This is a genomic window from Winogradskyella costae (assembly GCF_013403865.1).
In the GTDB taxonomy this organism is placed as follows: Bacteria; Bacteroidota; Bacteroidia; order Flavobacteriales; family Flavobacteriaceae; genus Winogradskyella; species Winogradskyella costae.
In genome coordinates this window covers 1,557,127-1,614,797 of the sequence record NZ_JABFDK010000001.1, presented here as the reverse complement: position 1 = coordinate 1,614,797, position 57,671 = coordinate 1,557,127, and the positions used below count along the sequence as shown (strand labels likewise).

General features: G+C 33.6%; 50 protein-coding genes and 1 tRNA gene (1 of these 51 running past the window's edge). 30 read left to right on the top strand and 21 right to left on the bottom strand.

Features of this window, described 5'->3' with window-relative positions; genetic code table 11:
• Positions 1–155: 155 nt before the first annotated feature.
• Positions 156–1,787, bottom strand: coding sequence for an ABC-F family ATP-binding cassette domain-containing protein (locus tag HM986_RS06890; RefSeq protein ID WP_179334297.1), 1,632 nt, complete (start codon positions 1,785–1,787; stop codon positions 156–158).
• 174 nt (positions 1,788–1,961) lie between these two features.
• Between HM986_RS06890 and HM986_RS06885 the strand changes: the two genes are divergently transcribed.
• The 12 genes from HM986_RS06885 (at position 1,962) to rpoN (ending at position 14,691) form a co-directional block, all read left to right on the top strand.
• The gene (locus HM986_RS06885; protein WP_179334296.1) at positions 1,962–2,111 is read left to right on the top strand and encodes a hypothetical protein; all 150 of its coding nucleotides are present in this window, start codon (positions 1,962–1,964) and stop codon (positions 2,109–2,111) included.
• Positions 2,112–2,156: 45 nt separating this feature from the next.
• Complete coding sequence (locus HM986_RS06880) at positions 2,157–3,116, top strand: L-threonylcarbamoyladenylate synthase (RefSeq protein WP_179334295.1); 960 nt, start codon at positions 2,157–2,159, stop codon at positions 3,114–3,116.
• 159 nt (positions 3,117–3,275) lie between these two features.
• A complete protein-coding gene (rplM, locus tag HM986_RS06875) occupies positions 3,276–3,731 on the top strand; it encodes a 50S ribosomal protein L13 (RefSeq protein ID WP_179334294.1) in 456 nt (151 codons plus the stop codon).
• Positions 3,732–4,118, top strand: a complete 387-nt coding sequence (gene rpsI, locus HM986_RS06870) for a 30S ribosomal protein S9 (RefSeq protein WP_020894710.1) — start codon at positions 3,732–3,734, stop codon at positions 4,116–4,118.
• A gap of 187 nt (positions 4,119–4,305) precedes the next feature.
• Positions 4,306–5,094: a 30S ribosomal protein S2 gene (gene rpsB / locus HM986_RS06865; RefSeq protein WP_179334293.1), complete on the top strand. Its 789-nt coding sequence runs from the start codon at positions 4,306–4,308 to the stop codon at positions 5,092–5,094.
• A gap of 81 nt (positions 5,095–5,175) precedes the next feature.
• Complete coding sequence (gene tsf, locus HM986_RS06860) at positions 5,176–6,150, top strand: translation elongation factor Ts (RefSeq protein WP_179334292.1); 975 nt, start codon at positions 5,176–5,178, stop codon at positions 6,148–6,150.
• A gap of 288 nt (positions 6,151–6,438) precedes the next feature.
• Positions 6,439–7,146: a UMP kinase gene (gene pyrH, locus HM986_RS06855; protein ID WP_179334291.1), complete on the top strand. Its 708-nt coding sequence runs from the start codon at positions 6,439–6,441 to the stop codon at positions 7,144–7,146.
• A gap of 45 nt (positions 7,147–7,191) precedes the next feature.
• Positions 7,192–7,746 (top strand): ribosome recycling factor, encoded by a 555-nt coding sequence (gene frr, locus HM986_RS06850; RefSeq protein WP_179334290.1) that lies wholly within the window; start codon positions 7,192–7,194, stop codon positions 7,744–7,746.
• Between the two features lie 75 nt (positions 7,747–7,821).
• Positions 7,822–9,102, top strand: coding sequence for a DUF5686 family protein (locus HM986_RS06845; RefSeq protein ID WP_179334289.1), 1,281 nt, complete (start codon positions 7,822–7,824; stop codon positions 9,100–9,102).
• A gap of 170 nt (positions 9,103–9,272) precedes the next feature.
• Positions 9,273–11,675: an efflux RND transporter permease subunit gene (locus HM986_RS06840; protein WP_179334288.1), complete on the top strand. Its 2,403-nt coding sequence runs from the start codon at positions 9,273–9,275 to the stop codon at positions 11,673–11,675.
• A 40-nt stretch (positions 11,676–11,715) separates the two neighbouring features.
• Positions 11,716–13,149 carry an asparagine--tRNA ligase gene (gene asnS / locus HM986_RS06835; protein ID WP_179334287.1) on the top strand — a complete coding sequence of 478 codons (1,434 nt, stop codon included), beginning with the start codon at positions 11,716–11,718 and terminating at the stop codon, positions 13,147–13,149.
• A gap of 75 nt (positions 13,150–13,224) precedes the next feature.
• Positions 13,225–14,691, top strand: coding sequence for an RNA polymerase factor sigma-54 (gene rpoN / locus HM986_RS06830; protein ID WP_179334286.1), 1,467 nt, complete (start codon positions 13,225–13,227; stop codon positions 14,689–14,691).
• Between the two features lie 4 nt (positions 14,692–14,695).
• Here rpoN and HM986_RS06825 read toward each other — a convergent pair whose 3' ends face one another.
• On the bottom strand, positions 14,696–16,588 hold the full coding sequence (locus tag HM986_RS06825) for a hypothetical protein (protein ID WP_179334285.1): 1,893 nt from the start codon (positions 16,586–16,588) through the stop codon (positions 14,696–14,698).
• Between the two features lie 94 nt (positions 16,589–16,682).
• Between HM986_RS06825 and HM986_RS06820 the strand changes: the two genes are divergently transcribed.
• A complete protein-coding gene (locus HM986_RS06820) occupies positions 16,683–17,291 on the top strand; it encodes a hypothetical protein (RefSeq protein WP_179334284.1) in 609 nt (202 codons plus the stop codon).
• Here HM986_RS06820 and HM986_RS06815 read toward each other — a convergent pair.
• From HM986_RS06815 to HM986_RS06770, 10 genes are all read right to left on the bottom strand, one after another.
• The gene (locus tag HM986_RS06815) at positions 17,286–17,984 is read right to left on the bottom strand and encodes a porin family protein (protein ID WP_179334283.1); all 699 of its coding nucleotides are present in this window, start codon (positions 17,982–17,984) and stop codon (positions 17,286–17,288) included. The genes HM986_RS06820 and HM986_RS06815 overlap by 6 nt on opposite strands.
• A 183-nt stretch (positions 17,985–18,167) precedes the next feature.
• Positions 18,168–18,635 carry an ExbD/TolR family protein gene (locus HM986_RS06810; protein ID WP_179334282.1) on the bottom strand — a complete coding sequence of 156 codons (468 nt, stop codon included), beginning with the start codon at positions 18,633–18,635 and terminating at the stop codon, positions 18,168–18,170.
• 13 nt (positions 18,636–18,648) lie between these two features.
• Complete coding sequence (locus tag HM986_RS06805) at positions 18,649–19,284, bottom strand: ExbD/TolR family protein (RefSeq protein WP_179334281.1); 636 nt, start codon at positions 19,282–19,284, stop codon at positions 18,649–18,651.
• A 6-nt stretch (positions 19,285–19,290) separates the two neighbouring features.
• Positions 19,291–19,728, bottom strand: a complete 438-nt coding sequence (locus tag HM986_RS06800; RefSeq protein ID WP_179334280.1) for a hypothetical protein — start codon at positions 19,726–19,728, stop codon at positions 19,291–19,293.
• A 9-nt stretch (positions 19,729–19,737) separates the two neighbouring features.
• A complete protein-coding gene (locus tag HM986_RS06795; protein WP_179334279.1) occupies positions 19,738–20,508 on the bottom strand; it encodes a MotA/TolQ/ExbB proton channel family protein in 771 nt (256 codons plus the stop codon).
• Between the two features lie 75 nt (positions 20,509–20,583).
• Positions 20,584–20,671, bottom strand: a tRNA-Ser gene (locus HM986_RS06790).
• An 83-nt stretch (positions 20,672–20,754) separates the two neighbouring features.
• On the bottom strand, positions 20,755–21,783 hold the full coding sequence (locus HM986_RS06785) for an asparaginase (protein WP_179334278.1): 1,029 nt from the start codon (positions 21,781–21,783) through the stop codon (positions 20,755–20,757).
• Entirely contained in the window at positions 21,784–22,551 is a 768-nt protein-coding gene (locus HM986_RS06780; protein WP_179334277.1) for a TatD family hydrolase, read from the bottom strand. It abuts the gene before it with no gap.
• Between the two features lie 92 nt (positions 22,552–22,643).
• The gene (locus HM986_RS06775; RefSeq protein WP_179334276.1) at positions 22,644–23,390 is read right to left on the bottom strand and encodes a tetratricopeptide repeat protein; all 747 of its coding nucleotides are present in this window, start codon (positions 23,388–23,390) and stop codon (positions 22,644–22,646) included.
• Positions 23,391–23,394: 4 nt separating this feature from the next.
• A complete protein-coding gene (locus HM986_RS06770) occupies positions 23,395–23,976 on the bottom strand; it encodes an RNA polymerase sigma factor (RefSeq protein ID WP_179334275.1) in 582 nt (193 codons plus the stop codon).
• Between the two features lie 123 nt (positions 23,977–24,099).
• On the opposite strand from HM986_RS06770, the gene HM986_RS06765 reads away from it, so the two are divergent.
• From HM986_RS06765 to HM986_RS06740, 6 genes are all read left to right on the top strand, one after another.
• Entirely contained in the window at positions 24,100–25,983 is a 1,884-nt protein-coding gene (locus HM986_RS06765; protein ID WP_179334274.1) for a T9SS type A sorting domain-containing protein, read from the top strand.
• Positions 25,984–26,117: 134 nt separating this feature from the next.
• Positions 26,118–27,152 (top strand): hypothetical protein, encoded by a 1,035-nt coding sequence (locus tag HM986_RS06760; RefSeq protein ID WP_179334273.1) that lies wholly within the window; start codon positions 26,118–26,120, stop codon positions 27,150–27,152.
• Between the two features lie 150 nt (positions 27,153–27,302).
• Positions 27,303–29,255, top strand: coding sequence for a PKD domain-containing protein (locus HM986_RS06755; RefSeq protein WP_179334272.1), 1,953 nt, complete (start codon positions 27,303–27,305; stop codon positions 29,253–29,255).
• 22 nt (positions 29,256–29,277) lie between these two features.
• Positions 29,278–31,869 (top strand): CHAT domain-containing protein, encoded by a 2,592-nt coding sequence (locus tag HM986_RS06750; RefSeq protein ID WP_179334271.1) that lies wholly within the window; start codon positions 29,278–29,280, stop codon positions 31,867–31,869.
• Positions 31,857–32,297 carry a retropepsin-like aspartic protease family protein gene (locus HM986_RS06745; RefSeq protein WP_179334270.1) on the top strand — a complete coding sequence of 147 codons (441 nt, stop codon included), beginning with the start codon at positions 31,857–31,859 and terminating at the stop codon, positions 32,295–32,297. Before HM986_RS06750 ends, HM986_RS06745 begins: the two co-directional genes overlap by 13 nt.
• A gap of 82 nt (positions 32,298–32,379) precedes the next feature.
• A complete protein-coding gene (locus HM986_RS06740) occupies positions 32,380–33,009 on the top strand; it encodes a response regulator (RefSeq protein WP_179334269.1) in 630 nt (209 codons plus the stop codon).
• A gap of 553 nt (positions 33,010–33,562) precedes the next feature.
• Here the strand turns inward: HM986_RS06740 and odhB are convergent.
• Positions 33,563–34,828: a 2-oxoglutarate dehydrogenase complex dihydrolipoyllysine-residue succinyltransferase gene (odhB, locus tag HM986_RS06735; protein WP_179334268.1), complete on the bottom strand. Its 1,266-nt coding sequence runs from the start codon at positions 34,826–34,828 to the stop codon at positions 33,563–33,565.
• A gap of 73 nt (positions 34,829–34,901) precedes the next feature.
• A complete protein-coding gene (locus HM986_RS06730; protein ID WP_179334267.1) occupies positions 34,902–37,658 on the bottom strand; it encodes a 2-oxoglutarate dehydrogenase E1 component in 2,757 nt (918 codons plus the stop codon).
• 168 nt (positions 37,659–37,826) lie between these two features.
• Between HM986_RS06730 and HM986_RS06725 the strand changes: the two genes are divergently transcribed.
• The 5 genes from HM986_RS06725 to HM986_RS06705 all read left to right on the top strand — a co-directional run bounded on the left by HM986_RS06725 (position 37,827) and on the right by HM986_RS06705 (position 42,830).
• Complete coding sequence (locus HM986_RS06725; protein ID WP_179334266.1) at positions 37,827–38,318, top strand: alpha-ketoglutarate decarboxylase; 492 nt, start codon at positions 37,827–37,829, stop codon at positions 38,316–38,318.
• A 251-nt stretch (positions 38,319–38,569) separates the two neighbouring features.
• Complete coding sequence (nirK, locus tag HM986_RS06720) at positions 38,570–40,009, top strand: copper-containing nitrite reductase (protein WP_179334265.1); 1,440 nt, start codon at positions 38,570–38,572, stop codon at positions 40,007–40,009.
• 4 nt (positions 40,010–40,013) lie between these two features.
• Positions 40,014–40,796 (top strand): formylglycine-generating enzyme family protein, encoded by a 783-nt coding sequence (locus HM986_RS06715; protein ID WP_179334264.1) that lies wholly within the window; start codon positions 40,014–40,016, stop codon positions 40,794–40,796.
• Positions 40,797–40,942: 146 nt separating this feature from the next.
• On the top strand, positions 40,943–41,563 hold the full coding sequence (locus tag HM986_RS06710) for an SCO family protein (RefSeq protein WP_262890556.1): 621 nt from the start codon (positions 40,943–40,945) through the stop codon (positions 41,561–41,563).
• Positions 41,564–41,570: 7 nt separating this feature from the next.
• The gene (locus HM986_RS06705) at positions 41,571–42,830 is read left to right on the top strand and encodes an alginate export family protein (protein WP_179334263.1); all 1,260 of its coding nucleotides are present in this window, start codon (positions 41,571–41,573) and stop codon (positions 42,828–42,830) included.
• Positions 42,831–42,868: 38 nt separating this feature from the next.
• Here HM986_RS06705 and HM986_RS06700 read toward each other — a convergent pair whose 3' ends face one another.
• The 7 genes from HM986_RS06700 to HM986_RS06670 form a co-directional block, all read right to left on the bottom strand.
• Positions 42,869–43,318 (bottom strand): pyridoxamine 5'-phosphate oxidase family protein, encoded by a 450-nt coding sequence (locus tag HM986_RS06700; RefSeq protein WP_179334262.1) that lies wholly within the window; start codon positions 43,316–43,318, stop codon positions 42,869–42,871.
• Between the two features lie 184 nt (positions 43,319–43,502).
• Positions 43,503–43,967 (bottom strand): hemerythrin domain-containing protein, encoded by a 465-nt coding sequence (locus tag HM986_RS06695; protein ID WP_179334261.1) that lies wholly within the window; start codon positions 43,965–43,967, stop codon positions 43,503–43,505.
• The gene (locus HM986_RS06690) at positions 43,939–45,150 is read right to left on the bottom strand and encodes a hypothetical protein (RefSeq protein WP_179334260.1); all 1,212 of its coding nucleotides are present in this window, start codon (positions 45,148–45,150) and stop codon (positions 43,939–43,941) included. The genes HM986_RS06695 and HM986_RS06690 overlap by 29 nt, the downstream gene beginning before the upstream one ends.
• Before the next feature lie 110 nt (positions 45,151–45,260).
• Entirely contained in the window at positions 45,261–45,992 is a 732-nt protein-coding gene (gene ric, locus HM986_RS06685) for an iron-sulfur cluster repair di-iron protein (protein ID WP_179334259.1), read from the bottom strand.
• Between the two features lie 49 nt (positions 45,993–46,041).
• Positions 46,042–46,476 carry an RrF2 family transcriptional regulator gene (locus HM986_RS06680; RefSeq protein WP_179334258.1) on the bottom strand — a complete coding sequence of 145 codons (435 nt, stop codon included), beginning with the start codon at positions 46,474–46,476 and terminating at the stop codon, positions 46,042–46,044.
• A gap of 275 nt (positions 46,477–46,751) precedes the next feature.
• A complete protein-coding gene (locus HM986_RS06675) occupies positions 46,752–47,102 on the bottom strand; it encodes a hypothetical protein (RefSeq protein WP_179334257.1) in 351 nt (116 codons plus the stop codon).
• Positions 47,103–47,108: 6 nt separating this feature from the next.
• Positions 47,109–48,083 carry a polyprenyl synthetase family protein gene (locus HM986_RS06670; RefSeq protein ID WP_179334416.1) on the bottom strand — a complete coding sequence of 325 codons (975 nt, stop codon included), beginning with the start codon at positions 48,081–48,083 and terminating at the stop codon, positions 47,109–47,111.
• Between the two features lie 153 nt (positions 48,084–48,236).
• Here HM986_RS06670 and HM986_RS06665 point away from each other — a divergent pair, with 153 nt between their 5' ends.
• The 6 genes from HM986_RS06665 to HM986_RS06640 form a co-directional block, all read left to right on the top strand.
• Positions 48,237–48,836 carry a TetR/AcrR family transcriptional regulator gene (locus HM986_RS06665; protein ID WP_179334415.1) on the top strand — a complete coding sequence of 200 codons (600 nt, stop codon included), beginning with the start codon at positions 48,237–48,239 and terminating at the stop codon, positions 48,834–48,836.
• Positions 48,837–48,842: 6 nt separating this feature from the next.
• On the top strand, positions 48,843–50,189 hold the full coding sequence (locus HM986_RS06660; RefSeq protein WP_179334256.1) for a TolC family protein: 1,347 nt from the start codon (positions 48,843–48,845) through the stop codon (positions 50,187–50,189).
• Positions 50,190–50,203: 14 nt separating this feature from the next.
• Positions 50,204–51,385, top strand: a complete 1,182-nt coding sequence (locus tag HM986_RS06655) for an efflux RND transporter periplasmic adaptor subunit (protein ID WP_179334255.1) — start codon at positions 50,204–50,206, stop codon at positions 51,383–51,385.
• Positions 51,385–54,924 (top strand): efflux RND transporter permease subunit, encoded by a 3,540-nt coding sequence (locus HM986_RS06650; protein WP_179334254.1) that lies wholly within the window; start codon positions 51,385–51,387, stop codon positions 54,922–54,924. The genes HM986_RS06655 and HM986_RS06650 overlap by 1 nt, the downstream gene beginning before the upstream one ends.
• Positions 54,925–55,002: 78 nt before the next feature.
• Positions 55,003–56,757, top strand: a complete 1,755-nt coding sequence (gene aspS, locus HM986_RS06645) for an aspartate--tRNA ligase (RefSeq protein WP_179334253.1) — start codon at positions 55,003–55,005, stop codon at positions 56,755–56,757.
• Between the two features lie 47 nt (positions 56,758–56,804).
• Positions 56,805–57,671, top strand: partial view of a chloride channel protein gene (locus HM986_RS06640; RefSeq protein WP_179334252.1) — the 5' portion only. 924 nt of this gene lie beyond the right edge of the window; 867 of the gene's 1,791 nt are visible here — the first part of the coding sequence; the start codon lies at positions 56,805–56,807; its stop codon lies beyond the right edge, outside the window.

Genomic DNA, 57,671 nt, shown 5'->3' with positions numbered 1-57,671 from the left:
TTTTATTTGGGCGTTACCCAGCGGTCGTGCTCTCGGCAGTCGCTTTTTTGTATTGCATAAGTGCAACAATACAAAAAGAGCTTCAACAAATGCCTCCATCACTAACGCGGGCGCATCTGCTAAGACCTATGTTTTAGTCTAAAATTCTGTTGAATTTATAAGTTAAGCGCTTTTATACTTTCAATTTTATTACGCTCTAAATAGGCGTCAATTGTTTCAAAATGCTCAATAACACGTTTTTCTTTAAACTCAAAGACTTTTTTAGATAAGCCTTGTAGAAAATCACGATCGTGAGAAACTAAAATTAAAGTCCCATCAAAATTCTGAAGTGCTTCCTTTAAAACATCTTTAGATTTTAAATCTAAGTGATTTGTAGGCTCATCGAGAATTAATAAGTTCACAGGTTCTAATAATAACTTCACCATAGCTAATCTGGTTTTTTCACCACCAGAAAGTACACTTACTTTTTTATCAATATCATCGCCCTTAAACATAAAACCACCCAAGATACTTTTAATCTGAGTTCTTACATCGCCTTTAGCTACATCATCAACCGTCTGAAAAATAGTTAAATCTTCATCTAACAAAGCCGCTTGGTTCTGCGCAAAATAGCCAACTTTCACATTATGACCTAAACTACAAGTTCCATCTACATCAATCTCTCCTAGGATAGCTTTAATCATCGTCGACTTTCCTTCACCATTTCGACCTACAAAACAGACTTTCTCACCTCTAGCGATAGACATATTAGCATCATTAAACACTATATGATTATCATAAGATTTAGAAACCTCTTTAACCGTTACCGGGTAATCACCAGAACGCTGCGTTGCTGGGAAACGTAATTTTAATGCCGACGTATCTACATCATCAATCTCAATAATCTGTAATTTTTCAAGCATACGCTCACGAGACGTCACTTGGTTGGTTTTAGAATACGTGCCTTTAAAACGCTCAATAAACTGCATGTTATCAGCAATAAATTTTTGCTGTTCTTGGTACGCTTTTACTTGATGTATGCGTCTGTCTTCTCGTAATTGAAGGTAATGTGTATAGTTTGCTTTATAATCATAAATACGCCCCATCGTCACTTCAATAGTCCGATTGGTAATGTTATCTACAAACGCTCTATCGTGAGAAATAACCACAACGGCATCAGCTTTATTCAGTAAAAAATCCTCTAACCAAATCACCGATTCTATATCAATATGATTGGTAGGCTCATCTAATAAAATTAAATCTGGTTTTTGCAATAAAATCTTAGCCAGTTCAATTCGCATACGGAAACCACCAGAAAACTCACTGGTAAGTCTTGTAAAATCTTCCTGTTTAAATCCTAAACCTTTTAAGGCTTTTTCTACTTCAGCATCATAATTTACATCTTCTAAAGCGTAATACTTCTCCCCTAAATCAGACACACGCTCAATAATTTTCATGTACTCCTCAGACTCGTAATCGGTTCTAGTTTCCAATTGCTTGTTAAGACCTTCCATTTCGTCACGCATTTCATACACATGCTTAAATGCTTTAGAAGCTTCATCAAAAACCGTAGTATCATCTTCCGTTAATAAATGCTGTGGCAAATAAGCAATAACAGCATCTTTAGGACATCTCACATTACCACGCGTAGCACTTTGCACACCAGCAATAATTTTCATCATGGTAGACTTACCCGCTCCATTTTTACCCATTAAGGCAATCTTATCATTGGCATTAATAGTAAACGACACATCACTAAAAAGCGTGTGTCCACTAAATTCTACCGCTAAATTATCTACTGAAATCATGTTCTGAATTTTGAATTTGCAAAACTACTAAATGGTTTGTCATTATTTTTAAATGTGCACAAAATTATATCACGTTTTATTTCAGTCAATTCTAATGGTGTTTCAGTCAACCTATATTTACAATATCATTTAATTTTATGACCAATTTATCAATAACATTAAATTATAATAATTATGATTATCACTAAAGTATTAGGATTAACAAGCGCAATCACCAGAAGTAAAAAAGCCAAAATAGCTATTTTGGGTTTAGAAATGGCTGTGTTAGGTTATGCGCTTTACCAACAAAGTCAAGAAAAGAAAAATAAGCGACTTAAATCTTAGCGGTATAAGATTTTGAAGTAATTTTGCAGTCGTATTTTTAAGATTATGAGTATTATTTCAAAAGACATATCAAAAGCTGTCGCATTATTAAATGCAGAAGACATTGTAGCAATACCAACAGAAACTGTTTATGGTTTAGCTGGAAACATTTACAGTGAGAAAGCTATAACGTCTATTTTTGAAACCAAAAAGCGTCCATTTTTTAATCCGCTTATTGTTCATATTCCTTCTATAGACCAGCTCCCAAATATTGTTGCTTACATCCCAGAAAAAGCACAACTACTAGCAGAAGCGTTTTGGCCTGGCCCCATCACTTTGGTTTTAAAGAAACTAGATACGATTCCCGATTTAATTACAGGTGGTAAAGATACTGTCGCCGTACGCGTACCAAATCACCCCACGATATTAAAATTATTAAATCAATTAGATTTTCCTTTAGCGGCACCATCTGCCAACCCGTTTAGTAGTATTAGTCCAACCACAGCGGAACATGTGGAAACCTATTTTATCGATAGTATTAAAATGGTTTTAGATGGCGGACACTGTACAAGCGGTATTGAATCTACGATTATAGGTTTTGAAAATGATGAACCAATTATATATAGATTGGGCTCTACCGCACTAGAAGATATTGAAGCGGTCGCTGGAAAAGTTAAAATTAAAAACACAAAAGAAGTGAGTCCGGATGCTCCTGGCATGCTAGCACGCCATTATGCACCAAAGACCCAAACAATTTTAACAGACGATATCATAAATGTTATAAAACGTCAAGGCAATAAACGTATAGGAGTCATTGTATTTAATACTAAACTTAAAAATCCAAATATAATTTCTCAAATTATATTATCGGAAACTAGAAATATGGCAGAAGCTGCATCAAAACTTTACGATGCCTTACACCAATTAGACAAACAACATCTTGATGTAATTATCGCGGAACAATTTCCAGATTATGGCTTAGGAAAATCTATAAATGATCGGTTAACTCGAGCCACAAAAAGCTAAAGTCAGACGTGCATTTCTAAAGCATCTGATTTTCAATACAAAAATATCTCCATCAAGGTTTGGTAAATCAATAGTTTATCGTAAATTTGCAAACTCTTTTTTAAAGAGGAATGTTTAATCTATTGTGTCATTTAAGGCACAATTATAAATCAAATTAGTGTGGATACATTAAGCTACAAAACAGTTTCAGCTAACAAAGCTACCGTTAATAAGGAGTGGGTTTTAGTTGACGCTGAAGGACAAACTTTAGGTCGCTTAGCTTCGAGAGTAGCAATACTTTTAAGAGGTAAGCACAAACCTAATTTTACGCCACACGTTGATTGCGGTGACAACGTAGTTGTTGTTAATGCAGAAAAAATCAACTTAACTGGTAACAAATGGACGGAAAAAAGTTACATCCGTCACACAGGTTATCCAGGTGGACAAAGAAGTCTGACGGCTACTGAAATGTTTGAGAAAGACCCAACCAGATTAGTAGAAAAGTCAGTGAAAGGAATGTTGCCTAAAAACAAATTAGGAGCAGCCCTTTTTAGAAATTTAACTGTTGTTTCAGGAACTGAGCACGCTCATGCAGCTCAAAAACCTAAAACAATGACATTAAAAGAAATTAACTAAATGGAAGTAATTCACAAAATTGGCCGTAGAAAGACGGCTGTTGCTCGTGTGTACGTTGCCGAAGGTAGTGGCAAAATCACAGTGAACAAAAAAGACATGGCGGATTATTTTACTACTGCAACATTGCAGTATAAAGTAAACCAACCTTTAGCCCTGACTAACAATGATGGCAACTTTGATATTACTGTTAACGTATATGGAGGTGGTATCACCGGCCAGGCAGAAGCAATACGTTTAGGCCTTTCTCGCGTTATGTGCGAGTTAGATCCTGAAAACAGATTAGTATTAAAGCCAGAAGGTCTATTAACGAGAGATCCAAGAATGGTAGAAAGAAAGAAATTCGGACAAAAGAAAGCTCGAAAGAAATTCCAATTCTCGAAACGTTAATATCCAACAATTTTTTATTCAGAATCTGCTTCGGCAGATTCTGGATTATTATTTTTTATTGAAATTAAAAGATCTCAAAATAAATTTGAGATAAAGTTTAGCATCTAAATGAAGCCAACAGCTTATAGCTACTAGCTAATAGCCTAACGGAACATTGCTAATTTAACAGAACGTAAACTATTACAAAATGGAAAAAGTAGAAGTAAAAGAATTACTTGAAGCAGGTGTACACTTCGGTCACCTTACACGTAAGTGGAACCCAAACATGGCTCCTTACATCTATATGGAGCGTAACGGTATCCATATTATCAACCTTTACAAAACAGCAGCAAAAATTGAAGAAACTTCTGAAGCATTAGCTAAAATAGCAGCATCAGGAAAGAAAATCTTATTCGTTGCTACAAAGAAACAAGCTAAAGACATCGTAGCTGAAAAAGCTGGTGCGGTTAACCAACCTTATATTACTGAGCGTTGGCCTGGTGGAATGTTAACTAACTTTGTTACGATCAGAAAAGCCGTTAAGAAAATGGCCTCTATTGATAGAATGAAGAAAGATGGTACATTCAACTCTTTATCTAAAAAAGAGCGTTTACAAGTAGATCGTTTACGTGCTAAATTAGAAAAGAATTTAGGTTCTATTTCTGATATGACACGTTTGCCAGGTGCTTTATTTGTTGTAGATATTATGCGTGAGCATATTGCAATTAAAGAAGCTCAAAAATTGAATATTCCAATTTTTGCAATGGTAGATACTAACTCTGATCCACGTGAAGTAGATTATTTAATCCCTTCAAATGATGATGCTTCTAAATCTATAGACAAAATCTTATCTATCGTAACTTCTGCAATCGCCGACGGTTTAAACGAAAGAAAAGCTGAACGTTCAGATAAAGAAGGTAAAGCTCAAAAAGGAGAAGCAAAAGCTAAGCCTGCTGCAAAAGCAGAAAAAGCAGCTGTATCTGAAGAAGAAGAATAAATAACATTTATACAATACTAAAAGTCATTTGGTTCTTTTCTTTTTGAAAATTAATTAAATGACTTTTTAAATTTAAAAACTATGGAAAATACTGTAAAAATTACAGCAGCAGAAGTAAACAAGCTAAGACAAGCAACTGGTGCTGGGATGATGGATTGTAAAAAAGCTTTAGTTGAAGCTGGTGGTGATTTTGATAAAGCCATTGAAGTATTACGTAAAAAAGGACAAAAAGTTGCAGAAAAAAGAGCTGATAGAGATTCTTCTGAAGGTGCTGCAATCGCAAAAATTAATGCAGATAACACTTCTGGTGTTGCTATTGTATTAGGTTGTGAAACTGATTTTGTTGGTAAAAACGAAAACTTCGTAGCATTAGCTAATGACTTAGCTGATATCGCATTAAACCATGACACAAAAGAAGCATTTTTAGCTGCTGATTTTGGTGGTATGACTGTTGCAGAAAAATTAGTAGAACAAACTGGAGTTATCGGTGAGAAATTAGACATCACTGCTTTCGAAAAATTAGATGCTCCTTATGTTGGACAATACGTACACATCAACAAAATTGCTGCCTTAGTAGGTTTATCTACTAAAGTTGATAATGTTGAAACTTTAGTTAAAGATGTTGCAATGCAAGTTGCTTCTATGGGAGCGTCATCATTATCTTATAAAGATTTTGACCCTGCTTTTATTGCTTCTGAAACTGAAGCACGTATTGCTGTTATAGAAAAAGATAATATTGAATTAGGTCGTTTAGGTAAAACTTTAAAGAATGTACCTAGCTATATCTCTATGGCACAATTAACTCCTGAAGTTATTGCTGAAGCTGAAGAAGCTGCAAAAGCAGAATTAAAAGCTGAAGGTAAGCCAGAACAAATCTGGGATAGAATTTTACCAGGTAAAATGGAGCGTTTTATTTCTGATAACACCACTTTAGATCAAGAACAATGTTTATTAGATCAGAGATTTATCAAAGATGAAAAGCAAACTGTGGCTGATTACGTTGCAACTTATGGTGACGTTACTGTTACAGGTTTTAAACGTGCGACAGTAGGTTAATAAAGCGGCTTTTATAGCAAGTCTTAAATAATTAAAAACCACTATTCCTTACCGAATAGTGGTTTTTTGATTTCTAAACTTAGTGTTTACTAATGTTTTACAGTGACGCACCCTATTTTAATAAAATATGTTTTTGCCTTTTTTTTCACTTTTACAGATGCTAATAATTACGTAGCTTTGCTCAACTTTTAAATCATCTATTGAAATGAGCCATGATGACACTAATTTTAATTTAGATGTTACTTGGCATATTTGCTACAGACTAAAAATTGCAACAGAAACTATCTAATGAAATATAAAAGAATATTACTAAAATTATCTGGAGAAGCCTTAATGGGAAATCGTCAATATGGTATAGATCCAGAACGACTTTCAGAATATGCTAAAGATATTAAAGAAATAACTGAATTAGGTGTAGAAGTAGCTATAGTTATAGGTGGTGGAAACATTTTTAGAGGTGTTGCAGGCGCTATGCAAGGTATGGATCGTGTTCAAGGGGATCATATGGGAATGCTAGCAACAGTGATAAATGGTTTAGCATTACAAAACGCACTAGAAGATACAGGTATTAAAACCCGTTTACAAACAGCTATTAAAATTAATGAAGTCGCTGAACCGTTTATAAGACGAAAAGCTATGAGTCACCTTAACAAGGGTCGCGTTGTAATTTTTGGTGGAGGCACTGGAAATCCATATTTCACTACAGATTCTGCAGCCGTATTACGTGCTATAGAAATAGAGGCTGATGTGATTTTAAAAGGAACTCGTGTTGATGGTATTTATTCAGCCGATCCAGAAAAAGACAGTACAGCTGTGAAATTCGACCAAATATCTTTTAAAGATGTTTTACTTAAAGGTTTAAAAGTTATGGACACAACGGCATTCACACTTAGTCAAGAAAATGAACTGCCAATTATAGTTTTTGATATGAACAAAAAAGGAAACTTATTAAAAGTAGTTTCTGGAGAAAATATAGGAACTGAGGTAAACGTTTAACCTTTGGCTTAAACTTTGATACCTCTCATTTAAAACGTTAATACTATGAACGAAGACATTAAATTTATAATAGACTCAACTAAGGAATCTATGGATGCTGCTATAAAGCATTTAGAAAAGCAGTTTGTAAATATTAGAGCTGGTAAGGCTAGTCCTGCAATGTTAGGTAGCGTTATGGTTGATTATTATGGATCGCAAACCCCATTGAGTCAAGTAGCCAATGTGAATACCCCAGATGGTAGAACAATTACTGTTCAACCTTGGGAAAAATCAATGCTTCAAGAAATAGAACGCAGTATTATGATTGCCAATCTTGGTTTTAATCCAATGAACAATGGTGATACTATCATAATTAATGTTCCACCATTAACAGAAGAGCGCAGACGTGATTTAGCTAAGCAAGCAAAATCTGAAGCTGAAGATGCTAAAATTGGTATTAGAAGTGCTCGTAAAGAAGCTAATCATGATATTAAAGATTCAGAAGTATCTGAAGATTTACAAAAAAATGCTGAGTTCGATATTCAAAAACTAACTGACATTTATGTTAAGAAAATAGACGATACCTTAGAAGTTAAGGAAAAAGAGATTATGACTGTATAATCTTAACGTTCAAAATATAGAGCATCCCAACACGTTTGGGATGCTTTTTTTAAAATCACAATTGAAACATACTCAATGCGAAAGCACCTGTTTGTCGTTTTACTTTTAACGCTTGCATCTTTTTGTTATGCGCAGCAGCCAATTACAACCAAAGAAGACGTTGCAAAAACGGTACAAGACTCCATAAAAAAAACTGAATTCTTACAACATATTGGCAACGGATTTCTTCCTTTCAATTATTTCAATTTAGATTTAAAATACCTTGTTAAATTTAATCAGTACGAAGGTTTAAGAAGCGGATTAGGCGGAGTTACTAACGATCGCTTTTCTGAGCGTTACCGCATTGATGGCTATATGGTCTATGGTTTTAAGGACAAAGAACTGAAATACAAAGTTGGCGGTGGATTTAGAATTAATGAGGACACAGACACATGGATACACGTTGCCTATATCAATGATTTACAAGAAACCGGAAGTTCAAAATTTTTAACTGATAAGCGTTTCTTTACCTTTTTTGAACCCCGATTATTAAACATTGATCTCTTTCATAAACACATTACAAAATCAGTTTCAATACAGCATAAAATTTCTAATCATTTACTTTCAGAAACGCAATTAGCGACTTCTAAAATAGAGCCCACTTATTTTTACAATTTTCTAATAAATGACAATGTCTATTCTACTTATGATTTAAGTACGGTGAAGGCTAGCTTGCAATGGAGTCCATTTAGCACCTATACTATTGCAAATGATAAATTAGAGGAGACTAAAGATGGTTTTCCAAAGTTCACACTTCAATATACAAAAGCCTTCGAATCTATTTTGGGCAGTGATTTAAAATTTTCTAAACTCGATTTTAGAACCGTACATCAATTTCAACATAAGAATGATGCCCTTACAAGTATCACTCTTGTGGCAGGTATTGCGCAAGGAGATATTCCAATAACACATTTGTATCATGCCTATCCAAATAATATTACAAAAGAAACTATATTACAGCGTTTCTCTGTTGCAGGTTTAAATAGTTTTGAAACTATGTATTTCAATGAATTTTTTAGCGATAGATTTTCAACATTACAACTAAAGCACGCTTTTAGTCCTTTTAAAATTTCCGATCGTTTTAAGCCACAATTGGTTTTAATATCTCGCTATGCTGTCGGAAATATGAGTAATACGAACAGACACCAAGGCTTGCAATTCAACACACTTGACAAACTCTACTCAGAATCTGGTTTTGAAATCAATAAATTAGTCTTTGGTTTTGGACTCAGCTTTGCCTACAGATATGGAGGTTACCACTTGCCTAATTTTGAAGATAACATTGCCTTTAAGTTTACCTTTAATATTTCACTTTAGTATAAATTATATTACTGTTAATTAACCTACAAATCCTTAGGTTTTTTCTACCTTTGCCGCTCATTTCTCTCGCTAGACGAGATTTATGTGTAGTGATGATTTCATCAAAACAATAATGTTTATTTCAATCAATATCTTATGAGCTTGCTCTAAGGCAGTTTTACTAAAGCATGTTTAAACTTTTTACCACAGGATTTTGGGAAGCTATTGCAAGACTTATTCTTCGTAATAAAATCTTTATACTTATTGCTATTATCTTAGCAACTATATTTTTTAGCTCTCAATGGAAACACATGCGTTTTTCATCTACAGAAGCAAATTTATTACCTGATGATCACGAAGTCAATCTTGTTTACAACGAATTTTTAGAAATTTTTGGAGAAGAAGGCAACCTTGTTGTACTCGGAGTTAAAGATTCTACATTATTTTCTGTGAGCCAGCTTAATGCCTGGAATTCACTTGCCGATTCTTTTAAAGGTTATGATGAAGTAGACGCTGTTCTATCTATAAAAGACCTTAAGAAACTGGTTAAAAACACTGAAAAAGTACAGTTTGAACTAGAGCCTTTTATAAAGGATTCTATAAGTAGTATCGAAGAGGTTAACCAACTTCAAGATGAACTCTTTAAACAATATCCTTTTTACGATAACTTTCTATTTAATGCAGAGACCAAAACCATTAGAACGGCACTCTACTTAAAGAAGGACATTATTAATACTCCTGCTAGGAAAGCATTTATTTTAAATAATCTTCAAGAAAAGGTCGATGCCTTTGAAGCTAAAACCGGACTAGACGTTAGGGTTTCTGGAATGCCATATATACGAACTTTAAGTTCACAGAGCATTATAGATGAAATTCCAATTTTTATTGGAGGAGCACTATTTGTAACCTCATTAATTTTCTTTCTGTTCTTTAGATCCTTTAGAGCGACTTTTATTTCATTAATTGTAGTTTGCATTGGGGTGATGTGGACCTTTGGAATCTTAGGTATACTAGGTTATGAAATTACAGTACTAACGGCTTTAATTCCTCCTTTAATCATCGTTATCGGAATCCCTAATTGTATTTTCTTAATCAATAAATTTCAACATGAAGTAAAATCTCATGGAAACAAGGTCAAATCTTTACAGCGTGTAATTACTAAAGTTGGTAACGCTACATTAATGACTAATGTCACAACGGCTTCTGGTTTCGCTACATTCATACTTACAGAAAGTACTTTACTCAAAGAATTTGGTATTGTGGCGTCGTTGAGTATTCTTGCAATTTTCACCCTGTGTCTGCTCATTATTCCTATAATGTACACATTCTTGCCTTATCCTAAAGAACGCCATTTAGAACACTTAAATAAGCGTTGGATTGGTGCCTTTGTGAATTGGATGGAGTCCATGGTAAAGAATAAGAAGATTACAATATACATTACAACCCTTGTTTTAATTGTCGTCAGTATTATAGGTATTCACCAAATTAAGATTTCTGGGAGTCTCATTGAAGATATGCCTCAAAATACAGAGTTCTTTAAAGATATTCGATTCTTTGAATCTGAATTTAATGGTATAATGCCGTTGGAAATAATGATAGATACCAAGCGTAAAAAAGGTGTTATGAAATTAGCAACTTTAAAACGTATGGATGAGCTTGAAGAATTAATTGCTGATATTCCAGAATTATCTCGACCTATTTCAGTGGTAAGTTTAGTAAAGTATAGTAAACAAGCCTATTACAATGGTAATCCTAAATATTACCAATTACCAACAAGTCAGGAAAATAGTTTCATCCTATCTTACGCTAAAAACTCAACCTCTAATGTTGATATGCTTAGTAATTTTGTAGATAGCACAGGTCAATATGCTCGTATTACTACATTTATGAAAGATATTGGCACCGATAAAATGGAACGCATTCAAGAAGATCTTCAAGCAGAAATAGACAAGCTGTTTCCTAAAGAACGTTATAATGTAATTATTACTGGTAAAGCTTTGGTGTTCCAAAAAGGAACCAAATACTTGGTTAAAAACTTAGCCATTTCATTAACACTTGCCATTGTACTTATTGCGTTATTTATGGCCTATTTGTTCCGTTCTTTTAAAATGATAATTGTATCCTTAATTCCTAATCTCCTGCCACTTTTAGTGACCGCAGGGATCATGGGTTACATTGGCGTCCCTATAAAACCTTCGACTATTTTAGTATTTAGTATTGCTTTTGGTATTTCCGTAGATGATACCATTCACTTTTTAGCTAAATACAGACAAGAATTACAAGCTAATAATTGGAAAATTAAAAAATCAGTATACGCGGCATTAAGAGAAACAGGAGTTAGTATGATTTATACTTCGATTGTATTATTCTTTGGATTCTCTGTATTTACAATTTCTAGCTTTGGTGGCACCGTAGCTTTAGGAGCTTTAGTTTCTATAACGTTACTCTTTGCCATGCTATCTAACTTGCTCTTATTACCATCGTTATTACTATCTTTAGAACGTAATATTGCCAATAAAGAAGTCCTAAGAAAACCTTCCATCAATATTATTGCTTCGGAAGATGATAACGAAGACAAGAAATTACATTAAGCATATCACTATATTTTAGCATTAAAAAATTAATAAAAAAATGACTTCAAAAACTGTAGCACAATTATTATCACAAGATGTCACCTTACAAGATGTTACCATCAAAGGGTGGGTAAGAACGTTTAGAGCCAATCGATTTATAGCTTTAAATGACGGTTCTACTATAAATAATATTCAATGTGTTGTTGATTTTGAAAATTTTGACGAAGCCCTTTTAAAGCGTGTCACTACCGGAGCTGCGATTCATATCACAGGAGAATTAATAGAAAGTCAAGGTAAAGGTCAATCGGTTGAGATCGTTGTAAAAACGTTAGAGATTCTAGGTGATTCTGACCCAGAGACCTACCCTATTCAACCTAAAAAGCACTCGTTTGAATTTTTAAGAGAAAACGCTCATTTACGCACAAGAACAAATACATTTAGTGCTGTAATGCGTTTACGTTCTTCGTTATCATTTGCTGTTCATAAGTACTTTAACGAAAATGGCTTTAACTATATGCACACACCAATTATTACGGGAAGTGATGCTGAAGGTGCAGGTGAAATGTTTAAAGTCACCAACTTAGATTCAAAAACACCACCGTTAAATGACGATGGTTCTGTAAATTATAAAGAAGATTTCTTCGGAAAAGAAACAAATTTAACGGTTTCTGGCCAGCTTGAAGCTGAAACTTATGCGATGTCTTTAGGTAAAGTTTACACGTTTGGACCAACATTTAGAGCAGAAAACTCTAATACAACGCGTCACTTAGCAGAATTCTGGATGATTGAGCCAGAAGTTGCTTTTATGGATTTAGCAGGAAACATGGATTTAGCTGAAGATTTTATGAAATCTGTTTTAAACTATGTCCTTGAAAACAATAAAGAAGATTTAGAGTTTTTAGATAAGCGTTTACTTGATGAAGAAAAAGTAAAACCACAAGCTGAACGTAGTGATATGAGCTTAATTGAAAAAATTAAGTTTGTTGTAGACAATAACTTTAAACGTGTTAGTTATACTGAAGCTATCGATATTCTAAAAAACTCGAAACCCAACAAAAAGAAAAAATTCAATTACATTATTGAAGAATGGGGAGCAGATCTACAATCTGAACACGAACGTTTTTTAGTAGAAAAGCACTTTAAATGTCCTGTAATATTATTTGATTATCCTGCCAACATTAAAGCATTTTATATGCGTTTAAATGAAGATGGAAAAACAGTAAGAGCCATGGATATTTTATTTCCAGGCATTGGTGAAATGGTCGGAGGATCTCAACGAGAAGAACGTTTAGACGTTTTAAAAGAAAAGATGAAAGCTTTAGATATTTCTGAAGAAGAACTATGGTGGTATTTAGATTTACGTAAATACGGAACTGCTGTTCACTCTGGTTTTGGACTTGGTTTTGAGCGCTTAGTTATGTTCGCTACAGGTATGGGAAATATTAGAGATGTCATTCCTTATCCTAGAACACCTCAAAATGCAGAGTTTTAATCACTATATTTAAACCTGTTAGGTTTTAAAAAATCTAATAGGTTTTTTTATTATTTATCTAACCACTTAGAATTTATGTCTTTAAAGCAGTTTTTACAGTTTAAACTCTCTCAAAAGTTATCTCCACAGCAGATTCAACTTATGAAGTTGATTCAGTTGCCTACTCAAGCCTTTGAGCAACGATTAAAACAAGAGTTAGAAGAAAACCCTGCCTTAGACACCGGGAAAGAATCCGAAACGTCTGACGACAATTTAGATGAATTTGATAATTCAGAAGATAATTTTGATGACAATGAAACGATTGAAGCTGATGATATAAATATAGACGAATATTTAAGTGACGATGAAATTCCTGAATACCGTACACAAGCTAATAATTATAGTGCTGATGATGAAGACAAAACGATGCCTTATGCTGCTGGCACTTCATTTACACAACATTTAATCAACCAGTTAAACACCTTTAGACTAACCGAACAAGAAGAAGAAATTGCATACTTCCTTGTTGGTAGTGTTGATGAAAGTGGTTATATACGGCGCTCATTAGCTGATATTACAGATGATTTAGCGTTTACACAAAATGTGTATACGACAGAAGACGAAGTTGAAAAGGTCCTGAATATTGTGCATCAACTAGACCCTGCAGGTGTTGGAGCTCGTAATCTCCAAGAGTGTTTAAGCATTCAATTACATAGAAAAGAACAGCATCCAGATGTCGAATTGGCAACCACTATTATAGATAAAGGCTTTGAACAATTTACAAAAAAGCATTATAAAAAATTAATGCAAAAATTTAACATTGATGAGGAACAACTCAAAGATGCTATTGAAGAAGTTGAAAGACTAAACCCTAAGCCAGGCGGATCTTATGCTGGTAATAATAAGATTGTAGAACATATTGTACCCGATTTTGCCATAAAGATTGTTGATGGCGAATTAGAATTGACCTTAAATGGTAGAAATGCACCAGAATTACATGTTTCGCGCGAATATAATAACATGCTTAAAGGTTATAAGGAGACTAAAGAAAAGTCTAAATCTCAAAAGGATGCGGTAATGTTTATTAAGCAAAAACTAGATGCTGCTAAATGGTTTATAGAAGCGGTAAGACAGCGTCAGCAAACTTTATTTGTTACTATGAGTTCCATTATGCATTACCAAAAAGAATACTTCTTATCTGGTGATGAGCGCAATTTGCGTCCTATGATATTAAAAGATATTGCGGACGAAATTGAAATGGATGTTTCGACCATATCCCGTGTTGCCAATAGTAAATATGTAGACACTCCCTATGGTACAAAATTAATTAAGGAATTCTTTTCAGAATCTATGACTAATGATCAAGGCGAAGAAGTTTCAACTCGAGAAATTAAAAAGATCCTAGAGACTGTTATAGAAGAAGAAAGCAAAAAGAAACCTTTAACCGATGAAGCCCTTTCTAAAATTTTAAAAGAAAAAGGTTATCCTATCGCAAGACGTACTGTAGCGAAATATAGAGAGCAATTAGATATCCCCGTGGCTCGCTTACGAAAAGAACTCTAAGCTTTTAATTAGTACAGCTCTCACAATAACTTTGGCGCAAATAATTGTTTGCCAATAGCTGAAACGTTACTCCCCCATCTTCAACAGCATTAAATATATTGCAATATCTGTTGTTATTAAGGTTTATGGCATTTAGCATAATTGCTCTATAATCACCTGTCTTAGTGAGCTCGTTATTTGTAAGTGTTAGGTTTAAATAGTAAAACAGTAAATCCTCATCAACATCTATTGAACGTGCCTTTTCTGTTAATAATTCAGCCGCTTTATCTGTATTTGCATAATACACTAAATACTGTGCTAAACTAAAATAATCAAAATCTGAAAGGGATACTTTCCTATAAGCATTTACGATGTAATTTACCGACTTATCTTTGTTTTTGTAATCACGTTCACGCATGTACTTTTCACTCTTAATAATGTGATAATTTATCATCATTCTATCGATAAGCTGCTGGTCAATACCAAAACTTTTTAGAGCGTAAATTTCTGATTTAAACGAATTATCATTTACAGGCTCAATATTATGACGCCAGATTAAAAATTTTAAGGCGACTAAATTGTAACGAACTCGTGGATTTTTAGTCTCTAATTTTTTAAGAGTTTCAAGTTCATTCCTTACGTTGATAATTTCTCTTTGATCTAATTGGTATTTAATAGCACTTCTATTATTTAGAAAATTAATATACTTTAACTGTGAAGGGATTTTTAAACGTGTCAAAATATCTGGTGATATCTCATTATGCTTTAGTTTTTCAAAAATTGAATTCTGTATTTGCGCTGCTTCATCTAAATTATTATCCTTTATAGACGAATTAAAGAGGTCTACGAGTTCTGTTTCAGATTTTACTTTATAGATGTCTTTTCGTTCTAATTCTAATGTAATAACTGCTTTTCTATGATTTTTTAAGTAAGGTTCCATCTCTTGAGAAAAAGAACCTACAAGCTTAGATTTTAACTCACTTTTACTTAAGGCTTTTAAATTTTCATGTTTTGTACCTTCAATGTCATTTAAAAACTCAACCCAATTCTCTGAAGAAGTAATAGTGGTTTTAATATTGGGTTGTTGATATGACTGTATTGCTTTGGCTATACTATTAGCTCTTTCTTGTTGCAACTCTATGTTGCGTTCTAGACTCCCCTCAATAGATGAATACGCTTTTATATTTATCGTCTTTATATTAAAATTTGTTAACTTTAGAGAATCGTAAACCGGTTTTATATCCTCTGATGAATATTGTGTTTTATTCTTCTCAAATGGTATTTTAAATCGAAGTGTTTTATACTTTAACTGAAAGGTCTCGTCTTCAATTTCTGCAACTTTTTCATTTTTAAAACTTATAGAATCTAAATATATTCCCATATCTAACAAATCCCACCTATAGGCTTCTATGTCATAAATGATTTGATAGCGACATAGTGTTTTATTACCCAAGAAAAGTATATTATATTCTAGCTCATTATTTTTAAGATGCTCAGGTAATTTACCTACTAACACACGATAGGAGTTTTCACCAATAGCTTTTAAACCGCTTTTGAGCCGAGAAGCATATACTGGTCTTAATAATTCACCTCTTATCTGATCAGTGTTTATAGTTTCTATTTCGCAATCATAAATATCTTTAGAAACCACATCAATAGCAATACCATCATCTCTATTAGCAAATAAACGATTAAACCAAGTCTCATCATTAATATGAAAATACAAGCTACCATTGTCATTTTTTATGCTGAAATTTACTTCTTTTGGTTTTTGCTGAAATGCAGAAAGACAGCTTCGACACGATTGAGTTCTTTCGGAATCGGACTTAGGAAAAATAATACCGAAATTTCCTTGAGCCAATGCATAATTAATACTTAATAAAAGGAAGAGACTTAAAGCGACGGATCTTTTAATCATGCGATTGGATTTCTTTAAAAATAGAATATTTAATACTACTAATAAATTATAGCACGATTTTTTTGAAGATAAAACTTTACATTTGTTATTGCTCATGAAAGAATTTATTTTAAAAGGTATATCGTTTGTTTTTCACCCACTAATAATGCCATTATTGGGTATATTATTTTACTTTTCTAAAACTCCTCGTTATATACCAGAGCCTGTAAGAAATGCCAAAATATTTTCGATTGTTATACTTACAATTATTTTACCCATCCTTTTGTTCTTTCTACTTAAAACAATTAACAGGGTTAATTCTATTTATTTAAAAAGTACTAAAGAGCGCTTAATACCACTATTTATTAATTGTATTATAATTGTATTGATTCTAATACGTGTGTTAACACCTTATGAAATAATAGAATTATATTATTTCTTTTTGGGTATATTATTCTCTACATTAACCTGTTTTATTTTGGCTCTTGTTAAAATAAAAGCAAGTATTCATATGATAGCCGCTTCTGGCTTTTTTATGTTTGCTGTTGGATTAAGCTTGCATTACCATATAAATATTAATGGTACCATTGCTCTTATGATGATTATTCTAGGTGCTATAGGCACATCCCGTTTACACCTTAAAGCACACACCTCTAAAGAATTGATACTAGGCCTTTTTACAGGATTACTTCCACAGTTGGTCCTTTTAAATTATTGGTTATAGAACGTAAAACATCAATCCTATTTTTAGGGATTTCATATTAATACTTTCGCCTTCGAATTCTACGTTATTATCAAAAATTGAATTTAATCCATAATATACATGAAAATTCCAAGTACTATAACCAGCACTTAGGGTTAGACCGTATTGCATTTTATTAAAACTATCTATATTCGAAAGTCTCTCATTATCTAGGTCGCTCTTAAAGGTCGTGGTATTATACACTAAATATCCAATTTTAAATCCGGTATAAATACGCCAAAAGTTGTAATCTTCTGCAGTTGATGTTCGCCATCTAATCTCTAAAGGAACTTCAACAAGATATGTTGCAAATTTATTTTTTGAAACGTTATAATCACTTTCATTGATTTCAGTAAAGGAAATTGTCTTATTTGTCTCTTTAATTAAAAGGTTCTTTTGATTATATGAATTTGCTGAAATTCCCAGTCCCAAACCTATTGACACATTACGCCTCTCGTTAATTGGCATATCTCTAATAAAGCCGAAATGAAAACCAGATGAAAATCCGGTCTGTGAAACCCCGTCGGGTTTTTCATTGAGTAAATTATAAGTTACTGACGCATAAAATTGATCCTCTCTGTAGTTATTATCTACTTCGGACACACTTGTATAATCGTTTTGAGAAAACCCGTAAAAACCTATTAAAATGAATAAAAGTGAAATCTGATTTTTCATAGGTTGATATGTTTATTTTGTTAGCTTATATAAATTATTCTTAAAACGCTTTTATGAATAGACCCTCATAAGTTCGCTTGTACTTTAAATATAGATAAAACTACAAAATCTTTAATGCGAATTAAATAAAAAGCGCCCTGAGATTATTTCTCAGGACGCCTTGTTTATAAAATTAAGAATTTATTATAAATCGTCATTCTTTGAATTAGCTATATACATAACTTTTAATGCATTTGCTTTACGTAATTCTTGTTTGATATCTGATACTAAACCAGCATTGGTATTTTTATCTACCTTAAGACCTATTACAACTCTACTTTGTAGCTCTTCAGTCAAATCATTTATTCCTTGCATAACGGATGATTGTACTTCTTCAACTGTTATGAAAGCATCATTAAATTGAATCCTAGGCTCTTTACCAAATTGCTTGTACATATCGCTAGGTTTACCACCATAGATAAATATAGTTCTATCTTTTTGTAGTTTCTCTACCTGATCTGCACTTGGCAATTGATTCTCAATCATCAACGTACTATCTCTCATCACAGTTGCCACCATAAAAAAGAAAAGCAACATAAATACAATATCTGGTAGTGATGCCGTCGAAATTGCTGGCAATCCACCTTTATCTTTTTTTCTAAACTTAGACATAATTGTTACTTTTTTATTTTTTATCAGGTTCTGCTTCTGACAATTTCATCGGGAAAAGTTTCTTAATGGTTTCTATACGATCATTAAGGACTTCATCCTTACTAAATTGATTCTTATCTTTCTCTTCAAGCATTGCGGTAAAAACTTTATCAGCATTTGGATAATACTGCTTGTAAAGTCTTGATGCCTCACGCTCTCTTAAAAAGTTATAGGCTGCCACCAATTCATTTTGTACATCCATGTACTTTTCATAAGTGGTTTCTCTATCATGCTTCATTGAGATAATTGCTTTATCGGGGTGATCAGAAGAATCTTCCGAACGATTTCCTTTACAATAATCACAACGTTGGCCTGCTGGGTTAGTGCCACCTCCATTATCTAAAAAATCAATTGCTGCTTGTCTTAATTGACTAATCGGAATTTCCTCCTCTTCAACTAAGAGTTGGTTATTACGGTTAATGTTAACAGTAAATAGATTCTTTTGTCTAATAACTGGTGGTTCTACTTCAGTGTCATCAATAGGTGGCAAACTTCTTAATAATCCTTTATCTTTTTCAATAGTAGTTGTTACTAAGAAAAATATAAGTAATAAGAAGGCAATGTCAGCCATTGATCCTGCATTTACTTCGGGTGCTGCTCTTTTTGCCATGTTATTTTATTTACTAATTACTTTTTTAACTCCTGAGAAAACCATAGTTATTGCAGCAATCGCTAATAATATATAGAATGCAATTAAACCAGCGCCAACTAAGTGAGACTGACTTTCTGTAGCCATTTCATCACCACTTTTGTATGCCATTAGGTCTCCACTAGACAATGCATACGAAACAGCTAGTACAGCTACAAACGCACCAACACCAATTAAAGTACTTTTAAGAGAAGCTGTATTTGTAATAAGATTTTGAATAACAAAAAACAAAACAAACACCACAACTAATCCTAATATCACGTAGGTAGTATAAGCCATTGGCTCAAACAAACCTGCTTCACCACCTGTTTCCATAGCTTCGTCACCGGCAACAATAATTCTCACAAGAGAAACGATACCAATCAAACTTAGGACAGCGGCAATAATTTTGAATATTTTGTGCATAATTAATTTTTATTTTTTGTGTCTTACTAATAAATCCATCAAAGTTATTGATGCATCTTCCATGTCATTTACAATACTATCGATTTTAGCGATAATATAATTATAAAAAATTTGAAGTATAATCGCTACGATAAGTCCAAATACAGTTGTTAAAAGTGCTACTTTAATACCACCTGCAACCAATGAAGGATTCATATCACCTGCAGCCTCAATTTTATCAAAGGCAGATATCATACCAATTACCGTACCCATGAAACCAAGCATTGGTGCCAAGGCGATAAATAATGAAATCCAAGATACATTCTTCTCTAATTGTCCCATTTGAACACCACCATAAGCTACAACCGCTTTTTCAGCAGCATCTATATCTTCATCGGCTCTGTCTAAACCTTGATAGAATATAGAGGCAACAGGTCCTTTTGTATTTCTACAAACTTCCTTTGCAGCTTCGATACCACCAGAATTCAGTGCATCTTCTACATTTTGGGTTAATTTTTTTGTGTTTGTTGTTGAAAGGTTTAAAAAGATAATTCTCTCTATAGCAATTGCTAGTCCTAGAATTAAACATAGTAATACAATACCCATAAAGCCTGCACCACCTTCGATAAAACGTTTCTTTAATACTTGATGGAAACTCAAATCTTCTTCTGCCGCAGCATCACTTTGAGTTACACTTGTTACTGTTGCTGTTGCACTTGCAAAGGCTGTTGTTGCATTGGCATTAACAGTTCCGATAGCCATTAAACATGTTATGGCAAGGATAGAAAATAATCTTTTCATTGTTCTGATTCTTAATTTTATTAGTTAAAGTGTTAAAGATAAAAAAAATTATGCAATTCTAACGATAAATATCAGCAGAGAGGAAGGGATTCGAACCCTCGATACCCTTTTGGAGTATACACACTTTCCAGGCGTGCGCCTTCGACCACTCGGCCACCTCTCTCTAAATTTATTTAAAATTACATTGTGCCAAATAACGAAAAAATCTTCAAACACTAAAATTTATAGTGTTATTTTCTGTTATTTTTAGGACATTTCTCCTCTTAGGGACGTTTCGAAAATAGTTTTGAATTCTTTTCCTTCTATATTCTCTCCTAAAAGGTACATTAATTTGGCAACTGCCGCTTCTGTTGTTATATCTTTTCCTGAGATAACGCCTATTAATTTTAGCTGTGAACTCGTTTCATATTGGCCCATATTTACACTTCCACCTGCACATTGCGTCACATTAACAATATGAAGCCCTCTTGCAATTGCTTTTTCTAATAATTTTAAAAACCAATCTTCAGTTGTAGCGTTACCAGAACCGTATGTTTCTATAATAAGTCCTTTAATTAATTTACTTCTAAGAATGGCTTCACAAATTGGCCTAGAAATACCAGGGAACAATTTCAGAACCCCTATATTAGTATCCATGGCTGTGCGTAAAATTAAATCAGCATTTGGTTTTGGTCTCCATAAATGTTCCGAATTAACATTAAGATGAACTCCAGATTCTGCTAAATGCGGATAATTAAGAGACTCAAAGGCTTCAAAGTGCTCTGCATTTAATTTTGTAGTTCTATTACCTCTATATAATTTATATTCAAAATATAAACCTACTTCTCTAATGATAGGTATACCTTCAATGTTTAATGAAGCCATTTGTATCGATGTAATTAGATTTTCCTTTGCGTCTGTACGTAAATCTCCAATTGGTAATTGTGAACCTGTAAATATAACGGGTTTTGCCAAGTTCTCTAACATAAAGCTAAGTGCAGACGCTGAGTAGCTCATTGTATCACTTCCGTGTAAAACCACAAAACCGTCGTACTTTGTATAATTTTCACCTATAATAGTTGCAATATCTCCCCAATATTTAGGATTCATATTAGATGAATCTATCGGGTCATCAAAAGAAACAGTATCGATTGTGCAATCTAATAATCGTAATTCTGGAATCTTAACAAGTAGACTATTAAAATCGAATGCTTTTAGTGCACCAGTTTCAACATCTTTAATCATACCAATGGTACCACCCGTATATATTAATAGAATATGTGGTTGTTTTATCATTTAAATTCCGAATATAGCTTTTGAATTTTCAGTCGTAATGGTAGCGATTTCTTCTTCGCTTATTTCATAAATTTCCGACAATTTTTCTAACACCTTATTAATATGAGCACTTTCATTTCGTTTTCCTCGGAACGGTTTAGGCGCTAAATAAGGTGAATCAGTTTCTAAAACGATATGCTTAAGATCTATTTGATGGATAAACTGATCAATTTTCCCGTTTTTGAAGGTAACAACACCTCCTATTCCTAATTTCATATTATAAGAAATTGCTTTCTGAGCCTGTTCTAAATTCCCAGTAAAACAATGGAAAACCCCGTATAAATCGTCGGATTTTTCTTTTTCTAGAACTTCAAAAATTTCATCAAAAGCTTCTCTACAATGAATAACTATTGGAAGCTTATATTGCTTGGCGAGATTTATTTGATGTCTGAACGCTTCAATTTGAATATCTAAAGTCGTTTTATCCCAGTATAAATCGATTCCGATTTCTCCAATAGCGCAAAATTTTCGTTTTGCTAATAAGTCGTCAACAAGACGCAATTCCTCATTGTAATTATCTTTTACAGAAGTAGGATGCAAACCCATCATTAAAAAGACATGTTCAGGGAAATCTTTTTCGAGTTGAAGCATAGATTCTGTATAGGTAGAATCTATTGCCGGAATGAAAAATCGTGTTACGTTAGCGTCTATGGCGCGCTGTATCATTTCCGCTCTGTCGTCATCAAAAGCCTCACTGTACAAATGGGTATGGGTATCTGTAATAATCATTTTGCAAAAGTAAAAAAGTCATCTTGGATTTGACGACTTTCGTTTTAGTATTTATTTTAAAGAATTGTAGCGTAATTATAAGCGCTTACTATTTAGTCTAATTTCTGCAATAATTCTTGAGCCGTGTTGTAATCTTCTGCATCCTGAGGTATTGTTTTCAACATCTTAATACATTGCGCTTCGTTATCTTGTTTTAAATAACTTAAAGCTAAAATCCATTTGGCCTTATTTTGATAGGCTGAATTTCCATTAGTTATTTTTCCTAATAAAATCTGAGCTTCTTTTAACTTATTGGTTTCAACCAAAGCTATAGATTTATATAACTGAATCTCTAAATTAGTAAAATCATTTTCTAAAATGGCATTAAAGGCCTTAATCGCTTCTTTGTAATCTTTAGAATTAAAGCTTTGTTCTGCTTTGCTAAAATTAGGATCATCGGAACTTCTAACCGTTAAACTAATAGTATCAAAATTATTATAATCACCATACTTGGGACCTCCAAACTGATTAAAAACGAAGAAACCTAATAGAACAACTACTGATGCTGCTATGGCATATTTATAAAATTTAGATGAGCCTGAAGGCTTGGTCGTATTTTCGTCTTCATTAATTGTATTGAAATGTTTGTTTGAAATGACATCTAAATTCGCTTTAAAATCTGACGTTACTTGTTCATTAGTAATTTCATGTTTTAAATAAGCAGACATATCTTTATAAACCTCAAAGGACTTCTTAAACTGAGGATCTGAATCGAGTCGCTTATTAAATGCTAGTAGATCCTTATGAGATAGGTCACCAAGGAGATAAGCTTCAAACTGTATATAATCTTGTTCTTCCATAATTTTAATATTTCAATTGGTTAAATTTTGGTGAGGCTTGCACTAATTTGGTCAATTGCCCTATGCATAACGATTTTTTCTTGCGTGCGTAAGCATAGGTGATATTAAGACTTTTAGCGACCTCTTCCATTGAATTAATTTTAAAGGAGGCTTTGAGCAAATCTTTGCAAGCGTCCCCTAATTGCTGAAACATCTCATTAAATAAGACTTGTTTATTTTCAAAAATCGAAGTTTCAAAAGTCAATACTTGTGCTTCATCATCCTTAGATAACACTTCCTCATTAATTGTTACCTCTTTTCTACCACTTTTCTTTATTTGATTTAACCATTTTCGTTTACAGAGTAAGAAAAAATAGGCGTCAAACGGACATGTTAATTGTAGGTTCTTTTGCTTAGCTTGGTTATATATAGTTATAATTGTTTCTTGTATAACATCTTGAGCATCATAAGCATCTCCGCTATTCTGCTTTACATAATTAATTACTTTCGGAGCAAATTTATCATAGATGGTTTGAATAATAAAGGTATTATTTGCCATTAATCCATTAATATATTTTTGGTCTTCGTGTATTTTTTTGTCATTCATAAGCCCTTTATTTTCAACGAATTTAAAGAAAACTTTGAAATATTGAGGTAACAAATTTCAAAAGCTTTTGATGTATTAGTAGATGGGTAGAGAATCCATTGACTAATCATTAAATTTTTTATTATGAAAAATTCTATTCAAAAAATCATCATACTAATACTACTGTCCTGCTATGCATTTGCGTCTGCACAAGGTGAATTAACACCAGGAGTACAAACTAGCTCTATAAGTGCATCTATAAGTAGTTGGGTAAATTCAACTTCTGACAAAAACAAAGAATTTTATGCCTCTGCTTATTGGGTTAGCGGTGAAGATTGTGGAAATTATTTAAAAGTCTACGATGGTACCACATTTGCTTCTACATCTCCACAAACTCTCATCTCTAGTTACCACGGATTTACAAGAGTACGTTTAGATCATAACAATAATGTTTACGTCATATACGTTGATCGAACTGCTCCGGGAAGTAGTACGTTTAGAACCTATCTAAAAAAGTACAATACCGCTGGTGTGTTAATTGGGTCTAGAATTGAAGTAAATAATAACACCAATGCTACAGATATTGAAGTGGCTCCTAACGGAGATGTTCTTATTGGATGCGTTGAAAGTAATTTAGCCAAGGTTAAAGTTTTTAGAAACATGGTTTATAAAGGGTTTTTACCAATAAGTAATGTTCCGACAATTACTAACACTAGCCCATTTTCTATACAGATGGATATGAAAGACTCTAAGTTTGTAGTTGGGTACTCTATGGGTAGCATAACGTCATCACAATTACATATTAAGCGCTTCACCTACAGCCCAAACTTTAGTGCATTCTTTAACATCAATTCGTCTTCTCAATATTCTCACTATTCAGAATCGGGTAGTCGTTTTGAAATAACCAACAATCAAATTGCATTGCGCTCTAATTGGGAAGTATTTTATAACGTAAATACATCTACATCATACCCATTTACAGACTTTAGGGTTAAATATTTACATTCTGGAGGCAGTAATATTTTTCAATATTCAAATGGTTTTGTCGATGTAGATATAAATAACAGATTGTTAATTAGTAAAAACTACGGAAGTATTAATTACCCAGATTATAAAGTACAACTGTTTGACACAAGCAACAGTTTATTGCATGAATTTGCTATCAGTAATAAAATTAAGAATCATTTAGAAAGTATCGCTATATATGATTGCGAATTTGTAATTACTGGAATCGACAGAAAGCTAGGTGCCAATCCATTACTACACACTTACCAAAGTTTTCATCAGCTATTTAACTGCCAAGATTGTAGGCCAAATATGGGAGCTACTGCAGTCGCAAAATTTAGATTTCCAAATGCAGTTAATCAATACCCTTCTAAATATGGCCCTTTAGATGTTACTGAATTGTGTTTAGTAGACAATTTGTTGGTCGATGGATCTCTGAGCAGTTGTGAAAACAGTTATTTTGTAGAACTAAGTGAGTTTAACCCTATAAGCTGGAATAATACATTAGTATTACATTCAGACTGGGTAACACCATTAGTTCAAGCTCCTAATAATATTAATATTGTTGATTTCTTACCACCTGGTTATCATTTAAGGCCTGGCAAAATCTACAAGTTTAAATTAGCTGTAGGTTCACCTTGGGATTCTACAGAAATCTTTTTTGAAGTGACTTGTTGTAAACGCGACATCGTTGTGGTTGGCAATCCTTCAGAGGTAGCAGAAGTCTACAAGTACCGTTTAACTTTTGGAGAAGATAATTCAGATATTAAAGACGAAGAAGTCGTTACCTTTTCAACATTTCCTAATCCTGCAAATGAAATATTGAATCTAGATTTTAGCAACTTTAATTCGGAAGCAACAAAAGTGGTGAGTATTAAAAACATACAAGGCATAGCGGTTTTTTCTAAGAAAACGACATTAGAAAAGGAGACTATTTCTGTAAAAAAATGGCCTACTGGCATCTATATCACTACAGTTATAATTGATGGAAAAACCTATCAAAAGAAAATAATTAAAAAATAATTATCCGATGTAAACTACTAATTAATAAGCTACTTCAGTCCTAAAGTAGCTTATTACTAAAAAAAACCATAAGAAGGGGTAACAAAAATAGTTTTCAGTTTATATAAATGCAGATAACCATAAATTCAACTATTATGAAAACAATTAAAAAGATTCACATCAGAACGAGTACAAAACGAATTTTAAGTAAAAATTTATTCAGCCTTTTTGCCCTATTGCTAATGACCTCAATACTTGCCACTAGCTGCGATCCTACTGACGATTCCGATAGCGGATCACAAAATGAAGAGCCGCCTACAGCTCTAGAATTTGAAAACATCAGAGATATTGCACTAAATAACCATACTCAAATATTTAATTTTAACACAGAGGATGTTTACATTTCATTAATTTCAGAAAATGGCGTTCAAATTAATTTAAATGCAAATTGCCTTACCGACAATGGCAACCCCGTTTCTGGAGACATAACTTTAGAATATGTTGAAATTTTTGAAAAAGGCAGCATGTTAACGACCAATAAACCCACTATGGGAAAGTTGCCAAATGGTGATAAAGCCTTAATAATTACAGGAGGAGAATTCTTTATAGAAGCAACTCAGAATGGTAACATATTAGATACAAACTGTGGTTTACAATTAGTTATTCCTACAAGCCTAACAGGAGGTGCTAATCCAGACATGAGTCTTTGGACTGGAGAAATGGATGCTGATGGCAACTTAGCTTGGGATGAAGTTGAAGATAACACCAATGGAGATGGAGGCCTATTCTTAGAAGGGGAAAATTATTACGGTCTTTTAGAAGGGTTTGGCTGGACCAATGTAGATAAATTCTACAATGATCCAAGATCGAAAACAACACTTCAAGTACAGCCACCAGCGGGTTACAACAATCAAAACAGCGCAATTTACTTGTCTTACGACGGTGAACTGCCAGCCTTAGCACAATTAGATACTTATGATGAAACTCTGAATCTTTTCAGTGAGCATTACGGCCAAATACCAATTGGTTTAGAATGTCATGTCATTTTCGTTTCTGAATCCGATGGTGAATGGAGATATGCTATAAAACCAGTAACTATAGTTGCCAATGAAATTATAACGTTTTATTTAGGGGAAACTACAGTAGGAACAGAAGCTTCATTAACAGCTTTGATAAATGATTTACCATAAATCACGCTTACCTACTTAGTTTATAAAAGTCAGAAATTAATTTTTCTGACTTTTTGTGCTATCTCCAAATAGTCATATATCCTTTTTACTTGATAATAAGAACCCCATTAGTTATTAATTGTTAAATTTAATCACAATAAATTCACCTCCATGAAACCTATAACTCTATTTTATTTCGTCTTTAGCTTTTCAGTCTTTAGTTTTGCACAGCAAAACATTGCAAAAGATACGACACGTAGAACAGCAAGTATTGAACATAAAAATCTTGGCAACCAAATTGAATTTAAGGCAAACGCACCAGAACTCAACCAGATTGCAGGTGCACCAAAAGCTTTTTACACTAATTTTTGGGAGTTTGGAGATGGCACGTTTAGTAAAGAACTAGAACCGATAAAAACCTATAAAAAAAACGGAGACTACACCGTTAGATTATGGGCAACGAATAATTACGATACCGGAAAACCACCATCAACACGCCCTAAAAAAATAAACGTTGATAATGCAGCTGATGATTATGAAGATGAAGCGTCAATGGATGGTGCCTTAAATCTACAACGTAACAGGGAACCCATGCCAGATGAAGATATCGTTATTGTGTTTAGCTACAAAAACACAAAATCATATACAACGAATGGAAAGTTCTTTTTGTTTTACAATGAAGCGAAATACAAAGCAGACAACTTCAACCTTATTGAAACCAGACCGTATCATAATGAGAAAGAAATAAATGATGCTATTGTATATGCTTCAAAATTTGATTCTGATGTATATTATGCCTCTGCAGAAGATAATTTGCTATCTCTAAAAGCAAAACCCCAAGACACTACGGTTCGCAGAAATCTACCTCAGACTTTAGACGATGCTAAATTTACATTTAGGAATTCAAGTCAACTAAGTTTTGACAACATGGAACCTAACGAAGAACGCCATGTATTTTACAGTTTAAAAACCACCAAAGAAATGCTAAAAGACACCTCGGCTATTATTTCGGTTAGAGGAGTTTATGTACCAGATAATAGTTATGACAACCACCATGTAAAAGATATGGAAATGGAAATTGTAACCTCTCACGACCCTAATAAAATGTCCTCTAATGCCTCGTTTCTAAATTATAGATTAGTACGATTTAAAAAGCCTAAATTCAAAATTAGATTCCAAAATAATGGTGAAGGTCCGGCTACAACGATTCGTTTAGAAACTGATATTCCAGAAATGTTTGACAAATCGAGTATTGAAGTTTTAGATATGTATCCTAAAGTGAAAATTTGTCCAAAGTATGATGTTGCTTATAGCTGTCTCGACACTACTTACACCGCTAAACAAGCGATTTTTACTTTCAAAAACATCTATCTCCCAGGAAGTGAGCAGAAAAATGTAAAAGAATACGACTCTACCAAAGGTTTTGTAAAATACCGACTAAAGTTTTCTAATGATTTTCATAAAAAGAAAACCAAATCCAAAACCGCTATTATTTTCGATAAAAACGAACCCATAATCACCAATTATTCTACAACACGTTTTTTACCTGGCATTTCTATTGGAGTCAAAGCGGGTTACAACTCCTTTGCAGATTTAAAAAACTCAGAAAGTTACTTTTTAGGAGCGACTATTTCTCCCTACAAATCCTATCGTTGGTATTGGCAAGTTGAGTTATTAAACAGTTTTCATAAGTTTGACAGCAACACCGAAATTACAGAAGAAATTGTCGATGATGGCGCCATCGGTTTCCCATACACCGAACGCACTACAACAAACAGAAGTTACAATAATATAGATTGGGAAATCCCAGTATTAGTTCGGTACAACGTAAATAATTACATCGGTTTAGGAGCCGGAATTATTGGTACCGTTTCGGTAAACGAGAAACAAAAACAGTCCGTTTTAACTGAACAATTTGAAGGTCAAGGAGCCGATTTATTTCTTTTTGACAGTAGCACCACCAATGAAGATGTCACAGAGTCCTTCACCAATTTCAGAAAAGGTTTCTTAGTAGAAGCTACAGCCGGTTTTGCGCGTATTGGCCCAAGTCTTGGTGCACGTTATGTGTTTAACTTAGAAGACGATTATAATTACTTACAGTTTTATGCAATTTGGAAATTCTAGTATAAAAACAGTTCCATAATAAATGAAAAAAGGACTTATTTTAATTTTTATGTTGGTCTTCGGAACTTGTTTTGCTCAAGATTTAGAAGAAGCAATTTATGTGGCTACTGAAAATTTTAGTCAAAATCAAACAGTTGAAAGCCTAGATGAGCTAAATAAAACTAGTCTTCAAATTGAAGCACAACTTAACACCAAAGACGAGTACTTTGCATTTATAAACCTATTAGTTCATAAAGCGTATTATCTCGATAAATTAAATCGAAAAAAGGAAGCTATTAGCACCTACGAAAAAGCACATCAACTTTATAACGACCATAAAATTTCATCTTATGATATTATAGAATATTGTTTGATTCCTTTAGGTATTCTTTACCATAAAACCAATTCCTATATAAAAGCAGAACAAATTACCACCTATTACCTTCAACTTGCCGAAAAACAAAATAATAAACAACAACAAATTTCTGGTTACATTAATTTGGCGAAGCTCTACCAATCTTTAAATAAACATCAGCAAGTTATAACCATTGCGAAGAAAGGCATTAAAATTGAAGGCATAAAAAAACAACAAAAACAGAACCTTAATTATATAAAAAGAAAAAGTAACCTACTTTTAAAAAGTAATCAGAAGCGATTGTTTTTGGAAAACGACCTCATTGTTCTAAGGTTTAATGCTGGTACAATTGAAGAACTTCAACTCAACTACGAAACCGCTTTAACTAATGAAGATTACGAGTTAGCCCTTTCCTATTTAAATCATTTAAGACCTAAAAAAATTAATGATCTTACCTCAGCACGAAGTAAAGCACAATTTAGTTTTCAGGAAGCGCAATTACATTTTAAACGCAACAAAAATGACAAAGCTATTGCGAAATTAAAAAATTGCTTAGCGATTTTATTACCAAATTTTGACGGTACTCAAATACCCAAAACAACGGATTTATATCCTGAAAACACCTTTATAGATATTTTCGATCTATGGGCGGAATTAGAAACTGAATCAGAAAACGCATTGCAGTATTACGATTTAAGTTTTTATGTTTCGGACTTGCTCGCACAAGAAAATACAAGTCAAGAAAGTTATATTCTCAATGCAAGTGTCAATAAAGACCGAAGCGAAAAATGCATTGCCCTATTATATGACTTGTATCAAATAAAAGGAGAAAGCGATTATGCCAAACGCGCTTTTAATTATGCCGAATACACTAAAGCCTTAGCCTTAAAATGGTACACTAATAAAAGAACTCTTTTACAAAAGCATCCAACAGATAGTCTTCTTTTAAAAGAACACTATTTACTAAAACAGCAACAACAACTAACCAACAGGTTACTTAATAGACCTATAAACAGAGCGCAATTACAATTATTAGAACGCGATAGTTTGCAATTACAACTCATTACCATAAGTACAGCACTAAAACAGTTGCAAGACTCTATCAATAAAACGTATCCTTCAAGCTATTCGAGAAGTATCGATTTGGCAAGCCTTAAATCAAAATTAGAACTAGACAAAGCTTGTTTAATAGAATACTTTTATGGCAAAAGCAACTTGTATCAATTTGTGTTTACCCCAAATCACTTGGGTTTTCAACAAATAGAATTGTCAGACTCCAACAAACATAAAATTTCAACATTTATAGATTATTTTGAAAATGCGTCGGTCATCAATAACACTATTTCACAATTTACGGATGATGCCTTCAATCTATATGAATTATTAAAATGGAAAGATATTAACGACTACCAAAACGTTATCGTTGTTGCAGATGGTCTTTTAAATTTTATTCCTTTTGAAAGCTTATTAACTCAAAAAACAACGACCTCCAATTATTCTAAAATGCCATTTTTGGTTAAAAAACATCGCTTAGCTTATCACACAAGTGCTTCCTTTTATAATGAAAGCAAACCGTATGAGTTTAAAAATTCTGCTCTTGGTATTTTTCCTGTTTTTGACAATAGTAATTTAAAACTCACGTATTCTTTAGACGAAGCAGAACAAATAGACAATGAAATTAAAACTGAGTTTTTAATGTACAATGCGGCCACTAAGCAAGATGTGTTAGAACAGATAAATAAATATAGTATTTTACATCTTTCAACACATGCTAATAGTGGCAATTTCACTACGCCAGCCAATATCGATTTTATAGATTCAAAATTGTATTTGCAAGACTTATACAATCTTGACTTAACCAACGATTTAGTCGTTTTAAGTGCTTGTGAAACAGGAGTCGGAATGCTTCAAAAAGGAGAAGGCAGCATGAATTTAGCACGTGGTTTTAAATATGCAGGTGTATCTAATTTATTAGTTTCACTATGGAAAATCAATGATTTATCCACCTCACAACTCATGTCTAGTTTTTATAAAGATCTTAGAACTACGGAATCACCTTTTGCTGCCAATCAAAGCTCTAAATTAGCTTACTTAAATAATCCTGACATCTCAAATATTAAGAAATCACCCTATTACTGGAGTGCTTTTGTCTATTTTGGTGACTTAACGGCTCCAAAACCTCCTAATAACTACAATTCATATATCTATGTCATCTTAGGCTTGATAATTGCATTCTTCAGTTGGTTACTAATTTTCAAACAAAAAATATGGAAACGTTAAAAGACTTCCTCTTAAATAAAGGCTATTCTAAAGTCAAATTAAAATTCACTAAAACCAATCATTTCGAAATAAAAGCCAGTATTAACGGTGTAAAAGGACGTTTTATATTAGATACAGGGGCCTCAAATAGCTGTGTAGGTTTTGAAGCTATTGACAGATTTAAGCTTAATGTTAAAGATTCGGAGATTAAAGCTGTTGGAGCTGGGGCTTCTGACATGTTGACGCAAATCTCTACATCTAACGCTATAAAAGTTGGAAAATGGAGAAAGAACCGCGTGGCTCTAATTTTATTTAATTTATCTCATGTAAATAATGGCTTAATAAATCATAATGCAGATCCTGTAGATGGTATTCTTGGGGCTGATGTTTTAAAGAAAGGGAAAGCTGTTATAGACTACGAAAAAAAATACTTGTATTTAAAGTTGTAGTACCTTAGTAAGTATTAAAATGGTAGCAGAAATTTAATATACTAAAGTTTCTTATTACCTTTAAAATTATTAATAGCAACTAATGAACCCTACAATTATTATAGCAGATGACCATCCCTTGGTCCTGAAAGGTCTGCACGATTTTCTAATAGAAAAAAAGTTTAACGTATTAGCAAGCGCTAAAAACGGAAAAGAAGCTTTAGTACTTATAAAAGCACACACTCCAGACATCGCTATCTTAGACATAAAAATGCCTTTTCTTACTGGTTTACAGATTGCTGAAAAATGCAAAAATGATAAGCTAGCCACAAAAATTATCCTTATCACATTCGAAAAAGACGAAAAGATATATTATGATGCTAAGGCACTTGGTGTTTATGGTTATGTTTTAAAGGAATTTGCATTAGTAGAAATTGAAAACTGTATCTCATCTGTCATAAAAGACAAGCCATATTTTAGCCCTGAATTGCTGAAATTTTTAGAATTACACGAACTACCCGAAAATTTTGATTTATTAACTAATCACGAAAAAGGAATTGTTAAGTTAATATCTCAAAATAAAACAGGGGTCGAAATTGCAGACTTACTTTTAATTTCCCCTCGGACAGTAGAAAAACACAAAAGTAATATTATAAAAAAACTAAAATTAGAGCGAAAACAAAACAGTCTATTGATTTGGGCTAAAGAAAATTCAGCTTTTTTTGACACTTAAATTCAAAAAAAACACAAACTACGTAAAGTTACGTATAGTTTAGTATTGTTTTTTTCATGACCTTTACTTCGTGTTACAAATGTAGGGGTTGTAACATAAAATTTTGCTATTAGTTAATTCTAAAAAAACATAGGATTGATTAATTCTTAGGGATTATTAGGCCTTGAACTTTTGTTCGAGGCCTTTTTTTATTAAATAAAATTAAAAAATACGTAAAGTCACGTATAGTATTGTGTTATAATTATTTGCAACTTTACACCAGCTATTAATTAAACCTATAACGTAAACCTTATTAGCTTCAAATTATCTTGTAATTCGGAGTTTTTAAAAAAATACAATAAGTCCATGGAAACAATGAAAAATGAATCAACCTCAAAAAATGACAAGGTATTTATTATCTTATTAATTGTTAGTTCAATAATTGTGGTATCGGCAAATATTGCTGTTAATTTCTTTAGCTAATACTGATTAGTATAATTGAATACTCTTTATTAGGAGCAAAAAAGCGCAATTTCAATGAAATTGCGCTTTTTTTTATTTATAATTTCAAGTCTTATAATTCCAAAGCCTTCTTAATATTATTATTCATCAATAATTCTTCAGGACTTTCTAATGCTTCCTTCACTGCAACTAAGAAACCTACTGACTCTTTACCATCAATAATTCTATGGTCATAAGATAAAGCCACATACATCATAGGGTGAATTTCCACATTACCATTCACAGCAATAGGACGCTCAATAATGTTATGCATTCCTAAAATTCCACTTTGAGGAGGGTTTATTATTGGAGTAGATAACATACTTCCAAACACACCACCATTCGTAATAGTAAATGTACCACCAGTCATTTCATCAACCGTAATTTGACCATCTCTAGCTCTTAATGCTAAACGTTTAACTTCAGATTCAATTCCTCTAAATGATAAATTTTCCGCATTTCTAATTACTGGTACCATTAATCCTTTAGGACCTGAAACCGCAATACTAATATCTACAAAATCATAAGTCAACATTTCCTTACCATCTATCATAGAATTTACTGCTGGATACATCTCTAGTGCTCTAACAACAGCTAAAGAAAAGAAACTCATAAACCCAAGGCCTACTCCGTGCTTCGCTTTAAAATCTTCTTTATACTGCTTACGCAATTCAAAGATTGGTGTCATATTAACCTCATTAAATGTGGTTAACATTGCTGTTGTATTTTTAACTTCCACTAAACGTTCAGCAACTTTACGACGTAACATAGACATTTTGCTATGAGATGTTCCTCTATTGCCTCCTGTTGGAGTTCCCATTGATGGTACCGCTTTTACAGCATCATCTTGAGTAATTCTTCCATCTTTACCTGTACCAGAAACTGAACTTGCATCTATGCCTTTTTCAGCCAAGACTTTTTTAGCTGCCGGACTTGCAACTCCTGAAGCGTATGTATCTTTAGCTGGGTTTGAAGCTTTTTCTCCTGTATTTGAAGTTTGCTCTTGCTCCTTCTTTAAGTCATCTGCAACATTTTTGTCACCACTTCCTTCATCCCCACTTTTGTAAGTTTCAGGTGTATCTCCACTTTCTTCTGGTTTTGCTGCACTCGTATCGATTAAACAAACAACGGCACCCACTGCTACAGCATCACCTTCCTCTGCTTTTAGAGTAATAGTTCCACTAGCTTCTGCCGGTAACTCTAAAGTTGCTTTATCACTATCTACCTCAGCAATAGCTTGGTCTTTTTCTACATAATCTCCATCTTGCACTAACCATTCTGCAATTTCCACCTCAGTAATTGATTCGCCTGGTGAAGGCACTTTCATTTCTAAAATCATATTGTTTTATTTATAACCTATGGTCTTACATTGTTTTTGTTTGAAGATATCTTTTTTTGATACCCTAATTTTATTATCTCTGGTTGTTTTTGGTTTTATCAAAAACAAAATCAATCACTTCTTTATGTCTTTTCTTAGAACGCACAGAACTTCCTGCTGCTGGTGCGCCATAAGGTCTTCTACTTGCCGATCTAAACTGCCTAGCTTCATCAAAATGCATTAATAAGTGACTGTAAGCTCCCATGTTTCTTGGTTCTTCTTGAGCCCAAACAACATCATCTGCATTCTTATACTTTTTAAGCATAGCTCTCATATCTTGAGCTGGCAGAGGGAATAATTGTTCTATTCTTACTAAAGCAACATCCTCTCTTCCTAAATTTTCTTGCTCTTCTAATAAATCATAATAAAACTTACCTGTAACAAAAACTAATGTTTTTACCTTATCTGCTTTAGCATTTACATCGTCAATTAACATTTGGAAACTACCATTTGCAAACTCATCAACAGCAGAAACTACTTTTGGATGACGTAATAAACTTTTTGGAGTAAAGACAATTAAAGGCTTTCTATAATCTGCCTTTATTTGGCGACGTAATAGATGGAACATGTTTGCTGGTGTTGTACAATCGGCAACAAACATATTGTCTTTAGCACATAATTGTAAATAACGTTCCATACGACCAGATGAATGTTCCGCACCTTGACCTTCATAACCATGAGGCAATAACATTACTAATCCATTCTGAAGCTTCCACTTATCTTCTGCTGCAGAAATGTATTGATCTAGCATTATTTGTGCACCATTGCTGAAATCACCAAATTGTGCTTCCCAAATAGTTAAAGTTTCTGGACTTGCCATGGCATAACCATAATCAAAACCAACAACACCATACTCAGATAAAAGAGAGTTATAAATAAAAAACTTTCCTTGTTCGTCGCTTAATTTATTGTGTAAGATAATTTCTTCCTCGCTGTCTTCAACTTTGACAACGGCATGACGGTGAGAGAACGTTCCACGCTCCACATCTTGGCCAGAAATACGAACATCATGACCTTCTAATAAAATAGATCCATAAGCCAAATGTTCTGCCATTGCCCAATCTAATCGATCTTCATCAAACATCGTTTGTCTCGATTCTATTAAACGTTGAATTTTTCTTATGAATTTTTTATCCTCTGGTAAATTCGATATAATTTTAGTAATCTTCTCAAGTCCTTCTTTTGGATATGTAGTGTCTACAGTCTCCATCATCTTATCCTCTTGTGCCGAATTAAAATTAACCCACTCATTTTGCATAAATGGAGTAATCTCTGTTTTCTTTACTTTACGAGAATCTTCGAGTTTTTCTTCGAGCCTATCTTTATATTCTTTTTCAATTTTAGCAACAAAGTCATTGTTAATAACTCCTTCTGCTAATAAGCGTTCTGCATAAATATCTCTTGGATTTTTATGCTTTGCAATCGCTTTATATAATAGTGGTTGTGTAAACTTAGGCTCATCACCTTCGTTATGTCCATATTTTCTATAGCCCAACATATCAATAAATACATCGCGCTTAAATTTCATTCTAAAATGTAAAGCAAATAATGTTGCATGTACCACAGCTTCAACATCATCGGCATTAACATGCAATACGGGTGAGAGCGTTACTTTACCGACATCTGTACAATAAGTACTAGAACGTGCATCTAAATAGTTCGTGGTAAACCCAATTTGGTTGTTCACGACGATATGGATTGTTCCGTTGGTTTTGTAACCATCGAGCTGCGCCATCTGAATCAACTCATAGACTAAACCTTGACCTGCAATTGCAGCATCACCATGTACAATAATAGGTAATACTTGAGATGGGTTATCAGGATACTTATCGTCTTGCTTAGCTCTAACGATACCTTCTACAACCGCTCCAACTGTTTCTAAATGCGAAGGGTTTGGTGCTATATTTAGGTTGATTTTTTTACCTGCATCACTAACGCGATCGCTAGTCCAGCCTAAATGGTATTTTACATCACCATCAAAGACTTCTTGCTCGTAATCTTTACCATCAAACTCGCTAAAAATATCTTTTGCAGATTTACCGAAGATATTTGTTAAGGTACTTAAACGACCACGATGTGCCATTCCCATTACAAATTCTTTTACATCATAACCAGAAGCGTGCTCAATTAAAGCATCTAATGCTGGTATTAATGCTTCACCTCCTTCTAAAGAAAACCGTTTTTGACCTACATATTTAGTATGTAGAAAGTTTTCGAAAGAAACCGCTTCATTAAGCTTTCTTAAAATTGTTTTCTTTTGGTCGGGTGAGAACTGCGGATGGTTATCATTGACATTAAGCTTTTGCTGAATCCACTGAATTTCTTCAGGTTTTCTAATGTACATATATTCTACACCAATAGACTCACAATACACTTTTTCTAAGTGATCGATAATAACTTGAAGTGTCACAGATCCTAAACCTAAAACTTCACCAGCCGAAAAAACAGCCTGCAAATCGCTTTTAGACAATCCGAAATTTTCAATTTCTAATGTTGGAGCATACTTTCGTCTTGCCCGAACAGGATTGGTTTTAGTAAATAAGTGACCTCTGCTTCTGTAACCATCAATAAGTTTTAGAGCTTGAAATTCTTTTTGAAGTTGTTCCGGTATTTGAGTAGAAACACCTTCAACAATTTCACCATCTAATCCATAATTTTCAGATCCGAAGTCGTACCCTTGAAAAAAGGCACGCCAACTTGGCTCTACAGAATCAGGGTTTTTGAGGTATTGGTCGTATAAATCAGCAAAATATGCTGTATGTGCCGCGTTGAGAAAGGAATATTTATCCATTTTACTTTTTGAGACGTTGTCGTTTCAACATAATTTATTCAAAAATACAACTTTTGGTAAATATAGATAAGGATTTATTATATTTATAACATATTGAATAGAACAAATTAAACTATGACAAATCTGAAGCATTTTCTCAAGCACAAAATAGTATTAAGTGCGTTATTTATGTGTTTTTTTACATTTTTTTCATTCGCTCAAGAACCAACTACTTATAAGAACAGCTTTTGGAGCCACGTAGAATATGGCGGAGGCATTGGATTAAACTTTGGAAATGGTTTTTTTAGTGGCTTTTTAGCTCCCAACGCCCTCTATAGATTTAATCCTTACATCGCCACCGGAATTGGTGCTAACTTCTCTTATAGCAGTCAAAAGGATGTCTTTAAATCTACCGTTTTAGGAGGTAGTCTTATAGGCTTATTTAATCCTTATAGAGAAATTCAGATTTCAACTGAATTTGAACAATTACACGTTAGTCGTAAATTTGATGACCGGTATGTAACAAATCTTGATGAAAACTATTGGTATCCCGCATTATTTTTGGGTGCAGGTTATACCAATGGAAATGTTACTATTGGTATTAGATACGATGTCCTTTACGATAAAGATAAAAGTATTTATACCGAAGCTTGGATGCCCTTTGTACGATTTAGTTTTTAGTAAAATGACATTTCTGAACATATCCTCGGCATATATAGTCTTATGTATAATTACAACCCACAACTAGCATTTGTGGGTTTTTCTTAATTATAATTTTAACTCCTCTCCTCCTAATTAATGATTGACTTTTAAATTTTTAAAAGAACATAAAACCTAAGCTTAAATTAAATAGGACAAATTTATCCTGAATATGATATATATCATATTTTAGGTCTTCTATACGACTTATTTTTGAGAAAAAATCTGAACCGATGAAAACACTACAACCAATTGTTCTCTTTCTAGCATTACTAATATTAAGCTGTGGGGATTCCGAAAAACAAGAACAGCAAACTGCTACTGCAGAAATACCAGTACGTAGAGAAATGATAGCGGAATTAACTGCTCCGCCAAATGTACCCACACCTGTAGGGAGACGAAAAGCGAAAAAACTCATTGTTAATATGGAAATTCTTGAAGAAGAAGGGGAATTAACAGATGGAGTAAAATATGTGTATTGGACCTTCGGAGGCTCTGTTCCGGGTAGTTTCATTAGAACACGTGTTGGTGATGAAGTTGAATTTACCTTATCTAATCACCCAGATAATAAATTACCGCACAATATCGATTTACATGCTGTTACAGGACCAGGAGGCGGAGCGGAATCTTCATTTGTAGCCCCAGGACATGAAAAAACATTTTCATTCAAAACTTTAAATCCAGGTCTCTATGTTTACCACTGTGCAACAGCGCCTGTGGGAATGCATATTGCAAACGGAATGTATGGCCTTATTCTCGTTGAGCCAGAAGGAGGGTTACCACAAGTTGATAAGGAATACTACATTATGCAAGGTGATTTCTATACCAAAGGCAAAAATGGAGAACGCGGCCTACAGCCTTTTGACATGCAAAAAGCAGTTGATGAAAATGCGGATTACGTTGTCTTTAACGGTAGTGTTGGAGCATTAACTGGCGACAATGCTATAACAGCAAAAGTAGGAGAAACCATTAGGCTTTATGTGGGAAATGGTGGACCAAACCTTGTATCTTCTTTTCATGTGATTGGTGAAATATTCGATAAAGTACACGTTGAAGGTGGTGACCTCATAAATGAAAACGTACAAACCACGCTTATTCCGGCAGGAGGTGCAGCCATAGTAGAGTTTAGAGTTGACGTGCCTGGCACTTTTATTTTAGTAGATCACTCCATTTTTAGAGCTTTTAATAAAGGAGCTTTAGGTATGCTAAAAGTTGAAGGTGAAAAAGAAAAGAAAATTTACTCTGGTGAAATTAGAGAAGGGATTTATTTGCCTGAAGGCCCAGGCATACAAAACATGCCAACCACTAATGAGATTGTAGAATCTGAAATTCCTGCAAAATCTTTCGAAGAACAAATGGAGTTTGGAAAACAAATCTATATGCAAAATTGCTTTGCATGTCACCAAAATGAGGGTCAAGGTATTCCGAATGCATTTCCACCATTGGCAAAATCAGATTACTTAAATGCAAATGTAGATCGTGCCATTGGAGTAGTTGTAAACGGATTAAGCGGAGAAATTACTGTAAACGGAAATAAATACAACAGTGTAATGACCAAACAAATGATTTCTTCAGATGATGTGGCTAACGTATTAACCTATGTTTATAATAGCTGGGGCAATTCTAAGAAAGTAGTAACCAAAAAAATGGTTGACGACGTTAAAAAGAAATAATATTATGAAAACCAAAGTCTTTAGTTTGTTCATAGTGTGTTTAGTGGTTCAACCCTTAATGTTTGGACAGACTAAAGACATGGTTCTTATAGAAGGGAGTCGCTACATTCCTTTATATGGAAGAGACTCTACAGTTGTTGAAGTCAAAGATTTTAAGATGGATATCTATCCTGTATCTACCGAAGATTATAAGCAATTTCTAAAAGATAATCCAAAATGGAGAACATCTAAAGTTGTATCGTTATTTGCAGATAAAAGTTATTTAACTAATTGGAAAACCGACTTAGAACCAAACGACTCTATTCATCCTAATACTCCGGTTAACTACGTGTCGTGGTTTGCGGCAAAAGCCTATTGCGATTGTCAAAATAAGCGTTTACCAACAATTGACGAATGGGAATATGTTGCCATGGCAGACGAAACCACAAAAGACGCGCGTGTTAAACCATCTTATAATGCACAAATTTTAGCCTGGTACGAAGCCCCTAGAACAAAGGAAAACCGTATTGGCGAAACACCAAAAAATGCTTGGGGAGTTTACGATTTACACGGTTTGGTGTGGGAGTGGACTTTAGATTTTAATTCGGTATTAATAACTGGAGAATCTAGAAAAGATGTCGATAAGGACAGTAACCTATTCTGTGGAAGTGCTGCAGTTAATGCAACAGATTTAATGAATTATGCCGCATTTATGCGCTATGCCATTAGAGGAAGTTTAAAAGCTAAATATTCTATGAAAAATTTAGGCTTTAGATGTGTACAGGATATTAAAAAAGAAAATAAATGAACGTTTCAAAGAAATATCACGAACACTTAATCCATTTAAATAACGTGAGCAACTATTTAAAATTGATAATCTCAGCGTTGCTAATGTTAATGGTTGTAACATCATGCAAGTCGGATGCACCAAAAGCATCTGACACAGCATTAGTTATGTACCAATGTCCAATGCAATGCGAAGGAGAGAAGACTTACGACGAAGCAGGTAGCTGTCCTATTTGTAACATGGATTTAAAACAAATAGAAACAGCTTCAAAAGACATAGAAACTGAAGAGATTTCAGAGGAATCTATTTTCAACCTAACAAGTGATTGGCATACTGAAGAGGGCAATAAAATTCAACTTGAAGATCTTAAAGGAAAAACTTTGGTCATAGTAATGATTTACACCTCGTGTAAAGCAGCTTGCCCAAGACTAGTGGCCGATATGAGACATATTGAAGCTAAAATTCCTGTTGAGCATATTAAGAATGTTCAATTTGCATTAATTTCTATCGACCCAAACACTGACACACCAGAACGATTAAAAGCCTTCGCTATAGAAAACGCGATGGATGGAGAACAGTGGACCTTTTTGCAAGGTACAGATGGTGGAGTTCGCGAATTTGCCAATGTATTATCTGTAAAATATAAAGAAATTTCGCCTATAGACTTTTCGCATTCTAATATTATTAGTGTGTTTAATTCTGGAGGTGAATTAAAACACCAACAAGAAGGTTTAGGTGTTGATAATAAAGAAACTATTGACGCCATCCTTCAGTTAACCCAATACTAATTTAAAGATGAAAACACTACTAACAATGCTTTGCTTAGGAGTAGTAATGACATCCTATGCTCAAGAATTTGAGATTTCGGCAGAATTAAGACCACGATTTGAATACCGACAGGGTTATAAAACGCTGATTCCAGATGATGTAGATGCTGCGACATTTATATCGCAACGTACACGATTAAATTTCAACTACGGAAGTGAAACATTGAATGCTTTTGTGTCGTTTCAAAATGTGAGAGTTTGGGGCGATGTTAATACTACGTCTTTAGAAGATAAAAATGGAATTGCATTGCATGAAGCTTGGGCAGAATTAGTATTCAATCCAAAATTAACCATAAAATTAGGTCGACAAGAAATCAGCTACGACGACCACAGGATTTTCGGAAATGTTGGCTGGGCACAACAAGCCAGAAGCCATGATGCCTTAGTTACTACTTATCAACCAAATACTACGAATCGTTTAGATTTTGGTTTGGCTCTAAATGCAAATGAAGAAACCGTATTTGATACAGATTACTCCGTTAATAATTATAAGGCATTTCAATATATATGGTATCATACTAATCTAAAAAATGTTGGATTAAGTGTTTTACTATTAAACAACGGCTTAACGTACATAAATGAAAACGACGAGCAGAAAGTAGATTATAACCAAACTATAGGTTCTCGGTTTACTTTTGAAACAACCAAATGGCATACAGATGCTTCTATCTATTTTCAAACCGGAAAAATTGCAGACACAGATTTGAGTGCTTATAATATTGCGGTTAATGCATATTATAAAATCAACACTGAATTTAAAACCGGGATAGGCGCCGAATATCTTTCAGGAACTGATATGAACACTACTGAAAACAAGCTAAAATCATTTAATCCTTGGTTTGGTACGAATCATAAATTTAATGGACTAATGGATTATTTTTATGTGGGCAACCATTCTAATTCTGTTGGATTATTAGACATTAATACTTCATTCGATTATCAAAAAGAACGGTTTTCAGCAAAACTAACTCCTCATATGTTTTCATCTGCAGCGACTGTCGTAGACCTAACAGGTAAAGAAATGAGCAATGCATTGGGCACCGAATTAGATTTGGTATTGGGTTATAAGTGGACCAAAGACATCAGTTTTAACGCAGGCTATTCGCAAATGTTTGCCACAGAAACGATGGAGGTTTTAAAAGCGGGTAATAAAGACAATGCTAACAATTGGGCCTGGTTAATGATTACGGTTAAACCAAGTTTATTTAAAACAACACTGAATAATTAACACGACAGCATTATAAGTATAAGAGTTAGCAGTCTTGATTAGTCATGCCTTAACTTTCCTGTTAATTCTTCAATGTTTATAACAAATATTGTAGGGATTTCATCAGAATCAACTTTAGCAGAAAACTCATTAATAAAATCTAAGTCGCGTAATTCTTTTCGCATTATAACATCTTTTACACCTAAAGAAAACTCGTGCAATAACGCTTTTGCACTGCTGCGTTCTAACTCTATGTATTGACCATGAGCCACGACCGATTTCCAATTAGTAATTGAAGTTATTTCAGAGATCTCTATAGCCACGTTATTATGTTGACGCATAGCATTAATTTTATGACCATACCCTGAATAACAAATAATTCTATGGTCTGAATAAAAATAAGTGATTGGGACAACAAAAGGTTTGTTTTGATAAATATACGCCAAATGTCCTATATAATTTTGATTCAAAATTAATTGACATTCTTCTTTTTTTAAGGATTTGACCATAACGTTAAATTTTAAATTTGTCTATTTTCAACACCTGCCTGATGACTATATAATATCAATAATTATATTTATAGCATTCTTAGAAAAATCCGCAAGCAAGAGTATCTTTTTCATAATCATAAACTTATACTTAAAGTTACGGAAACTTATTAAGAGCTGCAATGACATAAATCATAATATCAATTTATAATTTCCAAAACACATCACTTTCGTTATCCTCAAATTTTTCAGGTTGATGGATGATTTCAATGTGACGCAATTGCGCTTCAGTTGCTACTTTCTGAATTTCGGGAAACAAGATGCGTTCTTCAAATCGGATGTGCTGTTCTAATTCTTCTTCAATTTTACTCAAGATTTTTAAGTCGTCGTCACGATCTACAAACAAGCGCTTTAATCGTCTGTGTTCTGCTAATGCGCGTTTTATTAATTCGTTTTCAGGCTCTAATATGTTAAAAATGTGAGTTTCTTCTATTTCAAAATGGGGAATTAAGTGATTTTCAAAAAACCAATCGGCATAAGCTCTAATGCGTTTAGGGTCGATGTCTTTACTGAATCCCGCTCTAATTTTCCAAGATAATAATAAACCATGATGGTGTTCTCTGCTTAACGGTTGAAGTGCATTATGTCGTTTTTGCGGTTTTGGTTGCATAATTTTTGTGTTTAATAATAGTGAATAATAGTACACCGATACCTAATGGTAAAAGGATACTAAATAAGAATAATAACAGGTAATAATGGGGTAGAATTCCAGTTCCGAAGTAAAACATAATCCCTTGAATTAACAGCAGTACCTCAGTTAAAACAAAGCCTAAAAGGAAACTGTACACACCAAAATTTAAAGTTTTAGAACTGCTTAGGAAGTTGCTTTTTATAATGAAAGCAAATAAAAAGCCTGAAATGACACCTAGCATAATTAGGTGAATAAATCCGATAACAAAATTGCGGTGATTGTAAACAACGGCAGAGAATTCCGGCAAAATAGATACGGTTTGACACAGAGCTTTTAAGATAAAACAGACCAATGCAAAACCGTACATGTAAGTCACAAGCTTTGATTCTTTGTGCCATGCTAAATACGGATTAGGCTTTATAAGTTGAAAGAATTTATAAAGCATTAAAACTTGAAGCACAACACCTACTCCATTAATCCAAGGCAAGCTAATATGAGGCGCAAACCATTGAATTGGCAGGGCAAATGTTAGTATTGCAGATGCAATTAACAACCTATAAAACTGTCTAAATAGTTTAGAGTCTTCAACCTTTAATAGGTGAAAAAACACAGTAATAACAGCAATTAAAAACCAACCGTTAAACTGAAAGTGTAAAAAGAATTGAATGGCAATGTGATAAAAGGCCGACGTTGATCCAAGCATGGAAACTGCAGGTCCTAGACACCAAACTCCAATGGTAGAAACCATCATAAATAGGAGTGACGATTTTAATAACTTTTCGGTTACAGTAGAATCTGTTTTAAGATGTTTCCAAATGAGATGTGCAAAGTAGTAACTACAAAATATGTGTAATGTTGAAAATGCTATGGACATAGCTGCATAACCTAGTATCGGAAAGCTAATCATCATACCAACAACAGCAAATTCTGTGAGCCAAAATAAGCGATTAAAAACCTTTGTTTCATTAGGAATAAAATAATGAACACATAGCGTGAATAACATTAAGTAAACCCACCCCAACATGGCTACATGAGAATGTGCGTGCGTTAAAAATCTATAATTTAAACCAATGGGTTCTATAAATGAAAAGCGTAATGCCAAACCCATTACCGCAGCAATTAGAAAATTAATTAAACATATGACGACTAATTTTTTTGGCATTGTTAAGATTACGATTTAGTGAGGTGCAGATTAATAAGAAGAAAATCCCAAAATGCAAGGGAATAACATCTTAGGATTTTCCTAATTTAAAAACGTAGTAGAGATGGCTTTTACCTCAACTGTTGTTCTAGTTTTATAGCTTCAGGAAATAAAATATTATTCTCTAAATGAATGTGTAAATGCAGATCTTTTTCAAATTCATCTAACATTGCAAACGTAACTTTATAGGTGTTACAAGCATCTGCAGGTGGAGTGTAATTATTAGTAAGTTCATCAATTTCTCTAAAACGGTCACCTTCGGCATCATGCTCTTCCATCATCATCGCAATTGGGTTTTCTACTGTACCGAATTGCGGTGATTGAATGGCTTCACTTTTTAGTCTAGCATTAACCATTCTTTTTACAAAAGGAAAAAGTATAAGTTCTTCTTTCTTCATATGCGATGTTAATTCGCCTGCAGACGCTGTAAATAATTCATTGATTTTAAACAATTCAGGATGACGCTCTCCATGCACACGACACAATTTATTTAAAAACTGACTCAGCACAGGAATTTTTTCTTCGACATACCTGTGGTGCTTCTTTTCAATATATTCCGCCAATAAATCTAGCGGCCAAGATTTGTAATCAATGGTTTCAGCTCCTTTAGAATTTAAAACCTGATTAATTTCAGCCATAAGATGATTATAGTCTATGTCTTTTTTATCGCAAGCCTCTTCTACTGTTCTATTACCATTGCAACAAAAATCTATTTTGTATTTAGAAAAAATTGCAGCTGTTCTAAAATCGTCAGCAACATATTGTCCTATTTCTTTTTGGGTCTTTTCTTGAAGTGTTTCCATATTATATTTTAATTTCGGATAAATTTATCCTATTTATATTCAAATTTTTTTAGATCTTTAAAAATGAAACCCCAGATTTAATATCTAAAGCCAATTGTTCTAGGCTTGTGTTTTCTAACATATCCCTCAGCTCTTCTCTAATAGCCTTAAATTTATCGTGTACAGGGCAAGGATGATTTTCATCACAGGTATGTAAGCCTAACCCACAGCCCTTATAAATATTATCCCCATCTATAGCAAAAACAATTTGCGAGAGTTTGGTTGTTGCAATCTTATCTTTGTCAATTTCAAAACCACCATGAGCTCCTCGAACGGATTTCACAATGTCATTTCTAACTAAGTCTTGCAATATTTTTGCAGTAAACGCCTGAGGAGAATCAATCTCTTCAGAAATCTCTTTTGGACTGACACGTCTATGTTCTGAAGAATTAATAGCAATAAAAATTGCAGCTTTTATTCCGTATTCGCAAGCTTTAGAAAACATCCTTTAATGTTATTTTAGAATACAAAAATACAATTATTATCTTAAATAAGATAAATTTATCCTATATAATTATTTTAAGATCCTAATGACTAACTAAAACATGAGGTATTCGTTTAAAAGGTTTGATTTTATTGATTTCAAAACCGAGCAGCCATGCTTTTTCTGAAAGTGAGAAGACTGAATAATTTAATTTTTTTCAATTAATTAAAACGTCATCTTTACTACAAAATCTAAAAGCTAAGTGATCTTCTATCTTTTATAAAACAACATTACTATTAAGAATATTTGGATTTATACCAAACCTTTTGCCATTCGCGTTGTAAAATCATAAAGGTCACGTCTTCAGATAAGCGTAATGCATCACTACCATCGAGATTTCTAATTTTAGCCTCAGAAACATCTATAATATAAAGTAAGTTTAAATAGTCTGAAAATTTAGAGTTTATCAAATCATAAACGGTTTCTTGAAGCACTAATTTTAAACTCGTTGGCAAGGTTTCTTTGTCTAACTCTAAATCGATATTAGCATAAAGTAAATCTTTATTAAGTTGAAGAATAAGTTTCTTATACAATTGTAGTTGTTCCGCCGCAACAATTAAATCCTCAAAATTAGATGGTAAACTCATTAGAAATTAAACGCGTCTATTCATTAATTGTTCTCCAAATACTCTAAGGACTTGCTTTTTCTCATGAGACACATTTAAAGTTTCTAAAACTTCAAACGCCTTATTTGTGTATGATTTCACAGCATTTTGAGTAGCTTCTGCTGCACCCGATGCATAGAATAACGCTTTTACCTTTTCAACTTTATTGCTATTAGGAAGCTCTAAATTAGACATAAATGTCTTTAAATTCAACGTCTCATCTTCAGACCCTAACTCCATAGTTTTAAGGTACAAATATGTTTTTTTATTTTCTATAATATCTCCACCGACTTGTTTTCCGAAGGTTTCAGGATTTCCAAAAGCATCTAAATAATCGTCCTGCAATTGAAACGCAATACCTAAAAGTCGACCAAACTCATAAATAGAATTCTGATCTTCGATAGACGCATTAGCGACAATAGCACCCATTTTCATAGCAGCACCAACCAAAACAGCTGTTTTATATTCAATCATTTTCAGATATTCAGAAATCGTAACATCATTGCGTGTTTCAAAATCAATATCATATTGCTGACCTTCACAAACCTCTAAAGCTGTTTTACTAAATAATTTAGCCAAAGCCTGAAATGTTTGTGGCTCATAATTTTCAAATAATTGATAAGCCATAATCAACATGGCATCCCCAGAAAGAATTCCGGTATTTAGATTCCATTTTTCATGAACAGTTTCCTCTCCACGTCTTAAAGGTGCGTCATCCATAATATCGTCGTGGACTAAAGAAAAATTATGAAAAACCTCAATAGACAATGCCGCATCCATAGCTCTATCGGCATTTCCACCGAAAATTTCTGCCGCCATCAACGTTAAAATTGGTCGTAAGCGTTTTCCCCCTAACTGAAGAATATAGTTTATAGGATTATATAAATTTTTAGGTTCCTTATCGGTTGTAAAACCCTCTAAAAATTTTAGAAAAGGCTTTTGATACTGTTCTATATATTGCATTGGACAAAAATAATGCATTAAAGATATTTTAAACGAATGTTAGCCATGTAAAAAAATCATTAAAACTTTGGAAACTTTTTTGGTTTTTAAAGTTTCCTATTGTAAATTTGCGCCACAATTTAAAAAGATATTCCACTTAGGCGGAACACAATGATGAAGGATAAAATAATAATAAAGTCTACTGATTTATTCTCAAACTTAGGTTTTAAGAGCGTAACTATGGACGATATTGCTAATGAAATGGGTATTTCAAAAAAAACGATTTATCAACATTTTCAGAATAAAACAAAATTAGTGGAAGCCACGGCAATGCATGTTTTTGAAAATATTTCTAAAGGTATTGATTGTATATGTGAACTGAACACTAATCCAATTAACGAAATATATGAAATTAAGCGGTTTGTAATGCTTAATCTAAAAGATGAAAAATCATCGCCTCAATATCAGCTTCAAAAGTATTATCCTAAGATATACTGCTCATTAAAACGAAAGCAATTTGAAAAAATGATTGGCTGTGTCACTCGCAATTTAGAACGCGGTGTTACACAGAAACTGTACAGAGATTCCATAGAAGTCGATTTTATAGCACGCCTCTACTTTAACGGTATGATTTCTTTAAAGGATCAAGATATTTTTCCACGCGATACTTATGCAATGCAAAATCTAATGAACAATTATATAGACTACCATTTAAGAGGTATTTGCTCAACTAAAGGCCTAGAAACATTAACAGAATTAAACACCAACCTCTAATAACCTATGAAAAAAACACTAACGCTAATAATAGGCTTTATTATTTTTCAAACTGGCTTTGCACAAGAGCAGCCAACACAACTTTCGCTTCAAGAAGCTATTGATTACGCTTTGGAAAACAATAGAACTGCCATTAATGCTTCACGAGATATTGAAGCAGCCAAACAACAGAAATGGGAAACAACAGCTACTGGTTTACCTCAAGTAAGTGCAAGTATAGATTATCAGAACAATTTAAAACAGCAAGTGCAATTAATTCCTGCAGAATTTTTTGGTGGGCAACCCGGAGAATTTGCAGAAGTAATGTTTGGTACTAAACACAGCATGACGGCCTTTGCAACCTTAAATCAAAAAATATTTGATGGGTCCTATCTTGTAGGTCTACAATCTGCCAAAGTCTTTTTAGAAATATCTAAAAATGCTAAAATAAAGACCGATTTAGAAGTCAGAAAAGCGGTTATTGAAGCTTACGGAAATGTTTTATTAGCAGAAGAAAGTATCAAAATTTTTGAAAGAAATATTGATGTCTTAGAAAAAAATCTTTTCGAAACACAGAAAATTTACGAAAATGGATTGGGAGAAGAAGAAAGTGTTGAACAACTACAAATCACCCTCTCTGGCGTAAAAAGTAACTTGAATAATGTTGAAAGACTAAAAAAGTTAGCCTATCAGATGCTAAATATTAATTTAGGATTAGATGTTCAAAATACTATGGTATTAACGGATAATCTAGAAACATTAACTGACCAAAACATCTCGTTAGCAGATTTAGATGCAGAAAATAATCCCGAAAGTACCATTGATTATTTAATTGCCCAAAACGATACAAAAGCAAAAGCGCTAATGGTTAAACTCGAAAAAAGCAAAGCCTTACCAACTCTTAATGCCTTTATTAATGGTGGTTATTCTGGTTACAGCGAAGACTTTTCATTTACCAAGACAAGCCAACCTTGGTTTGGGTCGTCGTTATTTGGTGTTAGTTTAGATATCCCAATCTTTAGCTCAGGTATGCGAAGTGCCTCAACACAACGTGCAGCAATCAACCTTGAAAAAGCACAAACGGAATTAACCGAAACCGAACAACGTATTAAGCTTCAAATTGAATCAGCAAAAAGCGATTACCAATTCGCTATTGAGGATTATGCCAATAAACAAGAGAATTTAGGTTTAGCAGAACGTATTGAAGCTAAGAACCAAACCAAGTTTTTTGAAGGTATTGGTTCTAGTTTTGAATTGAGACAAGCACAAACCCAATTATACACCGCACAACAAGAATTACTTCAAGCAATGCTAGACGTTATAAACTCTAAAGCAACCTTAGAAACCGTTCTTAATACACCATTCAATAATTAAAAATCACCAACAAAATGAAGTACATATATCTATTATTAATCGTTGCAATCGTATCGATATCCTGTTCTGGGGAAAAGAAAAATTCTGTAGAGCAAGCTATACAAAGTGATAACCTTGAAACTATTAGAACAAAGCGAGGTCAATTAGTCGCTGAGCAAGAAGGCATCAATGATAAAATTAAGCTTTTGGATGAGAAAATAAAAACCTTAGATACTACCAAGCACGTGCCTTTAATCACCACGTTTAAAGCTCAAGTCGAAGTATTTAACCACGTTTTAGAACTGCAAGGAAATGTCACTACTAAAGACCTTTTAACTATTACACCAGAATATAACGGTATCCTAACAAATGTGTATGTAAAGGAAGGTCAAAAAGTTAAAAAAGGACAAATTTTAGCAAAGATTGATGACGGTGGTTTAAGTCAACAATTGGCACAATTAAAAATTCAAGCAGAATTAGCAAAAACCACTTACGAGCGTCAGCAAAGACTTTGGGAACAGAATATTGGAAGTGAAATTCAATTCTTACAATCAAAATCTACTTATCAATCGCAACAAGAAGCCGTAAACCAATTAAACCAACAAATTGCTAAAACTAATGTTACAGCACCTTTTTCTGGTACTATTGATGACATTATTACGGAGCAAGGAAGTGTTGTTGCTGCAGGCCAATCTCCATTAATGCGTATTGTAAATTTAGACAATATGTATATTGAAACAGAAGTGCCAGAACGTTACGTTTCAGACGTTACAAAAGGAAAAAGTGTAAGTGTTAATATTCCCGTTTTAGGAAAAACAATAGAGACCGATATTCGTCAAGCTGGTGATTTCATAAATCCTGCAAACCGAACTTTTAAGGTTGAAGTAGGTATTCCTAATGATGACAAATCTATTAAACCAAATTTATCTGCGCGTTTAAAAATTAACGATTACACTAGTGAAAAAGCGTTATTAATTCCACAAAGTGTCGTTTCTGAAAATTCAGAAGGAGAACAATATGTATATGTTGTTACAGATAAAAATGTAAAAGGTATTGGTACTGCAAAACGTGTAATTATTGAAACAGGAAAAACTCAAGACGATATTATTGAAGTCTTAAAAGGACTAGAAGATGGATCTGAAATCATTAAAGAAGGTGCACGTAGCGTAAGAGACGGACAATCTGTTGAAGTTATTAATTATGAAACTAAAAACTAATGGCTGAAAATAAAAAAAATACCGAAAAGGAATTTGGTTGGTCATCGTGGGCAATTAACAATAAAACCACGATGTATGTGCTGATCGCCGTATTTTTCTATTTAGGAATTTCAGCTTTTTTCGACATGCCAAGAGAAGCATTCCCTGAGGTTAATGAAACTAAAATTTACGTTAGTACCATTTATCCAGGAAACACTGCTGAGGATATCGAAAAGTTAATTACCGATCCTGTAGAAGACAAGCTAAAAACAGTAAGTAATGTTGTAGAAATCACCTCAACATCACAAGAAGATTATTCTATGGTGGTCATAGAATTTGATGAAAACATTACTGTAGAACAGGCCAAACAGAAAGTAAAAGATGAAATTGATTCGGAAACAGCTGGCGAAGATTGGCCAACATTTAACGGAGCAAAAGTAGAACCCGATGTTTTTGAATTAAGTCTTTCGGAAGAAATGCCAATTCTTAACATTAATATTTCTGGGGATTATCCTATTGAAAAATTAAAAGATTATGCCGAATATCTTCAAGATGAAATAGAAGATTTACAAGAAATTAAGAAGGCAGATATCCGCGGTGCTCAAGAGAAAGAAGTTGAAGTAGCGGTAGACATCTACAAAATGATGGCGGCCAAAGTAACGTTTAATGATATTCTTGGTGCTATTGGAAATGGAAACATTACACAATCTGCAGGTAACTTAAAAGCTAGCGGACAACGACGTACTATACGTATTATTGGAGAAATTGAAAAACCTTCAGAACTTGAAAACTTCGTTGTAAAATCAGACAATGGCAGTCCAATCTATTTAAAAGATGTGGCAACTGTTGCATTTCATGAAGAAGATAAAACCACATTCGCAAGAAAATCTGAAAAACCAGTAGTAATGTTAGACGTTAAAAAGCGTGCTGGTAAAAACATGGTTGCTGCTGCAGAGCAAACACAGGTTATTGTACAGAATGCTATAGATAACGTATTCCCAAAGGATTTAGAAGTTACCATTACAAACGATCAATCACCAGTAACGATTGGGCAGGTAGATGATTTGGTAAACAACATCATCTTTGGTGTTATTTTAGTGGTTACCGTTTTAATGTTCTTTTTAGGTTTTAAAAATGCCTTATTCGTTGGTTTTGCCATTCCAATGTCCATGTTTATGTCGCTTATGATTTTAGGTTTTATCGGCTATAGTTTAAACACTATGGTACTTTTTGGACTTATTATGGGGCTTGGAATGTTGGTAGATAATGGTATTGTAGTTGTTGAGAACGTCTATCGCTTAATGGAAGACGAAGGTATGGGACGTATTGAAGCGGCTAAAAAAGGAATTGGAGAAATTGCATATCCTATAATTATTTCTACAGCAACAACGGTTGCAGCCTTTGTACCTTTAGGACTTTGGCCTGGTATCATGGGGGAATTCATGAAGATTTTACCAATTACCTTATCCATCGTTTTAGGATCCTCTTTAGTCGTTGCTATATTTTTCAATTCGGTGTTGGTATCGCGTTATATGACTACTGAAGATAAGGACATGCCTTTAAATCAAATTATTAGAACTACAATTATTGTAGCCGTGATTGGAATTCTTATTTTAATTTTTGGTGGTACATATCGTGGTTTAGGAACCATTATGATTTTTACAGCGATTATGCTTTGGGCTTATCGATTTTTCATCAGAGGATGGGCAAATAGTTTCCAAAATAAAGCTTTGGTAAGACTTGAAAACTGGTATGAAGTACGTTTAAGAAATTCATTATCAAAAAAGCAACCTTACGTTTTAACTATTGCGACGTTTCTATTATTAATTGCTGCTTTTATTGCTTTTGGAGTTTCTCTAAGCACACAACGTACTAAAGTAGAATTCTTCCCAGATAATAAACCCAACCAAATTATTGTCTATATAGAGTATCCACAAGGTACAGCCATTGAAAAAACTAATGCCATTACTGCACAAATAGAAAAGCGTGTGGATGCGGTTATAAATGGAGACCAATACATGGATGGTAACAGAAACTTCTTAGTAGAAAGTGCTGTTTCTCAAGTTGGAGAAGGAGCCGGAAACCCACAAACAGATATGGGATCTGGTGCTGAAATGCCGCACAAAGCTAAGATCACAGCGTCTATGCGCGAATATAAATTTAGAAAAGGTGAAGACAGTGAACTTTTACGTCAAAAAGTACAAGAGGCTTTAGTTGGTATTTTCCCAGGTGTACTAATTTCTGTTGAAAAAGATGCCAACGGACCACCTGCAGGTTCCCCAATTAATATTGAAATAGACGGTAACGACTACAACGAATTAATTGCGACTGCTGAGCAAATGCGAACTTTTATTAACTCTAAAAATATAGCTGGAATTGACGAGCTTAAAATAGACGTTAACAAAGACAAACCAACCATGTTGGTTGAAATTGATAGAAAAAAAGCAGGTGAATTAGGAATTACTGCAAAACAAATTGGAGATCAATTACGTAATTCTATCTTTGGTTCTAAAGCCGGAATCTATAAAGAAGATGGAGACGATTTTGATATCTATGTCCGTTTTAACGAAGCCAATCGGTATGATAAGAGTGCTCTTTTTAATCAAAATATTACATTTAGAGACAATACTGGTCAAATAAAGGAGATTCCATTATCTACGGTTGCGAAACAGAAAAACAATTCTGGTTTTAGTGCTATTAAACATAAGGACACTAAACGTGTTGTTACTGTTTATTCAGCTTTATCACCAGGGTATACAGATGCTGGCGCAATTGTAACTCAGATTCAAAATGAAATGAAAAGCTATGAAGGCTTAGCTGATGATATTCATATCGATTATACAGGTCAGATTGAAGAACAGAATAAACAAATGGCCTTTTTAGTTGGAGCATTCTTTACAGGATTAGGGTTAATTTTCTTCATTCTAATATTTCAATTTAACTCCATTTCGAAACCAACAATTATAATGATTGCGATTTTCTTAAGTTTTATTGGTGTTTTTGGTGGTATCGTTATTTCAGGAAGTGCCTTTGTTATTATGATGACTATGGTTGGTATTATATCGCTAGCCGGAATTGTAGTAAACAACGGTGTGGTACTTCTAGATTACGCACAATTGCTGATTGATAGAAAGAAAAATGAACTGGACTTAGAAGAAACCGATTATTTAACGACTGAAGATCTTTTTGAAAGTATCGTTAGAGCAGGTAAAGCCCGTTTAAGGCCGGTGTTATTAACTGCAATTACAACAATTTTAGGTCTAATACCTTTAGCTATTGGTCTAAACATTAACTTCTTTACGTTATTTGCAGATTTTAATCCAAACATATATATGGGTGGAGACAACGTTGTCTTTTGGGGACCATTAGCGTGGACTGTTATTTACGGTTTATTAATCGCCACATTCTTAACTTTAATTGTTGTTCCTATTTTATTCTTTTTAAGTATAAAGCTTAAAATGTGGATGCGTGTAAATTTCACATCTCAGCCGTTAAGAGCTAATGACACTGAAACGTTTGAGCAAATTGAAGGGGCAACTCCACTTGAGCTTGACAATTAATTGAAATTCATTATTTAAATAGAAAAATCCGAAGTCTTAACTTCGGATTTTTTACTTTTGCAATTCTAATAAAAATCTATGTACAGAAGTCACAATTGTGGTGAGTTAAGAGCATCACACAACAATACAGAAGTTACACTTTCAGGATGGGTTCAAGGTGTTCGCGATAAAGGATTTATGGTTTATATTGACCTTCGCGATCGTTATGGAATCACACAATTATATTTTGATGAGGAACGCACACCAAAAGCAATTATGGATAAGGCTTCAAAATTGGGTCGCGAGTTTGTTATTCAAGTTAAAGGTAATGTCATTGAACGGGCTTCAAAAAACCCTAATATTCCAACAGGTGATATTGAAGTTGTAGTATCAGAATTAACTGTTTTGAACAGCTCTTTAGTGCCACCTTTTACCATTGAAGATAAAACAGATGGTGGGGATGATTTACGTATGAAATATCGCTATTTAGATATTCGTCGTAATCCGGTAAAAAACAGTTTAATTTTTAGAGCAAAAGTGGCTCAAGAAGTTAGAAATTATTTATCAAATGATGGTTTTATTGAAGTTGAAACACCATACTTAATTAAATCAACTCCAGAAGGAGCACGTGATTTTGTAGTCCCTTCTCGTATGAATGAAGGGCAATTTTACGCGCTTCCACAATCACCACAAACTTTCAAACAACTATTGATGGTTGGTGGTATGGATAAATATTTCCAGATCGTTAAGTGTTTTAGAGATGAAGATTTACGTGCCGACAGACAACCAGAATTCACACAAATAGATTGTGAAATGGCGTTTGTTGAGCAAGAAGATATTTTAAATGTATTTGAAGGTTTAACACGTCACTTATTAAAAGAAGTAAACGGTGTTGAAATTGAAAAATTCCCAAGAATGCTCTATGATGATGCTATGCGTTTATACGGAAACGATAAACCAGACATTAGATTTGGAATGGAGTTTGGCGAATTAAATGCTGTTACCCAACATAAAGAATTTGGCGTATTCAACAGTGCTGAATTAGTCGTTGGTATCGCAGTTCCTGGTGGAAACAGTTATACAAGAAAAGAAATTGATAAACTAATTGATTGGGTAAAGCGTCCACAAGTTGGGGCTTTAGGCATGATTTATTCGCGTTGTAATGACGATGGAAGTTTTAAATCTTCAGTAGATAAATTTTACGATCAAGACGATTTAGCAAAATGGTCTGAAGTCACTGGTGCAAAACCAGGAGATTTAGTTTGCGTATTATCTGGTGATACTAATAAAGTAAGAGCACAATTAAGTGCGCTACGTATGGAATTAGCAACACGCTTAGGCTTAAGAGACCCTAAAGTATTTGCACCTCTATGGGTTATTGATTTCCCATTATTAGAATTAGATGAAGAAACGGGTCATTACCATGCGATGCACCATCCATTTACGTCTCCAAAACCTGGACAAATAGAATTATTGGATACCAACCCTGGTGATGTAAAAGCTAACGCTTACGATTTAGTATTAAATGGTAACGAAATTGGAGGTGGTTCTATTCGTATTCACGATAAAGCGACGCAAGCAATTATGTTGAAACATCTTGGGTTTTCAGATGAAGACGCTAAAGCGCAATTCGGATTCTTAATGGATGCTTTTGAATATGGAGCACCACCACATGGAGGTTTAGCTTTTGGTTTAGATAGACTAGTTGCGATTTTGGGTGGCCAAGAAACAATACGAGATTTTATTGCGTTCCCTAAAAACAATTCTGGCAGAGATGTGATGATTGATGCGCCTGCACCAATTGATGATGATCAACTAAAAGAGTTGAGTTTAAAACTGAATTTAAAATCATAAAAAATATCAATCCTGCTTCTTGCAGGATTTTTTTATAGATTAATTTTATGGAAACAAAACACCCTATATTTAAAAGGCTATTGATATGGCGAGCTAAACATATCTCGCATAAGCAATTTGTATATTTCTTGAGTATTTTAATTGGGTTTACGTCTGGGATTGGTGCTGTAGTTTTAAAAAAATTAACGCATTATATTCAACTGTTACTAGAAGGTAAATTGGTTCAATATTACCATCAAGCCTTTTACTTTTTGTTTCCTATAATTGGATTGACTCTTGTTTATTTAATCATAAAATATGTGATCAGAGAAAAGGTAAGTCATGGAATTCCTTCAACATTACATGCCATTTCTAAACGTAAAGGCATTATAAAAGGTTATCAAATGTTCGGTTCTATTCTTACAGCTCCATTAACTATTGGTTTTGGAGGTTCGGTAGGATTAGAAGGCCCTGCAGTTGCAACAGGAGCCGCTATTGGCTCTAACATTGCTCGGCTTTTTAGAATGAACCAAAAAACCAAAACCTTGTTAATCTGTTGTGCCGCAGCCGGAGCGTTATCTTCTATATTTAAAGCACCAATAGCAGCCATAATTTTTGCCATTGAAGTCTTTAGTTTGGATTTAACAATTGCCTCTATGTTACCTTTATTGTTAGCTTCTCTTTCAGCTATTATTACGTCCTATTTTTTCTCTGGAAACGATGTGATATTACCGTTTAGAATTGAAGATAACTTTAGGATTTCTGATGTGCCGTTTTATGCTTTTTTAGGAGTCTGTGCTGCATTTACCTCTATTTATTTTGCCGAAGTTTATGAAAGAGTTCAAAAGTTATTCGACAAACTAAACTCACCAATTAGAAAACTTCTTGTTGGTGGTATTGCCATTGGTATTCTTGTTTATTTTATTCCGCCTCTT

Bases quoted from the DNA above. Each gene is read 5' to 3' on its own strand.
- HM986_RS06810 (WP_179334282.1), bottom strand. From the start codon at position 18,635: ATGTCTAAGTTTAGAAAAAAAGATAAAGGTGGATTGCCAGCAATTTCG.
- HM986_RS06705 (WP_179334263.1), top strand. From the start codon at position 41,571: ATGAAAACACTACTAACAATGCTTTGCTTAGGAGTAGTAATGACATCC.
- HM986_RS06795 (WP_179334279.1), bottom strand. From the start codon at position 20,508: ATGAAAAGATTATTTTCTATCCTTGCCATAACATGTTTAATGGCTATC.
- asnS (WP_179334287.1), top strand. From the start codon at position 11,716: ATGACTTCAAAAACTGTAGCACAATTATTATCACAAGATGTCACCTTA.
- HM986_RS06890 (WP_179334297.1), bottom strand. From the start codon at position 1,787: ATGATTTCAGTAGATAATTTAGCGGTAGAATTTAGTGGACACACGCTT.
- HM986_RS06800 (WP_179334280.1), bottom strand. From the start codon at position 19,728: ATGCACAAAATATTCAAAATTATTGCCGCTGTCCTAAGTTTGATTGGT.
- rpsB (WP_179334293.1), top strand. From the start codon at position 4,306: ATGGAAAAAGTAGAAGTAAAAGAATTACTTGAAGCAGGTGTACACTTC.
- HM986_RS06760 (WP_179334273.1), top strand. From the start codon at position 26,118: ATGAAAACAATTAAAAAGATTCACATCAGAACGAGTACAAAACGAATT.
- HM986_RS06805 (WP_179334281.1), bottom strand. From the start codon at position 19,284: ATGGCAAAAAGAGCAGCACCCGAAGTAAATGCAGGATCAATGGCTGAC.
- ric (WP_179334259.1), bottom strand. From the start codon at position 45,992: ATGGAAACACTTCAAGAAAAGACCCAAAAAGAAATAGGACAATATGTT.
- HM986_RS06670 (WP_179334416.1), bottom strand. From the start codon at position 48,083: ATGCAATATATAGAACAGTATCAAAAGCCTTTTCTAAAATTTTTAGAG.
- HM986_RS06725 (WP_179334266.1), top strand. From the start codon at position 37,827: ATGTGTTTTTTTACATTTTTTTCATTCGCTCAAGAACCAACTACTTAT.
- pyrH (WP_179334291.1), top strand. From the start codon at position 6,439: ATGAAATATAAAAGAATATTACTAAAATTATCTGGAGAAGCCTTAATG.
- HM986_RS06755 (WP_179334272.1), top strand. From the start codon at position 27,303: ATGAAACCTATAACTCTATTTTATTTCGTCTTTAGCTTTTCAGTCTTT.
- HM986_RS06815 (WP_179334283.1), bottom strand. From the start codon at position 17,984: ATGAAAAATCAGATTTCACTTTTATTCATTTTAATAGGTTTTTACGGG.
- rpsI (WP_020894710.1), top strand. From the start codon at position 3,732: ATGGAAGTAATTCACAAAATTGGCCGTAGAAAGACGGCTGTTGCTCGT.
- HM986_RS06785 (WP_179334278.1), bottom strand. From the start codon at position 21,783: ATGATAAAACAACCACATATTCTATTAATATATACGGGTGGTACCATT.
- HM986_RS06750 (WP_179334271.1), top strand. From the start codon at position 29,278: ATGAAAAAAGGACTTATTTTAATTTTTATGTTGGTCTTCGGAACTTGT.
- HM986_RS06695 (WP_179334261.1), bottom strand. From the start codon at position 43,967: ATGCAACCAAAACCGCAAAAACGACATAATGCACTTCAACCGTTAAGC.
- HM986_RS06880 (WP_179334295.1), top strand. From the start codon at position 2,157: ATGAGTATTATTTCAAAAGACATATCAAAAGCTGTCGCATTATTAAAT.
- HM986_RS06710 (WP_262890556.1), top strand. From the start codon at position 40,943: ATGTACCAATGTCCAATGCAATGCGAAGGAGAGAAGACTTACGACGAA.
- odhB (WP_179334268.1), bottom strand. From the start codon at position 34,828: ATGATTTTAGAAATGAAAGTGCCTTCACCAGGCGAATCAATTACTGAG.
- HM986_RS06765 (WP_179334274.1), top strand. From the start codon at position 24,100: ATGAAAAATTCTATTCAAAAAATCATCATACTAATACTACTGTCCTGC.
- aspS (WP_179334253.1), top strand. From the start codon at position 55,003: ATGTACAGAAGTCACAATTGTGGTGAGTTAAGAGCATCACACAACAAT.
- nirK (WP_179334265.1), top strand. From the start codon at position 38,570: ATGAAAACACTACAACCAATTGTTCTCTTTCTAGCATTACTAATATTA.
- HM986_RS06825 (WP_179334285.1), bottom strand. From the start codon at position 16,588: ATGATTAAAAGATCCGTCGCTTTAAGTCTCTTCCTTTTATTAAGTATT.
- HM986_RS06820 (WP_179334284.1), top strand. From the start codon at position 16,683: ATGAAAGAATTTATTTTAAAAGGTATATCGTTTGTTTTTCACCCACTA.
- HM986_RS06650 (WP_179334254.1), top strand. From the start codon at position 51,385: ATGGCTGAAAATAAAAAAAATACCGAAAAGGAATTTGGTTGGTCATCG.
- HM986_RS06660 (WP_179334256.1), top strand. From the start codon at position 48,843: ATGAAAAAAACACTAACGCTAATAATAGGCTTTATTATTTTTCAAACT.
- HM986_RS06655 (WP_179334255.1), top strand. From the start codon at position 50,204: ATGAAGTACATATATCTATTATTAATCGTTGCAATCGTATCGATATCC.
- HM986_RS06700 (WP_179334262.1), bottom strand. From the start codon at position 43,318: ATGGTCAAATCCTTAAAAAAAGAAGAATGTCAATTAATTTTGAATCAA.
- HM986_RS06665 (WP_179334415.1), top strand. From the start codon at position 48,237: ATGAAGGATAAAATAATAATAAAGTCTACTGATTTATTCTCAAACTTA.
- HM986_RS06690 (WP_179334260.1), bottom strand. From the start codon at position 45,150: ATGCCAAAAAAATTAGTCGTCATATGTTTAATTAATTTTCTAATTGCT.
- HM986_RS06770 (WP_179334275.1), bottom strand. From the start codon at position 23,976: ATGAATGACAAAAAAATACACGAAGACCAAAAATATATTAATGGATTA.
- HM986_RS06730 (WP_179334267.1), bottom strand. From the start codon at position 37,658: ATGGATAAATATTCCTTTCTCAACGCGGCACATACAGCATATTTTGCT.
- HM986_RS06845 (WP_179334289.1), top strand. From the start codon at position 7,822: ATGCGAAAGCACCTGTTTGTCGTTTTACTTTTAACGCTTGCATCTTTT.
- HM986_RS06885 (WP_179334296.1), top strand. From the start codon at position 1,962: ATGATTATCACTAAAGTATTAGGATTAACAAGCGCAATCACCAGAAGT.
- HM986_RS06780 (WP_179334277.1), bottom strand. From the start codon at position 22,551: ATGATTATTACAGATACCCATACCCATTTGTACAGTGAGGCTTTTGAT.
- HM986_RS06675 (WP_179334257.1), bottom strand. From the start codon at position 47,102: ATGAGTTTACCATCTAATTTTGAGGATTTAATTGTTGCGGCGGAACAA.
- HM986_RS06680 (WP_179334258.1), bottom strand. From the start codon at position 46,476: ATGTTTTCTAAAGCTTGCGAATACGGAATAAAAGCTGCAATTTTTATT.
- HM986_RS06840 (WP_179334288.1), top strand. From the start codon at position 9,273: ATGTTTAAACTTTTTACCACAGGATTTTGGGAAGCTATTGCAAGACTT.
- HM986_RS06715 (WP_179334264.1), top strand. From the start codon at position 40,014: ATGAAAACCAAAGTCTTTAGTTTGTTCATAGTGTGTTTAGTGGTTCAA.
- rpoN (WP_179334286.1), top strand. From the start codon at position 13,225: ATGTCTTTAAAGCAGTTTTTACAGTTTAAACTCTCTCAAAAGTTATCT.
- tsf (WP_179334292.1), top strand. From the start codon at position 5,176: ATGGAAAATACTGTAAAAATTACAGCAGCAGAAGTAAACAAGCTAAGA.
- frr (WP_179334290.1), top strand. From the start codon at position 7,192: ATGAACGAAGACATTAAATTTATAATAGACTCAACTAAGGAATCTATG.
- HM986_RS06775 (WP_179334276.1), bottom strand. From the start codon at position 23,390: ATGGAAGAACAAGATTATATACAGTTTGAAGCTTATCTCCTTGGTGAC.
- HM986_RS06740 (WP_179334269.1), top strand. From the start codon at position 32,380: ATGAACCCTACAATTATTATAGCAGATGACCATCCCTTGGTCCTGAAA.
- HM986_RS06745 (WP_179334270.1), top strand. From the start codon at position 31,857: ATGGAAACGTTAAAAGACTTCCTCTTAAATAAAGGCTATTCTAAAGTC.